General features: G+C 53.1%; 40 protein-coding genes and 2 pseudogenes. 17 read left to right on the top strand and 25 right to left on the bottom strand.

Going from position 1 to position 44,197, the window contains the following annotated elements; genetic code table 11:
• Positions 1-59: 59 nt before the first annotated feature.
• From ACVCAM_RS21150 to lsrR, 3 genes are all read right to left on the bottom strand, one after another.
• A complete protein-coding gene (locus ACVCAM_RS21150) occupies positions 60-2,081 on the bottom strand; it encodes an oxidoreductase (protein WP_407223701.1) in 2,022 nt (673 codons plus the stop codon).
• Positions 2,082-2,266: 185 nt separating this feature from the next.
• Positions 2,267-3,847: an autoinducer-2 kinase gene (lsrK, locus tag ACVCAM_RS21145; protein ID WP_059361024.1), complete on the bottom strand. Its 1,581-nt coding sequence runs from the start codon at positions 3,845-3,847 to the stop codon at positions 2,267-2,269.
• 33 nt (positions 3,848-3,880) lie between these two features.
• Entirely contained in the window at positions 3,881-4,852 is a 972-nt protein-coding gene (lsrR, locus tag ACVCAM_RS21140) for a transcriptional regulator LsrR (protein ID WP_008503156.1), read from the bottom strand.
• 215 nt (positions 4,853-5,067) lie between these two features.
• On the opposite strand from lsrR, the gene lsrA reads away from it, so the two are divergent.
• From lsrA to lsrG, 6 genes are read left to right on the top strand one after another with little or no spacing between them, the layout of a single operon-like run.
• Positions 5,068-6,555: an autoinducer 2 ABC transporter ATP-binding protein LsrA gene (gene lsrA, locus ACVCAM_RS21135; protein WP_407223819.1), complete on the top strand. Its 1,488-nt coding sequence runs from the start codon at positions 5,068-5,070 to the stop codon at positions 6,553-6,555.
• Positions 6,552-7,583 carry an autoinducer 2 ABC transporter permease LsrC gene (gene lsrC, locus ACVCAM_RS21130; protein ID WP_407223700.1) on the top strand — a complete coding sequence of 344 codons (1,032 nt, stop codon included), beginning with the start codon at positions 6,552-6,554 and terminating at the stop codon, positions 7,581-7,583. Before lsrA ends, lsrC begins: the two co-directional genes overlap by 4 nt.
• Positions 7,584-8,561 (top strand): autoinducer 2 ABC transporter permease LsrD, encoded by a 978-nt coding sequence (lsrD, locus tag ACVCAM_RS21125; RefSeq protein ID WP_407223699.1) that lies wholly within the window; start codon positions 7,584-7,586, stop codon positions 8,559-8,561.
• A gap of 1 nt (position 8,562) precedes the next feature.
• Positions 8,563-9,564 (top strand): autoinducer 2 ABC transporter substrate-binding protein LsrB, encoded by a 1,002-nt coding sequence (gene lsrB / locus ACVCAM_RS21120; protein WP_032653517.1) that lies wholly within the window; start codon positions 8,563-8,565, stop codon positions 9,562-9,564.
• Between the two features lie 11 nt (positions 9,565-9,575).
• Complete coding sequence (lsrF, locus tag ACVCAM_RS21115; protein ID WP_032653516.1) at positions 9,576-10,463, top strand: 3-hydroxy-5-phosphonooxypentane-2,4-dione thiolase; 888 nt, start codon at positions 9,576-9,578, stop codon at positions 10,461-10,463.
• Positions 10,460-10,753 (top strand): (4S)-4-hydroxy-5-phosphonooxypentane-2,3-dione isomerase, encoded by a 294-nt coding sequence (gene lsrG, locus ACVCAM_RS21110; protein ID WP_008503162.1) that lies wholly within the window; start codon positions 10,460-10,462, stop codon positions 10,751-10,753. Before lsrF ends, lsrG begins: the two co-directional genes overlap by 4 nt.
• A 101-nt stretch (positions 10,754-10,854) precedes the next feature.
• Here lsrG and ACVCAM_RS21105 read toward each other — a convergent pair whose 3' ends face one another.
• The 10 genes and pseudogenes from ACVCAM_RS21105 to ygjG form a co-directional block, all read right to left on the bottom strand.
• Complete coding sequence (locus ACVCAM_RS21105) at positions 10,855-11,142, bottom strand: hypothetical protein (protein WP_063453754.1); 288 nt, start codon at positions 11,140-11,142, stop codon at positions 10,855-10,857.
• A gap of 9 nt (positions 11,143-11,151) precedes the next feature.
• Positions 11,152-11,853 (bottom strand): fimbria/pilus periplasmic chaperone, encoded by a 702-nt coding sequence (locus tag ACVCAM_RS21100; protein WP_234099228.1) that lies wholly within the window; start codon positions 11,851-11,853, stop codon positions 11,152-11,154.
• A gap of 10 nt (positions 11,854-11,863) precedes the next feature.
• On the bottom strand, positions 11,864-12,394 hold the full coding sequence (locus ACVCAM_RS21095) for a fimbrial protein (RefSeq protein ID WP_023294617.1): 531 nt from the start codon (positions 12,392-12,394) through the stop codon (positions 11,864-11,866).
• A 9-nt stretch (positions 12,395-12,403) separates the two neighbouring features.
• A complete protein-coding gene (locus ACVCAM_RS21090; protein WP_008503166.1) occupies positions 12,404-12,949 on the bottom strand; it encodes a fimbrial protein in 546 nt (181 codons plus the stop codon).
• Positions 12,950-12,959: 10 nt separating this feature from the next.
• On the bottom strand, positions 12,960-13,967 hold the full coding sequence (locus tag ACVCAM_RS21085) for a fimbrial protein (protein ID WP_008503167.1): 1,008 nt from the start codon (positions 13,965-13,967) through the stop codon (positions 12,960-12,962).
• The gene (locus tag ACVCAM_RS21080; protein ID WP_047747752.1) at positions 13,968-16,595 is read right to left on the bottom strand and encodes a fimbrial biogenesis usher protein; all 2,628 of its coding nucleotides are present in this window, start codon (positions 16,593-16,595) and stop codon (positions 13,968-13,970) included.
• Between the two features lie 77 nt (positions 16,596-16,672).
• Positions 16,673-17,380, bottom strand: a pseudogene (locus ACVCAM_RS21075) (fimbria/pilus periplasmic chaperone).
• A 45-nt stretch (positions 17,381-17,425) separates the two neighbouring features.
• Entirely contained in the window at positions 17,426-17,959 is a 534-nt protein-coding gene (locus tag ACVCAM_RS21070) for a fimbrial protein (RefSeq protein WP_021242352.1), read from the bottom strand.
• 72 nt (positions 17,960-18,031) lie between these two features.
• On the bottom strand, positions 18,032-18,574 hold the full coding sequence (locus ACVCAM_RS21065) for a fimbrial protein BcfA (RefSeq protein WP_008503171.1): 543 nt from the start codon (positions 18,572-18,574) through the stop codon (positions 18,032-18,034).
• A 511-nt stretch (positions 18,575-19,085) separates the two neighbouring features.
• On the bottom strand, positions 19,086-20,465 hold the full coding sequence (gene ygjG, locus ACVCAM_RS21060) for a putrescine aminotransferase (protein WP_407223697.1): 1,380 nt from the start codon (positions 20,463-20,465) through the stop codon (positions 19,086-19,088).
• Positions 20,466-20,901: 436 nt separating this feature from the next.
• On the opposite strand from ygjG, the gene ACVCAM_RS21055 reads away from it, so the two are divergent.
• Both ACVCAM_RS21055 and ACVCAM_RS21050 read left to right on the top strand, forming a co-directional pair.
• Entirely contained in the window at positions 20,902-22,422 is a 1,521-nt protein-coding gene (locus tag ACVCAM_RS21055; RefSeq protein ID WP_100122139.1) for a methyl-accepting chemotaxis protein, read from the top strand.
• Between the two features lie 337 nt (positions 22,423-22,759).
• Positions 22,760-24,319, top strand: a complete 1,560-nt coding sequence (locus tag ACVCAM_RS21050) for a methyl-accepting chemotaxis protein (RefSeq protein WP_248275955.1) — start codon at positions 22,760-22,762, stop codon at positions 24,317-24,319.
• On the opposite strand, the gene ACVCAM_RS21045 is transcribed toward ACVCAM_RS21050, so the two are convergent.
• Positions 24,316-24,810, bottom strand: coding sequence for a PadR family transcriptional regulator (locus ACVCAM_RS21045; protein ID WP_059361042.1), 495 nt, complete (start codon positions 24,808-24,810; stop codon positions 24,316-24,318). The two genes, ACVCAM_RS21050 and ACVCAM_RS21045, sit on opposite strands and share 4 nt — an antisense overlap.
• Before the next feature lie 147 nt (positions 24,811-24,957).
• Between ACVCAM_RS21045 and ACVCAM_RS21040 the strand changes: the two genes are divergently transcribed.
• Positions 24,958-25,722: a siderophore-interacting protein gene (locus ACVCAM_RS21040; protein ID WP_447093661.1), complete on the top strand. Its 765-nt coding sequence runs from the start codon at positions 24,958-24,960 to the stop codon at positions 25,720-25,722.
• Here the strand turns inward: ACVCAM_RS21040 and ACVCAM_RS21035 are convergent, their stop codons facing one another.
• The 3 genes and pseudogenes from ACVCAM_RS21035 to ACVCAM_RS21025 form a co-directional block, all read right to left on the bottom strand.
• Positions 25,723-26,892, bottom strand: coding sequence for a DNA repair protein (locus tag ACVCAM_RS21035; protein WP_039024808.1), 1,170 nt, complete (start codon positions 26,890-26,892; stop codon positions 25,723-25,725).
• Positions 26,893-27,369: 477 nt separating this feature from the next.
• A complete protein-coding gene (locus ACVCAM_RS21030; protein WP_110915166.1) occupies positions 27,370-27,621 on the bottom strand; it encodes a DUF2542 family protein in 252 nt (83 codons plus the stop codon).
• 24 nt (positions 27,622-27,645) lie between these two features.
• Positions 27,646-27,783: pseudogene (locus tag ACVCAM_RS21025) on the bottom strand (site-specific integrase); the annotation flags it as partial.
• A 408-nt stretch (positions 27,784-28,191) separates the two neighbouring features.
• On the opposite strand from ACVCAM_RS21025, the gene ACVCAM_RS21020 reads away from it, so the two are divergent.
• Together ACVCAM_RS21020 and ACVCAM_RS21015 are read left to right on the top strand one after the other, a co-directional pair.
• Entirely contained in the window at positions 28,192-29,508 is a 1,317-nt protein-coding gene (locus ACVCAM_RS21020; protein ID WP_045269869.1) for a tyrosine-type recombinase/integrase, read from the top strand.
• Between the two features lie 4 nt (positions 29,509-29,512).
• Entirely contained in the window at positions 29,513-30,127 is a 615-nt protein-coding gene (locus ACVCAM_RS21015) for a Fic/DOC family protein (protein ID WP_000049639.1), read from the top strand.
• Here the strand turns inward: ACVCAM_RS21015 and ACVCAM_RS21010 are convergent.
• On the bottom strand, positions 30,124-30,279 hold the full coding sequence (locus ACVCAM_RS21010) for a hypothetical protein (protein WP_001225594.1): 156 nt from the start codon (positions 30,277-30,279) through the stop codon (positions 30,124-30,126). The genes ACVCAM_RS21015 and ACVCAM_RS21010 overlap by 4 nt on opposite strands.
• Before the next feature lie 128 nt (positions 30,280-30,407).
• Here ACVCAM_RS21010 and ACVCAM_RS21005 point away from each other — a divergent pair, with 128 nt between their 5' ends.
• From ACVCAM_RS21005 to ACVCAM_RS20990, 4 genes are all read left to right on the top strand, one after another.
• Positions 30,408-30,848: a hypothetical protein gene (locus ACVCAM_RS21005; RefSeq protein WP_000459847.1), complete on the top strand. Its 441-nt coding sequence runs from the start codon at positions 30,408-30,410 to the stop codon at positions 30,846-30,848.
• 341 nt (positions 30,849-31,189) lie between these two features.
• Positions 31,190-31,420 carry a helix-turn-helix transcriptional regulator gene (locus ACVCAM_RS21000; RefSeq protein ID WP_111986693.1) on the top strand — a complete coding sequence of 77 codons (231 nt, stop codon included), beginning with the start codon at positions 31,190-31,192 and terminating at the stop codon, positions 31,418-31,420.
• A gap of 115 nt (positions 31,421-31,535) precedes the next feature.
• Positions 31,536-32,960, top strand: coding sequence for a YfjI family protein (locus ACVCAM_RS20995; RefSeq protein WP_181519120.1), 1,425 nt, complete (start codon positions 31,536-31,538; stop codon positions 32,958-32,960).
• A 125-nt stretch (positions 32,961-33,085) separates the two neighbouring features.
• Entirely contained in the window at positions 33,086-33,712 is a 627-nt protein-coding gene (locus tag ACVCAM_RS20990; RefSeq protein WP_447093660.1) for an inovirus Gp2 family protein, read from the top strand.
• Positions 33,713-33,784: 72 nt separating this feature from the next.
• On the opposite strand, the gene ACVCAM_RS20985 is transcribed toward ACVCAM_RS20990, so the two are convergent.
• The 7 genes from ACVCAM_RS20985 to ACVCAM_RS20955 all read right to left on the bottom strand — a co-directional run bounded on the left by ACVCAM_RS20985 (position 33,785) and on the right by ACVCAM_RS20955 (position 43,161).
• Positions 33,785-34,279, bottom strand: coding sequence for a helix-turn-helix transcriptional regulator (locus tag ACVCAM_RS20985; protein WP_407223658.1), 495 nt, complete (start codon positions 34,277-34,279; stop codon positions 33,785-33,787).
• A 34-nt stretch (positions 34,280-34,313) separates the two neighbouring features.
• A complete protein-coding gene (locus ACVCAM_RS20980) occupies positions 34,314-37,445 on the bottom strand; it encodes a type I restriction endonuclease subunit R (RefSeq protein WP_032180906.1) in 3,132 nt (1,043 codons plus the stop codon).
• A complete protein-coding gene (locus tag ACVCAM_RS20975) occupies positions 37,445-38,632 on the bottom strand; it encodes a DUF4268 domain-containing protein (RefSeq protein ID WP_032180907.1) in 1,188 nt (395 codons plus the stop codon). The genes ACVCAM_RS20980 and ACVCAM_RS20975 overlap by 1 nt, the downstream gene beginning before the upstream one ends.
• Positions 38,625-40,067 carry a restriction endonuclease subunit S gene (locus tag ACVCAM_RS20970; RefSeq protein WP_111986663.1) on the bottom strand — a complete coding sequence of 481 codons (1,443 nt, stop codon included), beginning with the start codon at positions 40,065-40,067 and terminating at the stop codon, positions 38,625-38,627. The genes ACVCAM_RS20975 and ACVCAM_RS20970 overlap by 8 nt, the downstream gene beginning before the upstream one ends.
• Positions 40,057-41,766, bottom strand: coding sequence for a class I SAM-dependent DNA methyltransferase (locus tag ACVCAM_RS20965; protein ID WP_111986662.1), 1,710 nt, complete (start codon positions 41,764-41,766; stop codon positions 40,057-40,059). Before ACVCAM_RS20965 ends, ACVCAM_RS20970 begins: the two co-directional genes overlap by 11 nt.
• Positions 41,767-42,034: 268 nt before the next feature.
• The gene (locus ACVCAM_RS20960; protein ID WP_019077728.1) at positions 42,035-42,496 is read right to left on the bottom strand and encodes a GNAT family N-acetyltransferase; all 462 of its coding nucleotides are present in this window, start codon (positions 42,494-42,496) and stop codon (positions 42,035-42,037) included.
• A gap of 62 nt (positions 42,497-42,558) precedes the next feature.
• Entirely contained in the window at positions 42,559-43,161 is a 603-nt protein-coding gene (locus ACVCAM_RS20955; protein WP_001581470.1) for a helix-turn-helix domain-containing protein, read from the bottom strand.
• 43 nt (positions 43,162-43,204) lie between these two features.
• On the opposite strand from ACVCAM_RS20955, the gene ACVCAM_RS20950 reads away from it, so the two are divergent.
• Positions 43,205-43,900, top strand: coding sequence for a B3/B4 domain-containing protein (locus tag ACVCAM_RS20950; RefSeq protein WP_023336806.1), 696 nt, complete (start codon positions 43,205-43,207; stop codon positions 43,898-43,900).
• 20 nt (positions 43,901-43,920) lie between these two features.
• Positions 43,921-44,197 (top strand): dihydrodipicolinate synthase family protein (locus tag ACVCAM_RS20945; protein WP_193389576.1); only part of this gene is annotated, 277 nt, incomplete at its 3' end.

Genomic DNA, 44,197 nt, shown 5'->3' with positions numbered 1-44,197 from the left:
TCCCGGTCTGATCTGTCACCTATGTATCCGGTCATACAGAAGCGCCGCCCGGCAATGCCCTAGATCACCAGAGCTAACTTCGTCCCCTGCGCAATCGCGCGCCGCGCATCCAGCTCCATCGCCACGTCGCACCCGCCGATCAGATGCACCGTTTTACCGGCCTCGCGCAGCGGATCCGCCAGATCCCGCTTCGGCTCCTGCCCGGCACACAAAATCACATGATCCACGCGCAGCAGCTGCGGCTCGCCGCCGATCGTGACGTGCAGCCCGTCGTCGTCGATCTTCTGGTAGCTCACCGCCGGGATCATCTTCACCCCGCGCGAGAGCAGGGTGGCGCGGTGGATCCAGCCGGTGGTTTTCCCCAGCCCTTCGCCCGGTTTGCTGGCTTTACGCTGCAGCATTACGATCTGGCGCGGGCTTTTCGGCAGCTGTGGCCCTTCGGGTCGCAGGCCGCCGGACTGGCTGAGGCTGGTGTCGATACCCCATTCCAAGCAGAATTCGGCAATGTTCTGGCTGGTGGCTTCGCCCGGCTGGCTTAAATACATCGCGGTGTCAAAACCGATCCCGCCGCAGCCGATAATCGCCACCTTCTCGCCAACCGGCGCTTTGTCACGTAGCACGTCGAGATAGCTCAGCACTTTTGGATGATCGATACCCTCGATCGCAGGCGTGCGCGGTACGATCCCGCTCGCCAGGATCACCTCATCAAAATCAGACAGATCCGCCGCGTGGACAAACTGGTTAAGCCGCAGCTCGACGCCCGTCAGCTCGATCATCCGGCGGTAGTAGCGCAGCGTTTCGTAGAACTCCTCTTTGCCGGGGATCTGTTTGGCGATATTAAACTGCCCGCCAATCTCTCCCAACGCATCAAACAGCGTCACGCCGTGCCCGCGCGAGGCGGCATTGACCGCAAACGCCAGGCCTGCCGGGCCAGCACCCACGACGGCCAGGCGTTTTTTATTGACCGCCGGAACGATCGGCATTTTGGTTTCATGGCAGGCGCGCGGGTTGACGAGGCAGGAGGTGACCTTTCCGACGAAGATCTGATCCAGACAGGCCTGATTACAGCCGATGCAGGTATTGATCTCATCCGCACGGCCGCTTTGCGCTTTGGACAGCAGTTCAGCATCGGCCAGGAACGGGCGCGCCATCGAGACCATGTCGGCATCGCCGCGCGAAATCACATCGTCCGCCACCTGCGGATCGTTAATGCGGTTGGTGGTGACCAGCGGAACGGACACTTTGCCTTTCAGCCTGCGCGTTACCCAGCTGAACGCCGCGCGCGGCACCGGCGTGGCGATGGTCGGGATGCGCGCCTCGTGCCAGCCAATCCCGGTATTGATAATCGTGGCGCCCGCGGCTTCTATCGCCTGCGCCAGCTGCACGGTTTCGTCAAACGTGCCGCCGCCCTCCACCAGATCGAGCATCGACAGGCGGAAGATGATAATAAAATCCGCGCCCGCGCGTTCACGTACCGCGCGCACCACCTCCACGGCAAAGCGCATGCGGCGGGCATAGTCGCCGCCCCATTCGTCGTCGCGGTGGTTAGTGCGGGCGGCGAGGAACTCGTTGATCAGATAGCCTTCAGACCCCATCACCTCGACGCCGTCATAGCCCGCTTCACGCGCCAGCGCGGCGCAGCGGGCGAAGTCGTCAATCAGCGCCAGGATCTTGTCGTGGCTCAGAGCATGCGGAGTGAAGCGGTTAATCGGCGCCTGAATGGCCGATGGCGCAACCAGATTCGGCTGGTAGCTGTAGCGTCCGGTGTGCAGAATTTGCAGGGCAATTTTACCTCCCTCGTTGTGTACCGCGTCGGTCACAATGCGGTGATGCGGCAGCTGTGCTGCATCGTTCAGGACCGCACCGCCCTCCATGCCGACGCCGGAAGGGGAAGGGGCCACGCCGCCGGTGACTATCAGCGCCACCCCATGGCGCGCGCGTTCGGCATAGAAGGCTGCCAGACGTTCGGCCCCGTCCGGATGCTCCTCGAGCCCGGTGTGCATCGAGCCCATCAACACGCGGTTTTTGAGTGTGGTGAACCCCAGATCGAGAGGGGCGAATAACGACGGGTAGCGGCTCATAGTCTCTTCCAGTGTAAAATTATTGTTATGTGGTCGGATGAGTTACTAATTTAGCCAGCGGCAGCGGAAAGGTAAAAGCGGGATCGAATGATTGTGATAGATCTCAAAGAACTTCCCCGGTGGCGCTGCGCTTACCGGGTCTACAAAACCCCAGGACAGATAAGCGTAGCGCCATCCGGCGTTATTTACGGCGCTGCTGCCCGCACCAGCCCCGGCGCCTGCCACATCGACGTGGTCAACCCGCTGTCCACCAGCCCGAGCTGGTCCGCGTATACCGCCTGCCATTTCTGCATCATGCCGTCGTACAGCTCGCGGTGCGCCGGGTTTGGCGTGAACTCGTGGCTCCATTTCACCAGCCGCTCGCCCGTCGAGGCCATATCGGCAAACAGCCCCGCGCCCGTACCCGCGGCAATCGCGCAGCCCAGCGCCGTGGCTTCTTTCACTTCCGGCACGCGCACCGGCAGGCCCGTGACGTCGCTTAAGATCTGGCTCCACAGGGCACCTTTTGACCCGCCGCCCGCAAACACCAGGCTCTCAAACGTCACGCCGGAAAAGCGTGAAATCTGCGCCAGGTTGCAGGCCGAAACAATCGCCGCGTTCTCTTCCAGGGCGCGGAACAGCGTCGCTTTATTGCATTTTTCCGGGTCAATGGAGAGGTTAATAAACGACGGCGCGGCGTGGTACCACTGCTTGAAATGCATCGCGTCGGAGAAGATCGGCATTACCCCGTGGGAGCCCGCCGGCACCCGGCTGGCCATCTCTTCCAGCAGGGAATAGGTGTCCATCCCCATCCGCTCGGCAATCAGCTTTTCCTCCGCGCAGAAGGCGTCGCGGAACCAACGCATGGTCAGCCCGGTAAAGAAGCTGATCGACTCCGCCTGCACCATGCCGGGGATGACGTGCGGGTTCACGCGGATGTTCATTTCAGGATCGGTGCGTACCTGCGGCAGGTTGACCACCTGCTGCCAGAAGGTGCCGCCCAGCACCGCAGTCTGCCCGGCGCGTACCACGCCCAGCCCCAGACAGCCCAGCTGCACGTCACCGCCGCCCATCACCACCGGGGTCCCTTCGCGCAGTCCGCTCTGCTGCGCGGCTTCATGGGTGATGGCCCCCAGCACGGTGCCGGTCTCTTTCACCGGCGAGAGGATATCGGCCCGCAGCCCGGCCATGTCCAGCAGCGCCGGACGCCAGTCGCGGGAGAAGAGATCCAGCATGCCGGTGGTACCCGCGTTGGAGGGGTCAACGGCCAGTTCGCCGGAGAGTTTCGCCGCCAGCCAGTCGCTGATCATGGTGATGGTTGCGGCCTTGCGGTAGATGTCCGGACGATGGTGCGCCAGCCACAGCAGGCGCGGCATCGCGCTCAGCGCCAGCGTTTGCCCTGAGACGTCATACACTTCGGATTCAAAACGGTCATCGTGGATCTCTTTGAGTTCGGCCACCTCGCGGCTGGCGCGGGCGTCGACGTTGGCGCAGGCCCAGATGGCCTCGCCGCTGCGGTCGTACAGCACGATCCCTTCGCGCATCGAACAGCAGGCGACGGACTGAATATCTGCCGCGCTCAGGCGCGCACGCTCCAGCGCCTGATGAATGCACCGGCAGGCCAGCTGCCAGTTGGTGTCGAGGTCGAACTCCATCGAGCCCGGCACGTTCTCCACGCTCAGGTGCTTCCACTCGGCCTGGCCGACGGCAATCTGGTTGCCCTGCAAATCGAAAATCACGGCGCGAACGCTGCCGGTCCCTGCATCTAACGCTAAAAGGTAACTCATGAGCTTGCCTCGCTGTTAGCGCAGGGCGGGCTCTTATTTGGCCAGAGCCAGCACCGCGCGGGCTGTCGTCTCTTCCGTCACCAGGCCATTGATACGGCGACCCTTCAGTGCGGCATAAATCGCATCGGCTTTCTCTTCCCCGCCGGCCACGCCAACGATGGTGGGCAGCTGCGCCAGCTCATCAAGCGAGACGCCGAGTAATTCTTTGTGGATCTCCAGCTCCTCAACGCACTCCCCTTCGGCATTGAGGAAATAGCCGAGAATGTCGCCGACCGCGCCTTTGCGGGCGTACATCAGCTGCTCGCCTTCGCTGATGTAGCCGGAGCGCAGGATCGTGGCGTCACGGCGCTGGTTTACTGAACCAATACCAACTACCGCCACGTCGGCTGCGGTGGCGGCGAGGATCACGTCCCGCACGCTGGTCTCGCGTTTTAAGATCCCGGCCACTTCGGCGGAAGACACGCGAAGCGGGGCGGGGATCATGCTGACGCTGCAGGCCGCGTCCAGCTGGCCGATACCGGTCATGTACGGCCCGACGCCGCCGGAGAGCGTCACGAGACGGATCTGCTGCGAGCTGATAAAGCCGCTCAGGTGCTGCAGGCTGCTCATGGTGGTTTCACCGAACCCCACCGCCAGCAGCTGGCCGGGTTCCAGCACGCCCATCAGCGACTGCGCCGCGCCAATGCCTAACCGCACGTTCATCGGCGGCGTATTTAGGGCAGGCATCACGCGCACCAGCTTCAGGCCAAAGCGCTGCTGTAGCTCGGTTTCCAGCGACAGGCAGCCCTCGTAGCGGGAGTTAATCTGCACGCGGATCACCCCAGACTGGCGGCCCTTCTCCAGCAGGCGGGAGATTTTTAATCGCGGCAGCCCGAGGCGTTCGCCGATATCGTTCTGGGTCAGCCCGTCGTGGTAGTAGCACCAGGCTACGCGCGCCACCAGCTCCTCTTCCGCCAGCGCCAGTCCGGCAAACCGTCCTTCTTCCGCAGTGCGTTTATCGCTCATAGTTGAACTCTTATAAAAATTTAGATCATATGTTCGTGATGACGCGGAGGGAAAGTGTGAGCCACGCGACAAAACGGATCATTTCGATCGTTTCTGGTTTATCTGAATCTCAATCGATAAAACTGTGATCCCTGCACGGTTGTAAATATAGTTCACCGTCTACGCTTTTGAACATTATTAAATCTAAAAATCATTTGTTCAATGGCGGAGCGATGATGACCCCACTTCTCGACGCGCGAAGTATCAGCAAGCAGTTCTCAGGCGTGCCGGTTCTAAAAGGCATTGATTTCACGCTGCTTGCGGGCCAGGTGCACGCGCTGATGGGCGGGAACGGCGCGGGAAAATCGACGCTGATGAAGATCATCGCCGGGGTCGAGACGCCGGATGAGGGTGAACTTTCCGTCGAGGGGCAGTCATATGCGCGGCTGACGCCCGTGCAGGCGCACAGGCTCGGCATTTACCTCGTGCCGCAGGAGCCGCTGCTGTTCCCCAACCTGACGGTGCGGGAAAACATCCTGTTCCGCCTGCCGCGCGAGCGCGGCCTGGAAAAGCGGCTGGCGGAGAAACTTGAGCAGCTGCAGTGCCGGCTGAACCTCGACGCCGCCGCCAGCACCCTGGAAGTGGCGGATCAGCAGATGGTGGAGATCCTGCGCGGATTAATGCGCAACGCCAGGATCCTGATCCTCGACGAGCCCACGGCCTCCCTCACGCCGGGCGAAACCGAACGGCTGTTTCGTCAGATCCGCGCCCTGCAGGCGCTCGGCGTCGGGATCGTGTTTATCTCGCATAAGCTGCCGGAAATTCGCATGCTGTCGAGCCACGTCTCGGTGATGCGCGACGGCGCGGTGGTGCTCAGCGGTGAAACCGCGCAGTTTGACGATAGCGCCCTGATCGCCGCCATGACGCCGGTAAGCCGCGAGAAATCCCTCAGCGATACGCAAAAGCTGTGGCTGGCGCTGCCGGGCAACCGTCGCACCCAGCCGCAGGACTTTCCGGTGCTCCGGGTGGAGGATCTTACCGGGGAAGGGTTTATCGATCTGAGCCTTGAGATCTACGCCGGGGAGATCGTCGGCCTGGCCGGGTTGGTAGGCTCCGGGCGCACCGAGTTTGCCGAAACGCTCTATGGCCTGCGGCCTGTGCGCGGGGGGCGCGTCTGGCTGGAGAACCAGGACATCACCGCCGCACCGGTAAGTTCACGTCTGGACAAAGGCCTGGTCTACCTGCCGGAAGACAGGCAGGTGTCCGGCCTGTTCCTCGACGCGCCGATCCGCTGGAACACCGTGGCGCTGAACGAGCCGTCGCTCTGGCAGCAGCGGAAAAGAGAGTCCGCGGTGGTGGAGCGCTATCACCGGGCGCTGGGGATCAAGCTCAACCATGCGGATCAAACCGTGCGCACGCTTTCCGGTGGCAACCAGCAGAAGGTGCTGCTGGCACGCTGTCTGGAAGCCAACCCGTTATTGCTGATCGTCGATGAACCGACGCGCGGCGTGGACGTCTCGGCGCGCGCCGATATCTACCAGCTTATCAAAAGCGTGGCGGCGCAGAACGTGGCGGTGCTGATGATCTCAAGCGATCTCGATGAGTTTCCCGGCCTTGCCGATCGTGTGCTGGTGATGCATCAGGGCGTACTCAGCGGCGAGCTGCCGCGCCATGCCGTCAGCCTCGATCGCATGATGGCGCTGGCGTTTGGAGGGCAAGCATGAAGACCTTACTGAAAAACCGCGAGCTGAGCGCGTTTCTCGCCATTCTGGCGCTGTTCGCCGTGCTGGTGGCGCTCAATCCGTCGTACCTGAGTTTGCAGACGCTGGGGATGATCTTCGCCAGCTCGCAGATCCTGATCCTGCTGGCGATCGGCGCGGCGCTGGTGATGCTGACCCGCAATATCGACGTCTCCGTGGGGTCAACCGTCGGGCTGTCCGCCATCGCCGTCGGCGTGGCGCTGAACAGTGGCTACAGCCTGCCCGTTTCCATTCTCTTCGCGCTGTCAGTTGGCGCGCTGGCGGGGGCATTCAACGGTTTTCTGGTGGTGGGATTACGCATCCCGGCGATTGTCGCCACCCTCGGCACGCTGGGGCTGTACCGTGGAGCGATGCTGCTCTGGACGGGCGGAAAGTGGATTGAAGGGCTGCCGCCGGGGTTGAAATCCCTCTCTGAGCCTGCGGCCATCGGCGTGTCGCCCCTTGGCATGGTGGTGTTGATTATCGTGGTCACCGGCGCGTGGACGCTGTCGCGCACCGCGTTCGGGCGTGATTTCTACGCGGTGGGGGATAACCTCGCCGCCGCGCGCCAGCTGGGCGTGGCGGTGAATCGCACCCGCATGATCGCCTTTACCCTGAACGGCCTGCTGGCGGCCTGCGCCGGGATCGTCTTTGCCGCGCAGATAGGCTTCGTGCCCAACCAGACCGGCAGCGGGCTGGAGATGAAAGCCATTGCCGCCTGCGTACTGGGGGGCATTTCACTGTTGGGCGGCACCGGCACGCTGGTCGGTGCTTTCCTCGGCGCGTTCTTCCTCACCCAAATCGATACCGTGCTGGTGCTGTTCAGGCTTCCGGCCTGGTGGAACGACTTTATCGCCGGGCTGGTGCTGCTGGGCGTGCTGGTGCTCGACGGGCGTCTGCGTCAGGCGCTGGCGCGGCATCAGCGGGCGCTGAAGTACGGTCGTTTCCAGCCGGGCAACAGAGGGGGAAAGCACGTCACCCACTTTCCCAAACGTAAAAAAGAGGTGGCGTAAATGAGGCTTAACTGGGAAAGCGCGCTGCTCATTTTACTGGTGCTGGAGATCCTGCTCTTTGGCGCCATCAACCCGCGCATGCTCGATATCAACATGCTGCTGTTCAGCACCAGCGACTTCATCTGCATCGGTATCGTGGCGCTGCCGCTGACGCTGGTGATCGTCAGCGGCGGGATCGACATCTCCCTCGGCTCGACCATCGGCCTGTGCGCCATTGCGCTGGGGGTGATGATGCAGGCCGGGTGGCCGATGGCGGTCGCTGTTCCGCTTACGCTGCTGCTGGGTCTGCTGTGCGGGCTGGTGAATGCGGCGCTGATCCACTACACCGGCATCAGCCCGCTGGTGATCACCCTCGGCACGCTCTACCTCTACGGCGGCGGCGCGCTGCTGCTCTCCGGCATGGCGGGCGCGACGGGCTACGAGGGCATCGGCGGCTTCCCGGACAGCTTCACGGCGTTCGCTAACCTCACGGTGTTGGGTCTGCCGATCCCATTGGTCTTGTTCGCGGTAATCACCGTCTTCTTCTGGCTCATTACCCACCGCGGGAGCTTTGGCCGTCATCTGTTCCTGATTGGGCAGAACCCGCGCGCGGCGCGCTATGCGGCGCTGCCGGTGAACGGCATGCCCTACGTGCTGTACGGCCTGGTGGGCGTGGCCTCGGCGATTGCCGCGCTGGTGATGGTCTCCTATTTCGGCTCCGCGCGTTCGGATCTGGGGCGCGATCTTTTAATGCCTGCGCTCACCGCCGCCGTGCTCGGCGGAGCCAATATCTACGGCGGGTCAGGTTCGGTTGTCGGTACGGCGCTGGCGGCGCTGCTGGTGGGGTACCTGCAACAGGGTTTACAGATGGTCGGCATCCCCAACCAGGTGTCGAGCGCGCTGTCGGGGGCGCTGCTGGTTGTGGTGGTGATGGGGCGTTCGCTGAGTCTGCACCGCGAATGGGTGCGATCTCTCTTTAGAAAACTATCCGGAGCGTAAGATGAAAACAAAACTGCTCGTCCTGGCAATGGCCCTCAGCTTCGCTTCGGCGCAGGCGGCGGACCGCATTGCCTTTATCCCGAAGCTGGTGGGCGTCGGCTTCTTCACCAGCGGCGGCAACGGTGCGAAAGAGGCGGGGAAAGATCTTGGCGTGGACGTGACCTACGACGGCCCGACCGAGCCGAGCGTCTCCGGCCAGGTGCAGCTCATCAATAACTTCGTCAACCAGGGCTATAACGCCATTATCGTCTCCGCCGTGTCGCCGGATGGGTTGTGTCCGGCGCTGAAGCGCGCGATGCAGCGCGGCGTCAAGGTTCTGACCTGGGATTCCGATACCAAACCGGAGTGCCGCAGCATCTACATCAATCAGGGGACGCCGGAACAGCTGGGCGGCCTGCTGGTGGAGATGGCGGGCAAGCAGGTCACCAAACCGAACGCGAAAGTGGCGTTCTTCTACTCCAGCCCGACCGTTACCGATCAGAACCAGTGGGTGAAAGAGGCGAAGGCCAAAATCGAGAAAGACCATCCCCAGTGGCAGATCGTCACCACCCAGTTTGGCTATAACGACGCCACCAAATCGTTGCAGACCGCCGAAGGGATCTTAAAAGCCTATCCGGATCTGGATGCGATCGTCGCCCCGGACGCCAACGCGCTTCCTGCTGCCGCGCAGGCGGCAGAAAACCTGAAGCGGGAAGGCGTGGCGATTGTCGGGTTCAGCACGCCGAACGTGATGCGCCCGTACGTTGAGCGCGGCACGGTGAAGGCCTTCGGCCTGTGGGACGTGGTGCAACAGGGCAAAATTGCGGTCAATGTCGCCGATCGCCTGCTGAAAAAAGGCGATCTTAACGTTGGCGACAGCGTGGACGTAAAAGATATCGGGGCGCTGAAGGTCGAGCCGAACAGCGTGCAGGGCTACCAGTATGAGGCGAAGGGCAACGGCATCGTGCTGCTGCCGGAACGCGTGGTGTTCACCAAAGAGAACATCAGCAAATACGATTTCTGACGGGGGAGCAAATGGCTGATTTAGACGACATCAAAGACGGCAAGGATTTTGGCATCGGCACGCCGCAGCAAAATGTGCCGTTCACCCTGAAGGGCTGCGGCTCGCTGGACTGGGGCATGCAGTCGCGGCTGGCGCGCATCTTCAATCCGCAGAGCAACCGTACGGTGATGCTGGCCTTTGACCACGGCTACTTTCAGGGGCCGACTACCGGCCTTGAGCGTATCGACCTCTCTATCGCGCCGCTGTTTGGTGAAACCGACGTGCTGATGTGTACCCGCGGCATCCTCAGGAGCCAGGTGCCCGCCGCGACGAACAAACCGGTGGTGCTGCGCGCCTCCGGCGGTAACTCGATTCTGGGGGAACTGTCCAACGAGTGCGTGGCGGTGGCGATGGAAGACGCCCTGCGCCTGAACGTCTGCGCGGTGGCGGCGCAGGTGTACATCGGAAGCGAGTTTGAGCATCAGTCGATCAACAACATCATCAAGCTTGTCGATGCAGGGGCGCGCTACGGCATGCCGACGCTGGCGGTAACGGGCGTGGGGAAAGAGATGGCGCGTGACGCTCGGTATTTCTCGCTGGCAAGCCGCATCGCAGCCGAAATGGGGGCGCAGTTCGTCAAAACCTACTACGTGGATGAGGGTTTTGAAAAAGTCACCGCCAGCTGCCCGGTGCCGATCGTTATCGCGGGGGGCAAAAAGCTGCCGGAGCACGAGGCGCTGGAGATGTGCTGGCGCGCGATAGACCAGGGCGCGTCCGGCGTGGACATGGGGCGCAACATCTTCCAGTCCAGCGCGCCGCTCGCCATGCTGAAGGCGGTGAAAAAAGTGGTTCACGAGAACTGGAACGCCCGTGATGCGTTCCAGTTCTGGCAGGAAGAGAAACAGGGAGAAGCAAAATGAACGTGACGCTGGTAGAGATCAACATTAAGCCCGAGCGGGTGGACGAGTTTCTGGAGGTGTTTCGCGCCAACCACGAGGGCGCAATCCAGGAGCCGGGGAACCTGCGTTTTGACGTATTGCAGGACCCGAGGGTGAAAACCCGGTTCTTTATCTACGAAGCCTATAAAGACGAAGAGGCGGTGCTGGCGCATAAGCAAACCCCGCACTATCTCGCGTGCGTGGATAAGCTGGAGGAGCTGATGTCGGAGCCGCGCAAAAAACGCAGCTTTGTCGGGTTATTGCCGGAGTAATGGTCTTGCCCGGTGGCGCTGCGCTTACCGGGCTTTTGGGGAAAAGGTGGAATGGTTTTCTAGGCCGGATGAGCGTAGTCCGCCCGGCTTTAGATTTTGCTTTACTGCGCTTTTTTGGCTGCGTCCTGCATCTCTTTCATTTTTTGTGCGGCCGCTTGCTGGCTTTGGCGTAGGTTTTCGCTCGCGGCAACCAGAAACTCAGGATGATTAGCCAGGTAGATAGATATCGCTTCACCCATTTTTTCCGGATGGGCGGTAAAGTAATCCTCGGCGATTTTGCCGATTTCCGTCTTCTGCTCAGCGGTAAACTCAGCGGCCTGGCTCAGCGCCGGTGCGGTCAGTGTGACGAAAACGGTCAGAACGAGGAAGGGGGGCTTTATGAAAAACATGATGGGGACTCATTTCAGATTAAGGATGTTAACCACGGGCGGCATAACCCGGCCATAGTCGTTTATGGTTTGCCAGCGTATTTCGCAGCGAGGCGCCTTCTGGCACTCGTCCATTGTTCGCTGGCTAAAAGGGGCAATGATGCCCGCGTTATCAATGGATTTGTTGTTAATACGCGTCTGGAAGAGCGTCACGTAGTAGGGGGTCGGGTTCTTCACCACGAGCTGGTTTGCTGAATATGACCAGAGGATTTCCCGATACGCGTTTTCTGGATTGCCGTTTAATCCCTCAGGGCGATAGAACACTTTGAAGCTCGAACGTACGGCCATTTGCACGTTGTCGCTGCTGGTCTTACTGGCTGGAATGGTTGAGATGCTGAGGGTGAAAAGCGTTTCACGGTCAGCAGGCAACCCCTCATCGGCACGAAAAATCCTGATGCTATTTTCGCGTCCGCCCTGTAGTGCAAAAAGCGCGGGCGTTGCAACAAGCGCCGAGGTCGCCTGGGGGACAGAGGTTGCCCCTGGCCAGTTTCCGCCAGCATAAATTTTTGCGCTGACCAGCCAGGGAAGCGTGGATTTATTGCGCACTGAAACGGTAATGGAGTGCTGTTTTTCAGGATAGACGAAGCGTGTCCCCCCTATCACGACGCCTGCATGCGCAAAAGAGATGGACGTTAAGATGGCTAAAACAGGGATCAGGATGCGCAGTTTCATCACGGTGTTATCAGGCATAAGTCAAAATAAAGGTTGCTGCAGCATTGGCTGTTCCGGGCGATACAGCGCCTCCGTCAGCAAGATAACGGGCATAAAAATCAAGGGTGGCAGTAAGCTGGTTATTTGACAGCGTAAACAGCTGGCTTTCATCGCCCAGCGGTATAAGCGTTTTGTCCGGATTATAAATACCGATAGCCACGCCGCTGGCATAACCCGGACCGCCTGTCAGCGAAAGCAAATCTGCGTTGCCCTGATTGGGTGTGCCTTCAAAATGGGTACTGATGTTATTCAACCCTGCGCCGCAGTTTTCAAGATTGATAGCAAAATGTTCCCATGGCGTATTATTTTTCTGGTTCGTAAATTGCCCTGTGGCGACGTCGCTCATACGAACGATAAGATTTTCCGAATCAGGCGATATGATGCAGGTTTTGCTTTTTACGGTGCCTACAATATAAACGGTCCCGTCGTGCGCCATTGTACTCGCACTGCCCAGGTGCATCAGGATAATGCAGAAGAAAAATAACCGGAGAAACGGTTTCATTCATATTCCTTACTGATAAAGCAGGTCAAAATACATAACGGCAGTCGCATTTCCTGACGTCACAACGGGCAGCGTGGATTTATAGTGCAAATAAAACGTGAGCGTGTTATCCCCCGGCAGCAGCGGATAAAGCGAGGACTCCGTATTATTGATCGGTATTGGGGTGCGATTGGAATCCAGTAGCTCAACGCCGAGGCCCGTTGCCATCCTGCCAGGCGTTCCCTTTCCGTTATCTGAAAGTGCCAGCAATGTCGGGTTGTTCGCATCCACATTCCCGGTAAACCAAACTTTGGTGCCGGTAATGGCGCGGGTGCAACCTTTCAACGTGATATCAAACTTTGTATCCGGCGTTGTGGTGCCAACCGACGGGAAATCATCCGCGGTAAAGTCACCGAGTTCGACCGTCTGCTCAACGCTGCCTGTGTCGACGTTGCAGGACTCCCCCACGATGGTGCCGATAAACTGAACATTGAAACTGTCATTATCTGCTCTGGCGGTCTGTAAGGACAACGCCAGATTTGCCAGCAGAAACAGGAGAAAATTGCGCTTTTTCATCACCCAATCCTTATGCGAAATCAACGCGTAACAAGGCCAGAGCGGTGAACACGCCCAGTTCCGGGGAATTGCCCGTTGTGCTGATAGGATATGCTTTCAGCGTCACGTTGGCCTTGCCCGCCTCATCAGTCGTAAAAGGTGCGCTACTTGAAAAGACATTCGGTTTCAGTATGTTGTCTTGCTCACTGGTAACCACGACGGCAACATCAGGATTATCCGATGCCAGCGCTTCCGGGTAGCGAGGGTCCGATGTGCCCATAACGCGCAAGGTTAATTGTGCCGGGGAGTTCACATCAGCATTACATTCAATGGGCACATTGAAGGTTTTGGGTTGAGCGTTGTCCGGCATCTGCCCGGCGCGCGTAAAATCACCGTGATAAAGAGAACCCAGATCTACCGTTACGGTTTGCCCGGCATTAATGACGCAGTTTTGCGGCACGGTAATAACGCCACTGTAGGTAATCTGGTAGACAATATTGGTCAGGCGATCGTTATTCGTCGTGGTGACGTACACATTGAACATCAATTTTGGCGGGATAACCACGGTGCCGATAAAAGGCCTGACAATTTGTAATTTAAAGATCAGGTCATTATCGTTGACCGGGAAAACGCCGCCGGTATCCACCTCATCGTGGCCGCCCATGTGAACGTACTCAATGGGGGGATAAAACTCACCAATGGTTGCGTCATTTATTTTCATGGCGCCAATAATATAATCCGGGTCAAGCTGGAGATATTTCCATTCACCATCCGTTTTGACGACCGGAAAAGGGCTCAAATAGGAGCGATAGGTGCGTTTTTCCCACTCACCCGGTGGACAGGTGGCGTTAACCTGCACATCCTGATTTTTTTCCAGCTCTGTGGAGCCACCTTTAATGTTCTGATTGGTGTTCAACGTGGTGGTCAAATCATAGTTAACAATCGAGATGCCACCGTTAGCATTTTTACAAATATCGGCTATTCCATAAGGTGAGAATGCCAGCCCGACCACATAAAATAAAATCATCCATAATTTCATTTATATACACTCCATTTTCAACCGCAGCAGCGGCTGTTTACTTTCAGGTAATTGATACTTCACGCTACATTGCTTGTCTGGCCCTTCACCCCACTGAATTTTCAGCGTTCCCGCCGGGCTCAGGCCAGAGAGATAGACCTCTCCGTCTTCACCCACAATCGTATCGCTGCCATTGTCATCACGTGACACCATGGCGCCGAAAGGAACGGGTTTGCCCCGATGGGTTAAGGTCATTAACGCACGCGTACCAGGCCGGGCTTTGAAGGTTGCACGCACAACCGCGCCACGGGTTGGGACCACATTGGTTACGGCATCATCGATATCCATATCGTCAGCCAGTGAGTTGATGTCCAGTGCCATGCGGTTGAGATGATACGAGGATGCGTAGGGAACCACGGCATAGCCTCTCCAGTCGGTATGAATACCCGGCTCGTTTTCGACCTTGACGTTACTCGCGCCCGGAGCGGCAATCAGCACGTTGGTATCACCCAGTGGCTGGCTAAGGGTGATGCCATTCCGGTGAGCAATGACGCCGCCGCTCAAACCGTAGTTCACCTGCTGGTAGTCGCCGTTTCCGCTGTAGTTATAGCCCACGTTCGCATTGCCATAGGCGCTATCGTATTCAAGGCTGCTGGAGCCTTGTGATTTTGTCCCCTGGCTTGAATAGCCTTCCTGAACGCTGTAGCTCAGGTTGTTATCCTCAAGCAATGTGCCGTTGATCCCGGCATTTTGCGAGGTTTCACCCTTTTTGTCGGTGCTGATGTTGTAGGTGGCATAAGCATAGTTATGCTTCTGGCTGACATCGTTTTGTGGACGCAGCCACAGGCTCAATGGCAGCGACAAATTCAGCGCGTAAATCTCGTCGCTTTTCGACATGCCCGGTGATTTGTTGTAGTTGTAGGACAGGCTGTAGGACACATCTTTAATGGTCCCGCTAAAGCCTACCTGGAGTAGCGTATTTTTTTCATCGGTATGCCAGTAGGTCTGTTGGCTGCCCGTGACAAAGAGCGAACCTGCATGACCAAGCTGCTGAGAGATGTTGAACTGAACCTTTCCTCGCTTGGTGTAGTACAGATTGTAATAATCCATCCAGGGATTTTGCTGTTCGGTATCGTTGTCCTCGTGGTCACCTGTGTAGCCGCGCATTTGCTTATAGGCTGTTTCATCCAGGGAATAGAATCCCGAGGTCGAGTACCGGTAGCCCAGCAGCTGAAAGTTAGTGCCGAGGCCGTTAAGGGATTTTGCATACAGAAAACGGATCGATTGCCCTGAATGCGTGCTGTCATCCGCCAGCGTGCTCTTCGCGTGAGTCACATCCGCAGAGATAGCGCCCAGTTCACCCATATTCAGGCCGGTGCCGAATGCCAGCGAGTGGTAATTGTTGGTTATCTGCGATCCGCTATACAGCGTGAAGCCATGCGAAAGCCCCCAGATTAGAGACCCCTGAACGAAATTAACCTCATCCTGTTGATCGCTGCTGCTGCGGTATTCGGCCGCTGTTAATGCGTACTTTACGCGGCCTTCACGCTGGAGTACGGGAACGGTGGAATAAGGCACGGAATAGCTGTTGATGCTACCGTCAGATTCTTTTACCTCAACACTGAGGTCACCGCTTGAGGACGTGGGAAACAGGTCGCTAATCGCAAATGCACCCGGTGGAACATAGCTTTGATAAATGGTGTAGCCATTTTGCTTAATGGTTACCTGAGCATTGCTTTTTGCGATACCCCGGATCGTGGGCGCGAAACCCTTCAGGCTATCGGGCAGCATATTGTCATCAGAGGCGATTTGCGCACCGCGAAAAGGGAGGCTGTCAAACACGTCTGATGGGGTGTAGCTGTCACCCAGCGTCAGTCTTCCTTTCAGCGGAATGACCGCGCGTTCAACATAGGTATTAATGTGCTGCCAGTTGTCGCTGCGTGAGTCATCGCTGTTGTGATAATTCCAGCTTGAGTAATCCCTTAACCGCCACGGGCCAAGGTTCAACCCGCTGTTAAGCCCGAGGAAATAGCTTTTACTGGTTGAGTTGCTCTCCCCCCGATCGCGGCTACGAGAGCCTGTGAAGTTATAATTCAGCAGGAGGGCATTAATGCCTTCATCCCATTGTTCAGGCGGAATATATCCGCGTGCGCTATTCCTCAGGGCGGCTTGCGGGATACTGATATCCAGCCGCTGATGCTCAAAATCAAAGGTGGTTGATGAGGCGGGAATGATTGACGCAATATCAATACAGCTGTCCGTTTTTTCCGCCGTCAGGGCAGGAAACGCCTGAAGGTTAACGCCCAGGTTTTCCAGCGCTTTTGCTGATAAACAGGCGGTCAGACCGGTATCATCCGCCTGCGGTTGTGCCGTCGACGCCGTATTTCTTGCCGTAAAGGTGATATCGCGAGTCGCCACAAACGCCCCGTTAAGCCAGAGATCGACACGATAGACGCCAGGTGCCTGGCCATTGGTGGAAAACCGCGACAGGTCAGCAACGGCAGAGGGATCGCTAGACAAAAATGCCGGGTTGAAAAAATATTCTGCACTTGCATCTGATGGCGATAGCAATCCTGCTATCGCCATCGCCACTGGCGTAAGGGATGTTAAAGAAAATGTGCTAAAAATCAGTGATGTATTACGTTTCATCTCTTTTCCCTGCAGTAAATGCTAAGTACTTCCTTCCTTGAAGACAAAATGCAGGTCTGCTATTTCATTTCAGGTTGTTAATGGGAACAAATCTGCGTAGGGGTATTTGCGCCGAAATCATTCACTGTCTGGAATTTCACACTGCCGGAACCGCCGCCGGGGATATCCACCGTCAACGTGTTTTTAGGTGCGACCATTGAATTGGGAAGACGGGTTCCCCCAACAAAGAACTGCACCAACGATACGTAATACGGTGATGGATTCGTTATGATGACTTTTCCATTTTCTGTCCGACACGTCAGCGTTTTGGGCGCATCCACGGAAAGGGATGTTAATTTCTTAGGGCGAATGAATAACTTAATCACACTCTGTGTTGCTATTTGCAGCGTATTGCCCTGAAGCTTATTTTTATCGACAGACGGAATAGCCTTGCTGTTCAGATAGAAAACAGTTTCGCGATCGGCAGGAAGGTCGGGGCCGATATACATAATACGCAGCGTGTTCTCTTTCTTAGGGTGGATAACAAACAACGGTGGCGTAAGGATAAAGTCTGGTGACTTGATACCCTCAACGTTGGCTACCCATGATTGTATTAAGAACGTATTGTCTGCCGACGAATTGATCACCGGTAATGAAACCTGTTTATCCCCCTGCGGATAAATGACGCGGGTAGCCCCTTAAGCAATTCCACCTGCAGAGGCATTCGTTGCCAGACCCATTGTCAGCAGCAACGTACCAGCCATCATCAGGCGAGACAAAGACGTAGGTGATGTGTTCATTTGCATTGTTCCCTCAATTCTCATGACGAGGCACTCGGGCCTCTGAGTGTTTTACTGGTAGACGACGTTAAACCATACCTGGGCGTCGGCCGTACCAGCCTGAACGTGCGGTTGTGTGGAGCGGTATTTCGCCATAAAACGCAGAACATTGGCGCCGTTCTGCAAGGGGGCGTACCAGGGCGGGGCTGTATCCGGAATAAGTAGATGGCCGGTTGCGTCAAATATTCCCACACCAATCCCCTGCGCTGCGCCTGCGCCATAACCTGCGCGAAAAATTTGCGGGTCTTTTGCATCGGACTCGCCGCTGAACAGTACGCCCGCACGTTGACTGACGCTGGTATCGCAGTCTTCTAGCGTTATCTGAAAGGCTGTTGGTGCTGCCCAATCGCCCGTTGCGGCAAATTCGTTATTGCGTATTTGGCCCATACGCACAATCTGGTCCTGACTTTCTGCACTGACGGAACAGCCGGTGTTGACGACTTGCCCCTGAAAATGCACGCTTCCGTCGTCAATTGCCGAGGCGGGCAGTGCAACGCACAGCAATACGCTGAAAAACAGCACTGATTGCCTGGTGACCTGTCGCATAGTGACTCCGTTTCGATGGATCGGCAAAACACCCCCGAATCAGATTCCGAGGGTGTTACTGCAGCTAACGAATCAGGAGTAAACCATCTGGAATGTTGCAGTCGAGGATACGTTACCCGGCGTGGCCGCACCGGTAGCGATGTAGTCAACGCTCAGCGGGATGGTGTTCTCGCCATTGATCAGCTTCACGTTGGAGGAGGTATCACCGATATTGAGTACGTTACCATCCGGTCCGAACAGTTGCAGTGCGACGTTAGTTGCTGAGCCAGCGCCCGCTGTGTTAGCCAGTGAACCTGCCAGTGCTGCGTCTTGCTGACCGTTGAAAATCACAGCGGCGTTCTGGCTTACCGTGGTGTCACAATCTTCCAGAACGATTTTGAAATCTTCTTTCTGGTTCGCCTGCATTCCTTTTGTCGTCAATTTCACAGTACGAACCTGGCTCAGCGTTACAGTCTGATCTACGGAGTCAGCTGCGACCGAACATGCAGCATTAACAACCTGGCCAACGAAGTTAACCGTACCGCCAGAAACCGTGACGGTGTCTGCCTGTGCGTTCATCGCTACGCCACTTACCATTGCCGTTGCAATGACCATTGCTAAAACGTGCTTTTTCATACAAATCCTTTTAAATAAACATCTTTCTGTCAAATTGAAATTGAGTAAAAGCTATATGCTTTCACAGCGTGAACTTGAATAACGTTTAACAAGTTCCGTTATTTAGAATATGCATTTCGCATAATGGACGGGCTTATTGAAAAGCTCTTTTCATCATGTTTATGATGTTCCGCGGCAGGTATTCTAGGAGTCGTGAAATATTATTTCAATGTATGGTGGTATAATATGCCGTTAGTTTTTTTTAGGTATAATATTAGAATTGATTAATATTTTTAAATGATGTAAGTAGTGGTGTTTTTACCGGATTTTAACAATGGGCGGCCTGTTTGCGGTCAAATAGATAAAGGTGGTGTATGGATATCGGTTTGGTTGCAAAAAAAATCATGTAAGAGAAAAGGAACTTTATAATTTTAAAAGTATAAATGTATGTCTGAAATATAATACTTTTATTTCAATTTGTAATATTTATACCAGAAAAATGAAATCCCCCTCGGTTAAGAGGGGGGATTAATCAGATCTCTTCTACGCGCACTCTGAGTGCTGCCAGCGCTTTACGTGCCGCTTTTAGCACCTGCTCACACTGCTCAATGGTCAGCGTAAGCGGCGGTTCAATACGAATGGTTTTTGCGTTATTAAGCGTCCCGGCCACCAGCACACGCTGCCTGAACATCTCGCTCGCGAAGCTGTAGCCGATTTCGTTATCAACGAACTCAATCGCCATCAGCATCCCTTTGCCGCGCGCCTCCTGCACAAGGTCAGGGTATTCCCGGCCCAGCTGGCGGAAGCCGTCCAGCAGCATGTCGCCTTTTTGCTCCGCCTGCGCAGGCAGGTTTTGCTCCAGCAGCACGTTGATGGTCGCCAGCGCCGCCGCACAGGCCAGCGGGTTACCGCCAAAGGTGGTGGTATGCAGGAACGGATTGTCGAACAGCACCGAGAAAACTTCTTCGGTGGCGACCGTCGCGCCAATCGGCATCACGCCGCCGCCGAGCGCTTTCGCCAGGCACAGAATGTCCGGCTGCACGTTTTCATGCTCGCAGGCGAACATCTTGCCGGTACGCCCCATGCCGGTCTGGACTTCGTCGAGGATCAGCAGCGCGCCAAACTCGTCGCACAGCTGACGCACGGCAGGCAGATAGCCCTGCGGAGGGAGGATGACGCCGCCTTCACCCTGAATGGGCTCCAGGATCACCGCCGCCACGTCATCGCCGGTTTTACGGCATTCGCTCAGCACGGTGCGCATGGCGTTAATGTCGCCGAACGGCACGTGGCGGAAGCCCGGCAGCAGCGGCATAAACGGTTTACGGAAAGTGGATTTAGCGGTCGCCGACAGTGCGCCGAGGGATTTACCGTGGAACGCGCCGCTGGTGGCGATAAAGGTGAATTTCCCGCGCGGCGACTGGTACGCTTTGGCGAGCTTAATCGCCGCTTCGACCGATTCTGTGCCGCTGTTGCTGAAGAAGCTGTATTTCAGTTTGCCGGGCGTTAAGGCCGCCAGCGTTTTCGCGAGCATGGCGCGAAGCGGGTCGAGAAGTTCCTGGCTATGGAGAGGTTGTTTCGCAAGTTGATTCTGTACGGCGGAAACCACAACTGGATTACGGTGCCCCACGTTGAAAATTCCAAAACCTCCCAGGCAATCGATAAACTCCTGTCCCTGGGTGTCGACAAGCGTGTTGAGACTTCCCGCTTGCCACTCTACGGCTCCGTAATCCCCGCCGGCGGTAACAGATTTGCGATACTCCAGAAACCCTGGATTGACGTGCTCTCTAAAGTAATCGATGACCTCACGGTTAAGTTGTTTCATCTCCTCATGATCAAGCGTTCGCTTCTCAATGAGATTCAGTGCGTGCGCGGTACAGGCAAGAGCCGAGGCGCTGGAAGGTAACCTGTTCAAAATGTGCTCCCGGGGATCGCGTATCACATGATACTGGTTTAAGTATTGCAGGGATTACGCCACTTCAGAGGCCTTAACGAAAATCGGGATAAACGCCAGGTTAAAATAATGTTGCACAATATTTAATCATGCCGATAGAAGCCAAACGGGATTTAGCGGTACGGGGCAGCAAGTATAAAGAAAGGGAGGAAGAGCGTCGCTGCACTAAAGAGGTGCATACGCTGCAACTTAAGCGGGCATTAACAGGTCATACTTTGTCGGTAATTTCTCTACGAAAGTATTTGAAATCAATGAATTAAAATATCGTACAAAAAGTATGGTTTAAGTCAAATCTGCGATCTTCATCAAGTTTAACAACTAAAGATAAATTGTTTACCGCCGAAAAAACATTGACCCACAAAATTAACATTCAAATAACCTGCAAGGGATGCTCACGATGTCCTCTCCAACCTATGTCACCCAGAATGAATATCCTCTGGACGATGACACCACCTTAATGTCTACCACAGACGTCCACAGCTACATCACCCACGCCAACGACACCTTTGTGCAGGTGAGCGGCTATCAGCTCGATGAGCTGACGGGCCAGCCGCACAATATGGTGCGCCATCCCGATATGCCAAAAGCTGCGTTTGCCGATATGTGGTACACGCTGCAGCAGGGCGAGCCGTGGAGCGGGATTGTCAAAAACCGGCGCAAAAACGGTGACCACTACTGGGTGCGTGCTAACGCGGTGCCGATGGTGCGCCGCGGGCAGGTGACGGGCTATATGTCGATTCGCACCAGAGCCACAGCGGAGGAGATCGCCGCCGTGGAGCCGCTCTACCGGGCGCTGAACGACGGGCGCTGTAAAAAACGTATTCACAAAGGGCTGGTGGTGGGAAAGGGCTGGCTGGGTAAACTCCCGGCCATGCCGCTGCGCTGGCGCGTGCGCAGCGTGATGGCGGTGCTCTTTGCTGGACTCGCCGCCACGCTGGCCGCCACCTCCGCAGGCTGGTTACCGCTTACCGCCGCTGCGGTGGTGATGCTGATGGGAACGCTGCTGTTTGAGCAACAGATTGTCCGCCCGATAGAGAATGTGGCGCGACAGGCGCTGAAGGTCGCCACCGGCGAGCGCAACAGCGTGCAGCATCTTAACCGCAGCGATGAACTGGGCCTGACGCTGCGCGCGGTAGGACAACTTGGCCTGATGTGCCGCTGGTTGATCAATGACGTGTCGAGCCAGGTGGTGAGCGTCCGTGACGGCAGCGACAGGCTGGCGCAGGGGAATGAAGATTTGAACGATCGGACCCGTCAGACCGTCGCGAACGTGCAGCAGACCGTCGCGACAATGAACCAGATGGCCGCGTCCGTTCAGAGTAACTCCGAGACCGCCGCCGAGGTGGACAAACTCTCCGTGGCCGCCAGCAGCGCGGCGACGAAAGGGGGCAACGCGATGCAAACCGTCGTTAAAACGATGGATGACATTGCCGACAGCACGCAGCGCATTGGCTCGATCACCTCCCTGATTAACGATATCGCGTTCCAGACCAACATTCTGGCGCTAAACGCGGCAGTTGAAGCGGCAAGGGCAGGGGAGCAGGGCAAAGGGTTTGCCGTGGTCGCGGGCGAAGTCCGTCATCTCGCCAGCCGCAGCGCCAGTGCCGCTAACGATATTCGTAAACTCATTGATGCCAGTGCCAGCAAGGTGCAGTCCGGCTCTGAGCAGGTTCACGCCGCGGGCCGTACGATGGATGATATCGTTGTGCAGGTGAAAAACGTGACCCAGCTTATCGCCCAGATCAGCCACGCGACCTCCGAGCAGGCAACCGGCTTATCAGAGCTAACCCGTGCGGTAGCTGAACTCGACAGCATCACGCAGAAAAACGCCGATCTGGTCGAGGAGAGCGCGCACATTTCGGCCATGGTGAAGCACCGCGCCGGACGCCTTAAGGATGCGGTGACCGTGCTCCATTGAGTCAGTCATGTTCCAAAAAAGCCGTTTATACCGTAGGGAATAAACGGCTTTTTATTTTTCTGATTGTGACTATTAATGGGGTTTATTGTTAATTTAATATTAAATAACTAAAGAAAGTGCGTCAGTTATTTATTCCTGCCTAAGTCAGTTCTTCAGAATGCTATTTCGAAAATACCCCGTTTGGCGGTCTGGTAACGATCGATGAGGCCATATTAATAGCCTGCGCCTATGTATTGTGAGGATTATGAAATAAAAAAACGATCAAAATCATAAAGTTAGCGAAATCGTTACCGATAACAGCGATCGTCTGAGAAATAATCACATCGATGGAGAAAATATGTTCTTTCATGACGTAAAGATCGGCACGAAATTATTTCTGGCGTTTGGGTTCTTTATTGTCCTGATGGCGATCAGCGCAAGTGTGTCTTTGCTGAGCCTGAACCGGGCAAATAATGGGATGCAGTCCATTGTTACCCATGACTATCCGACCACGGTAAAAGCGAACCAGTTAATTGATAACTTCCAGGAATTTATTAGCACTCAACAGCTGATGCTGCTGGACGAGCAGGGTACCTACACGGGGCAATCTCAGCAGCGCCTCAAAGAGATCAGCGAGCATATCACGGTGATCCTGGGCGAGCTGAACAACGCCTTGCAGGATCAACAGTCTCAGCAGGTGCTGGCGGATATCCGCAGCGTGCGCCAGCAGTACCTGGATTCACGCTACCGCATTCTGCAGGCGGTGCAGAACAACAACCGTGCGGGCGCCATACAGGAAATGATGACTACCACCCTCGCCGTGCAGCAGGCTTATAAAGCGAAGGTGAAGGAGCTGATTGCCATTCAGAACAGCGAGATGCAGCGTGCGGGTACGCAGGTGGAAGGGGATTTCAGGTCTAACCGTCTGCTGCTGATCCTGCTCACGCTCTTTAGCGTTGCGGCAGGCAGCCTGATTGGCTGGTTTATCGTGCGCGCTATCACCCGCCCGCTCGGTGAGGCGGTGAATTTTGCAAAGGCCATTGCAGAGGGCGATCTGACGGGCAGCATTACGCCACACGGCAAAGACGAAACGGGCCTGCTGCTGCATGCCCTGATGGAGATGAAGACGCGTCTGCTGGACATTGTGCAGCAGGTGCAGACCGGCTCGGAGAATATCTCCAGCGCTGCCGCGCAGATTGTCGCCGGGAACCAGGATCTGGCCGCACGCACGGAAGAGCAGGCCAGCTCCGTTGAACAGACTGCCGCCTCGATGGAGCAGATCACCGCCACGGTGAAAAATACCGCCTCGCATACCGGTGAAGCGACCAACCTTTCTGCCGATGCCGCCACGGTGGTCAAAAACAACGGTGAGATGATGAAGCAGGTGACCAGCAAAATGCGCCTGATTAACGAGACCTCCAACCGGATGTCCGACATTATCGACCTGATCGATGCTATTGCGTTCCAGACCAATATTCTGGCGCTGAACGCGGCGGTGGAAGCGGCGCGCGCCGGTGAGCACGGCCGCGGCTTTGCGGTAGTGGCCGGAGAGGTGCGCCAGCTTGCCCAGAAGAGCGCGTCGTCTGCCAGCGAAATCCGCGAGCTGATTGAGAGCTCCACCAGCCAGACCCAGGACGGGATGAACCTGGTCGAAAAAGCGAGTGGGCTGATTAACGGCATGGTTGGCAACGTGGAGGAGATGGATGCGATCCTGCGCGAGATCCGTCAGGCCAGCCATGAGCAGACGGAGGGGATCTCGCAGATCAACAGCGCGATTGGCCTGATTGATGCCACTACCCAGCAAAACTCCGCGCTGGTGGAGGAATCCGTCGCGGCGGCGGCATCGCTTAACGAACAGGCGATGCACCTGAAAGAGCTGGTACGCGTATTCCGCGTGAGCGAGCACGCACCGGCTTAATCCAGCTGGGAGATCTCCAGCGCCGCGCGGTCGATTACGCCGATAATCTGCTTAAGCTGCGCGTCGCTGAGCTCTCCCTGATTCACCTTCAGGTCTAATACCGCCTTGAAGTTATCCAGCGCCCGCTTCATCTGGGGGTTTTTGCGCAGCTGAAAGCCGACGCTGCGCGCTTTGATACGCACCTGGATCTGTTCCAGCTGTTCCCGGTTTTCGTCCAGCCAGCGTTGTCCTTCAGCGGTAATCGCAATGCGCTTACGCCCGTTCTCTTCTTCTGTAATGGTGATAAACGTCTGATCCTGCAAATAATCCAGGGTTGGATAGATGACGCCCGGGCTCGGGGTGTAGTTCCCCTGGGTCAGGTTCTCGATCTCTTTAATCAGCTCATAGCCGTGGCTCGCGTTGCGGGTCAGGATATCCAGAATCACCAGCCGCAAATCGCCGTGGCCGAAAAAGCGCGGCCGACGTCCGCCGCCCTCGTGTTCGTGTCGCATAGTATTCCCTTTGTTTTGATATATCTAAACTATATCTAAGATATATTCAGATGCAATCTAAAAGATCTTGCATTTTTCCTTATTAGTAATCATTATCATTTGAAAATTGATTTAGATATATCGTATTCACCAGAAAAGGGTCTAAAAATGGCATCTACTCGTTATCCACAGCGTGTTCGTAATGACCTGCGTTTTCGCGAGCTGACGGTGCTCCGCGTTGAGCGCGCCAGCGCGGGTTTTCAGCGCATTGTGCTAGGCGGCGAGGCGCTGGAGGGCTTTAGCTCCCGCGGTTTCGACGACCATACCAAAGTCTTTTTCCCGGCACCCGGGACAACGTTTACGCCGCCGGTGGTCACCGATGAAGGCATCGACTGGGGTGACGGCGTGCGTCCGCAGGCGCGCGACTATACGCCGCTCTATGATGAGGTCCGTCATGAGCTGATGCTCGATTTCTTCATTCATGACGGCGGCATTGCCAGCAGCTGGGCGGTTGAGGCGAAAGCGGGAGACAAGCAGACCATTGGCGGCCCGCGCGGTTCGCTGGTGGTGCCGGAGGATTACGCCTGGCAGCTGTACGTGTGCGATGAATCCGGCATGCCCGCGCTGCGCCGACGCTTAAAGAGCATTGCTCAGCTGCCGGTTCGCCCGGACATACACGCGGTCGTGACGGTTGGGGATGAATCGTACCAGGACTATCTGGCGGACCTGAGCGCGTTCAATATCACGTGGGTGGTGGGCCACAGCGAGCAGGCAGTCGCTGACCATCTGGCGGCGCTGAGCGTTCCGGAGGACGATTACTTTATCTGGCTGACCGGGGAAGGGAAGGTGGTGAAACGCCTGAGCCGTCAGTTTGAAACCGACGCGATTGACCAGCAACTGGTGCGTGCCAGCGCATACTGGCACGCCAAATAATCAGGCTGCCGAATCCAGCTGCGCTTCGCTCACCTGATGTTCGAGCGAGGCGCGGACCTCGTGCAGCGCTTTCTCCTGCTGAGCAAAGTACGCTTCCATATTGCTCAACGACGAGACCAGCAGCCAGGACTCCTCTTTCTCCAGCTCCGCCAGCTCGTTCACTAAAATGTCGATTTGCTCGCGAACCTGCGCCATTTTTTTGCGGATACGTTCCAGATCGTTCAGCCTGTCGCTTGCCATCAATGGTTCGAAGCCCTGCTGCAGGCGGGCCACCAGCGAACGAATGGCTTTCACATCGCCGCGCTGCTTCGCCTGGTTAAGCTGTACCATCATGCTGTTGGCTTCTTCTTTCAAATCGTCCGCCACCAGATCCGGGTGGCAGAGCTTGCTCGCCTGCCGCCAGAGACGCTTGAGCTCGTTCTGGTCCTCTTGTGAAAGATGCTTACCTTTGCGCAGCCGCACTTCGGCATCGTGATGCTGTTCGCGATACTTCTCGTACTCTTCGTTCGCCTCGTCGCGCGCCTGACGCGCAGGCTCCTCTTCGCGCGTTAAGCCGCTCTCCAGCTCCAGCGCTTCGGCCAGCAGGTTGGCAATCAGATTGCTTTGCTGCTCCAGATGCTTACGCGCCTCAGCGGCCTGGACGGAGTCGGCCGGGAGATCGCGCCAGCGCTGGGTGAGCGTCGCCAGCACCTCTACCGCCTGCGCCATATAGTGCTGGCAGCGACGGTAATCCTCCTCGCGCCGACGCGCTTCCGCCTGCTGACGACGCAGGTTCAGCTCCGCCAGCGTTTTACGCAGGGCGAGGATCTGCTGCATCAGCGGCCCCAGGCGGGAGAAATAGAGATCGTTGAACTCATCAAGCTGCTGCACCCGCGCGTTGCGGCGGTCAATCAGATCGCGCAGACGCTCTTCCAGCGCCTTCAGCTCCAGCTTGCTGGCCGCCACCTGCGGATCGCGCCACGGCGTCACGGCGCGCTGGCCCTGCAGCCAGGCGGTAATGGCCGCCATGGCCGCGGTGTAGTTCTTCTCCTCAAGCGCCACGACGATTGCCTGTAGATCATCGTCAAACGCTTCATTTTTCAGGCGTGTCAGCTGGCTCCGGATGATGTCGTCATCTTCCAGTTCAATGGCATTTTTAATGATTTCTAGCCGTTTGATCGGTGTGCTCATGATGCCTTTCGCTTTGGCGCTTAAGTATTTGAGTTAAGGTTAGTTGTTGTAAAAGCTACAGGAAATAATACACACGGATGATGATCGGCGCGATGGGGGATTTCTTTAGTTTTTAGGGTTTGTGAGGGTGAGCGGCACGCCGGACTATGTGTGATTGATTCCGTATGTGCTTGCATAGGGTGCAGCAAAAATCAGAGGCGGGGTGTAACCTGGCAAATGCTTGGGGGAAAACTCAGGGGACAACAAGGGGGCACCCGTTATTCAGCCAACAAAAAAGCCACTCAATCGAGTGGCTTAATTATATGATTCTACAGCTTAAATTTGGTATCCCCTGCTGGACTAGAACCCGCGACCTGGCGATACTGAGCTCCATTTTAAAGATTTATAAAACAATGAGTTAGTTTATTTTTAATGGGTTTTTGCATCGAATAATGTCAAATATGAAAGCATAGTGAATAGGTTTGCTGCCAACGATGCCTATAAAAAATGATAATCGCCATTCAATAGGTAAAGGGCTAAACCAATCATAAAGGAGCCGAACAGCGAAAACACAGTGTTATACCAGTAGAAGTAGATAGGTGTTTCGGATCGGTAGATGTAGTAGTTTTCATATGTGCCTTTATACCAACCGACGAAGACCCCACTTCTAAGAGCTTTTGCTGAATGAAAAATCATCCACAATCCGCAAAGAAGTACACAGATCAATACTAATAATGTATCCCATTCCATATATTGTCTTCTAAAAACAATGCCTTATAAAATTGTTGGAGGGTTGGGCAATGTCGCTTCGTTCAGGTGGTCAGGTGCAAAGTAAGCGTAGCGCATCGTTACCTTAATATCAGTGTGTCCAGGAATGCGCTGGAGTACAAGGATGTTGCCCCCGCGCATCATAACCTCTGCATCCGAAGGGGTTGCATCAACAACTTTCGTACTAGCCCGCTGCTGGCGGGTTTTTTTATGGAACTCCTGCTGCCATTTCGCTGCCAACGGGATTTAAATAAACAAAAAGGCCACTCGCGTGAGTGGCCTAAGTATATGTATTTACTGCTAAAATTTGGTGGCCCCTGCTGGACTTGAACCAGCGACCAAGCGATTATGAGTCATAAAATTGGCATGTTTTTAATTGTTCGGGATTGTCTCTGTTTGTATTTTTAATTGCCTATAATCAATTAGTTATGAAATTATTTTTGTTTCTGATTGGTTCTCTCATTTCCCCATTGTACTATCCTTACCTGACCCGTTACCTGACCCGAAATGGGCATCGGGTCAGGTAACGCTTATCCTTAGAAAGGTAAACTCATGGCCGCTAATCTTACCGAGACTGCTATACGTGGATTGAAGACAAAAAGCACGGCGTACTACGTATGGAGCAACAGCGCTCAACGTGGTACTGGCAGGCTTGGCGTTAAGGTTCAGCCTTCAGGCAGCAAAGTTTTTTATTTCCGTTACTACGTTGAGAAAGGGAAGAAAGAGAAGTTCATCCAGTTGGGCATCTGGCCTGAGATGAAACTGGTGACGGCCAACGAGCTTGCGAAAAAGTATGGTGCCTGGCTTGTTGAAGGGAAAGAACCCCAGCAAGAACTTGAGCAACAACGCCTGGCCGAGCAGCACATTATGCAGATCCATCGCTCTCAAGGATCGTTTGAGGAGCTGGTGCATGGCTACGTTAACAAGATGAAGCTCGACAATAAGCGGACCTGGGCTGATGTTCTGAAGCGCCTTGAAAAAGAGTGCTACACGGTTATCCCTCGCGAAACTAAAGCGAAAGATGTAACACCTCTTCAGGTCAAAACCATCCTCTCAGGCATTATCCAGCGTGATGCGGTAGTCCATGCAAACCGCATTCGTTCCTACCTGATGGCGGCATTTAACTACGGCCTGAAAGCCGATAACGATCCGATGAATACCAGCGTGGGTATTACGTTTGGTCTTGAAGTAAATCCGGTATCGGCCATACCGAAGCAGTCCTCGGCGGAGAAAGTGGGTGATACATGGTTAACGCTGGAAGAACTGCGTTTTGTCATGGAGCAGTTCGCACAGGCCACTAATGTTGGGCCGCTGATGCAGCATCTTATCCGCTTCTGTGTCTATGCTGGTGGACAGCGCCCGTTTGAAATGATTGCCAGCCAGTGGAGTGCTATTGATTGGCAACAGAAGACGTTGCTGGTCATAGCCGATGTATCGAAAAACAAGCGTGAGCACCTGATCCCGCTGACTGAATCGGCACTACAGGAATTAGCCTCAGTTAAAGAGCTGACTAAGGAAAGTAACAGTCCCTATATTTTTCCGTTATCAACGAACGGTGAGCGTCCAGTGCGCACGGATAGTCTGGCGCGTTCCATCATGTATTTTCGGGCCTTTAATCCTGAGTTTAAAGTTTTCACGGCGCGAGATTTACGCCGTACCTGTAAAACGCTGATGGGGGAGGCGGGGATCAGCAAAGAGATCCGTGACCGTATTCAAAATCACGCTTTGAACGACGTTAGCTCGAAACACTATGATCGTTATGATTACCTGCCTGAAAAGCGTAGGGCGCTTGAGATCTGGGAAGACCGGGTTAATAACTATCAGCGGCAGCATGAAAACAACGTTGTGAACCTGTTTGGGCGGAGGTAAGGGCTTGTCAAAATATGAGCTTAATTCAGCAGAAGAGCGATATCAGCCAGGCTCAAACGACCTAGTGCTTGCCAATAAGCTGGGGATCATTGATGAGCAGGAAATGGAGGCGCTGGAGTCTGGCTTGCTGCTGATGTTGTATGAGCAGCTATTTATTGAGGGCCAGCCGCCTGAGGCGCTGGCTTTTGAGCACGTCAGCAGGTGGCATCGCCAGTGGCTAGGGAATGTGTACGATTGGGCAGGGAGGCTACGTAACGCTAACCTGACTAAGGACGGCTTTCAGTTTGCGGCTGCCGACAGGATTCCGCTGCTGCTTGATGGTTTCGAGAAGCAGTTTCTTTCTCGGTCTGGTGAACTGAAATCCCTGGCTCGTCCGGAGCTGGTTCGTTATCTGGCTGAATGTCATGTGGAATTTATTTTGATCCACCCATTCAGAGAAGGTAACGGGCGTCTGTCGAGATTGCTTTGCGATGTGTTGTCGGTACTGGCGGGGAAGGGCTTATTGGACTACAGCCTGTGGGATGAGCACAAGGTGTTTTACTTCAAGGCAATACAGGCAGGTGTCTCAGGGAACTACAGCCCTATGATGCAGCTGATGAGCGATATCTTGCCAGACTAGCGGGCGAGGCCAACGGCTTTCGCCTGTGCCTGATTTTGTTTCAGTTGCTGCTCAATTTTTGGGATAGAAACACCCGTTTCGATTGCAGTTGAACTGGCAACGGCACGGAGGATTTTTGCTTTAGTTACTTGAGATGATGTATGTTTTCTCATGAAAAATTTCCTGATGGCTGCTGCTAGTATTGTAGGTGTTTGACGATAGTTTGGTCCAGTTAAATTCACATTGCTTATCGTAATTTTTTTTGGTTGCAAGATGTTTGTTGATTTTAAAAGGATAAAAAATGTTTGATAAGTCTGATTTGACACGAGAAAATTTTGAGGAACTACTGAGGATAAATAATGCTTTAAAAAGCGAAAACAGTAATCTTTTAGATGACATAAAAAAGTATCATAAAGATATGGAAAACTTCCTTGTTGATAGAGGAAATTTCATCAAAGATATTGAAATGCTTAGAAGTGAAAATAATGAGTTGAAAAAAGGGTTGTCAAATAATGGCGCGACATCAAAAGTTAAAAGCTCTGTCCCAAGAGCAGGAAAGGCAACAGTAAATGCAATTTATCTTCTCATTAAAGCTCACTATGGAATGGATAAGTTTGTTGCAAAGGATTTAATTAAAAAATTCGATTCCATAGCAAGGTCACATGATATTGTTTACTCCTTCCAATTAAAGACTGTTGAGTCTTGGTGTACAGAATTCAAAAAAATGGATGCTAAACAGTAATCTCTTTAAATCTGAGAGTTACTTATCAGTACGCTTGTAATTCTCAGGTAATACAAGGTTCTTGAATTTATTGAAAGTCGTTTCAGCAATCATCCTTCAGCTCTTCTCCAGCATGAATCTTTCACATATTATTTCTGTGATATATGGTTTGCTGTGTGCAATTTATCTCAGTCATATCATAGCACCCCTTAATAAGGGAAAATGCATGCATGGCATAACCTGTTGATAGTAAAGTTTTTTATTTTGTTTTAAGTTCTCTTTTCCTTAATGAGAATCGTGAATGTTGCGCACGTATCTTGGCTCGACCATTATAATTTCACGCTATCAACAAGGAAACTCAAATGATGCCTTTCAAGTTAACAAATGAACAACGTATAAAAGTATTAAGAGATTATGGTGAGACTTGCGATCGATTAGTACGAGAAAAAGAACGGCAATATATTACTTCAATTTCCCGCTCTACCGCGTGGAAAATGGAACAGGTTGGTAAGTTTCCGCTACGTAAGCCTATTGGCCTGAAATCCTGCGGATGGCTATTAAGTGATCTGCTCTATTGGATCAATGAACGTTAGTTTCAAGGGAGATCATTTTCTGAGTGACCCGCGTTAACCCTGCTACTTCCGCTATTAATAGCGGAATAGCAAATTGTGCGGGAATTTTTAACGTGAATTGTATTAGAGGTGTTATATGTTTAACGGTCGTCCTTTCCCTGTGCATGTGTTCCCGCAGATCATCAGAAATGCTGTATATGAAGCGGAGCAGCAGACCCAGGCTCCCCAAGCTTTGATTGCTGCATCGGTATTGGGAGTAATTTCGCTTGCCTGCCAGAACCGGATTGATGTGTGCAGATTGAATAATCTGCGCAGCCCTGTATCGCTTTTTTTACTGACACTGGCTGATTCTGGTGAGCGCAAAAGCACTGTGGACAAACTACTGATGAAGCCAATGTATCAACTGGAAGAAGAATGGTCTAAAAAATATACCCAGGACCTAATTGTCTGGAGGAATGAAGAAACGGTTTTTAATATTGAAAAGAAAGCACTGATGTCAAAATTGAAATCCGATATTCGCCTTAATAAAGATCACTCCACAACGAATGAACGGCTGAAAGTGTTACTGGCTGCGTCTCCAAAAGCACCGGTCCGGTTAAGGCAGATATACAACGATGCCACACCTGCGGCGATAAAAGACTCTCTCTGTGGACGCTGGCGGTCCATAGGACTTATGTCTGATGAAGCTGGCACTATTTTTGACGGCTATGCGCTGAATGAACTGCCGTTCATCAATAAAATGTGGGATGGCGCAATGTTTCCCGTGGAAAGAAAAAGCGAGCCAGATAAATTAATCAAAGATGCCAGAATGACGCTGGGGTTGATGATTCAGCCTGATGTGTTTAAAAAAGGGTATCTGGAACGAAAAGGCGATGCCGCGAAAGGGATCGGATTCTTCGCCCGATGTTTGATATGTCAACCGGGTTCAACACAGGGCAACAGGCAAATTACCAGTCCGGTTGTCTCAAATGAGCATCTGCCGGTATTTCATCAACGACTGATAGACATTGTTAATGAGAGCATTGCGAGAAATGAGGAAAATGAGCGTCAGTGTCTGCGTTTCTCTCCCGAAGCAGAAAAACACTGGCTCGAATTTTATAACAAAGTCGAGTCAGAAATGGGGTTGCTTGGCTTCCTGTCTGATTTTAAGGATTATGCATCTAAAATGGCGGAGAATATGGCGAGGCTTGCTGCCTTACTACATTACTTCAGTGGTGATGAGGGCGATATATCTATTGCCGCTGTAAAAGCAGCAGTGGATATAATGGCCTGGTATATTGAAGAATACATCCGTTTGTTCTCCAAAAAAGAAAAGTTTTCTTTAGATGTTGCGGAAACAGATGAGCTTTACTGCTGGATAAAAAACTATTGCATTCGTTATTGTAAACCTTTTATTACGAAAAACACCATACTCCAATATGGTCCTAATAAATTCAGGAATCGTAGTAAAGCAAATGAATTACTCAGTACATTATTCTCTCAAAATAAAATCCTTGTAGGAAAAAAGGGGAAAACCACATTAATAGCTATCGCTGGCTTGAACTCCTCAACTTCATTCTGATTAATTGTTTTTAATTCAAGAGCAAAAATGAATAATTAGCCCAGTTCAGTTAATGGTTTGTTGTCATGATAGGTAATATATATTAAATCCATCACTTACTCCAATATCATCAAACAGGATGCTATATGACATACGATAGTGAATTCGGATCACACATATCCCTATATCGGGATAGAATCAAACAGGTTATTGAAGACTCCCTCAATGAACATCCTAACTCAATGATTCTTCGTGTTGATCTGCATGACCCAATTGATACAGAAGAAATAGATAACCCATTCTTTCAACCTAGGGTTGACTCTGCTGCTATATCTCGCTTTACCAGTGCGTTAAAAGCAAAGCTTGAACACGATAAGCATATTAAAACTCAACGGAAAGACTGGCCTGATACCCGACATTCAACCTTACGTTACGCATGGGTCCGAGAATATACCAAAAATGGAAAGCGGCATTACCATTTGATACTGTGCTTCAATCAGGATGCTTATTATCATGTAGGTGATTACGATTTAAACCGTAATACGATAAGAACAATGATAACAACAGCTTGGTACAGTGCACTTGGCATCCCGATAGATAGCTCGGGGAAGTTAGTTAATTACCCGCCAAATGGCAAATACCTTCTCAATCGTAAAAGGGACAACTTTGAGCAGACTTATAGCGATTTGATGAATAGAGTGGATTACATGACCAAAGTAAGAACTAAAATAGTCGGTGATGGGGACCATAATTTCGGCTGCAGTCGCGGGTAATTTATTTTTTACAACGATGGCCTTTCTTATGGATGGAAAGGCCAAACCCATCAGTTAAAGATGGTTGTTTTACTATAATCCAACGACCTCATCCCCGATATTAGTCAAAATCATTAATTCTTTAATCTCTCGTTGTGCCAACTGTAATTCAAACTGCTCTTGAATTAACATCCACTTCGACCAACTTCCACCGACTACATGCGATAACCGGAGTGCCATAGCTTTCGTCAGTGAAACTGAACCGTTCAACAATTCAACTATCTCTTGCTCGCGACATCCCATGTAAACCGAAAATTTATTCAGTCCTATATTTGATACCGCTAGTATTTCGGCCAGTTTAATGCCGGGATGATCAGGAAGTAAGGTCATGCCGTATTCATCCTGATAAATTCCATAAATAGAACAGCCAGTTTCTCTCAGTTCTCGTAAATTCTTCCCTGCAAACTTCAGCTCGTGTGAAAGCCCGAGAAACTCACCAGTAAATTCATATTCTGCTTCAAGCCTATGGTGGCATTTGATCAATGCAAATGCCGCCCCTACTTTTTCAACTGTTACAGTAACCGACATTGAACCACCTCCGTCAAGATAATCGATGAACGTTTTAGACTGTCCAGCTGTTCGACACCACTTCTGCCTGCTTCAAAATCAGTTCCACGGCGCCCGGCGTTTTGTCCGGCGGATACTTATACTTACGCAGCGTCTGGCGCACCAGAATACGCAATCGGGCACGCACGCTTTCACGCACCTGCCAGTCCACGGTGGTGGACTGCCGCAATTTCAATGTCACTTCGATGGCCAGCTTTCTCAGCGTATCATCGCCCAGTTCACGCACTGCACTTTCATTTTCAGCCAGCGCATCATAGAAGGCGATTTCATCCGGGGTCAGCCCCAGCGCATCATCACGCGCCATCGCCTCCTGGAACGCTTTCGCCATCTGGATCAGCTCTTCAATCACCTGCGCGGTCTCAATGGCGCGGTTATTGTATTTGAGCAGCACCGCTTTCAGTCGGTCGGAGTATTTCTTCTGCTGCACCACGTTATTGCCCGAACGGGCATGAATGCCGTCATTGAGCAGTTTTTCCAGCAGTTCCACTGCCAGATTACGCTGCGGCATTTCCCGCACTTCTTCCAAAAACTCATCGGACAGCAAACCTATGTTCGGTTTATCCAGCCCGGCGAGTGCGAAGACATCCTCAACCCCGGTCGCGACAACCGCGTTATCGAGGATCTTGCTCAGCAGAGAGTTTTTTTCTGACTGGCTAAACTTTGCCTTCGGATCGAGCTTGATAAGCCCCACCCTGACCGCCGAAAGAAACGCGAACTCCTCCTGTAAGGGTTTCGCCTCATCCAGCGTATTACACAGTGACCAGGCTTTACTCATCGCCAGCGAAACATCGAGGTAGCGTTTTTTACCGTCATCCAGCCCCAGAATATAGTTCACCGCATCGCGTAAGAACGCTAACGGGTCGCGAGAAAAACCTGCGTAACTGAAGCCGGGTTTTCCTGCCGAGGGCGCAAACATCCCATGAATAATGTCGATTTTTTCCAGCAGAATGGCAAAGGCTTCCCGGGCATCGACCGTGGACTGCCCTTTGCCTTTTGAGTCGGTATAGGTTTTCAGCGCCTGCTTCAGCTCGTTGGCAATGCCGATGTAATCGACCACCAGCCCGCCGGGCTTATCGCGGAACACGCGGTTAACACGCGCAATGGCCTGCATCAGGTTGTGGCCACGCATCGGCTTGTCGATATACATGGTGTGGCAGCACGGCGCGTCAAACCCAGTCAGCCACATATCCCGCACAATCACCAGTTTCAGCGGGTCATTTAGATCTTTAAAGCGGGCTTCCAGGCGTTTTTTGGTCTGTTTGTTGTAGATATGCGATTGCAGATGATCTTTATCTGACGCTGATCCGGTCATGATGACTTTGATCGCCCCTTGTTCAACGTCTTCACTGTGCCATTCAGGGCGTATCGCCACGATGGCATCGTACAGTTTCACGCAGATCTCGCGGCTCATGGCGACAACCATCGCCTTGCCGTTCATGGCAGTGTTACGTGTTTCAAAATGCTGAACCAGATCGGCGGCGACCTGCTGAATACGTGGCTCTGAACCGACCAGCTTTTCCAGACGGCTCCAGTCACCTTTGGTTTTCTCCTGCTGGCCGGTCTCTTCATCTTCCACCAGCTCATCCACCTGATCGGAGAGCGTTTCCAGCTCCTCATGGTTCAGGTCGAGCTTTGCCAAGCGGGATTCGTAGTAAATTGGCACCGTCGCGCCGTCATCCACCGCATCCTGAATATCGTAGATCGAGACATAATCACCGAACACGGCACGGGTATCTTTATCTTCAGACGCAATCGGTGTACCGGTAAAGCCCATAAACGACGCATTCGGTAGCGCATCGCGCATATGCTTGGCGTAGCCGTATTTATAGGCCCCGGTTTGCCGGTCCAGCGTGGCGCTCAGGCCATACTGGCTACGGTGCGCTTCATCGGAAATCACCACGATGTTGCTGCGTGAGTTAAGTGCCGGATGGCTCTGCTCGTTGTCCAGAGGCGCAAACTTTTGCACAGTGGTAAAGATAATGCCGCCGGATTCACGGGCATTGAGCAGTTCGCGCAATTCGTCACGGTCATTAGCCTGTAACGGCGTTTGCTTGAGTAAATCCTGCGCCTGGCAAAACGTGGCATAGAGCTGCCCGTCGAGATCGTTACGATCCGTCACCACCACGATGGTCGGGTTGTTCATCTCCGCCTGTTGCAGCAGCTTTCCGGCGTAACAGCACATGGAGATACTCTTGCCAGAGCCCTGGGTATGCCACACCACGCCTGCTTTTTTACTGCCCGGCTGGATGTTACTCCGTAATGGCAGATATTTGCCGGTAGACGCCACAATCGTCGCCGCAACCGCTTCACGCACCGCGTGGAACTGATGGTATGCGGCAATCTTTTTGATAAGCCGTTTGCCATCGTTTTCAAACAGCACAAAGAAACGAATGTAATCGAGCAGCAGTTCGCGATTAAAGAAGCCCTGCACTACCGTTTTAAGCTGCCAGTCAAACTGCGGCTTGTCGTCTTCGTTAGCCACGGTTTTCCACGGCAGGAAACGCTCTTCATCGGCGGTCAGCGAGCCGATACGCGCATTCTGCCCGTCGCTTACCACCAGCGCTTCATTGCAGATAAACAGGTCGCTCAGTTCGTTTTTATAGGTCTGTAGCTGGTTAAACGCCGCCCAGATATCGGCACTGGCATCAATCGGGCTTTTCAGCTCAAGCACCGCCACCGGCAGGCCGTTGATATAGCCAATCACATCCGGGCGACGTACCTGTTTTATGCCCTGAATCGCCACCTGATTGACCACCATAAAGCGGTTATTGGCGGTGCGGTTAAAATCCATCAGCAGCGCTTTATCGTGGATAACCTTGTCTTCCTGCTTGTACTCAACGGGCACACCGTCGAGCAGCAGATGATGGAAGGCTTTGTTGCTGACGACAAGATCCGGGCTTTGGGCATGGGCGATACGCAGTATCACCTCTTCCAGCACGGCAACAGGGAGATGGGGATTGATGGTTTGCAGTTGCTCCAGCATCACCGGGCGAAGAAACACATCATGAAAGGAAGCACGCAACGGGTTGTCGCCATCCGGCGCAATATCTGGCCCGTGCAGCACTTCCCAGCCCTGTACAGCAAACCATTGCAGGCACTGCTGTTCTAAATCGTCTTCGCTTAGCATCAGGCTTCCTCTGTCTCAGGATCGTCCGCTTCTTCCGGTACGTTGGATATCTCTTTCAACGCCATATTCAGTGGCGCAATAAAGGGATCGAGCGCTTTTTCAAACGCCGTCAGGTTAACCAGCAGCCAGTCGATCATCGCTGGCCAGTTGCTCTCATCAAGGTTGGTAGCAGGTGTGGCAAAGGAGATTCGGCAGGATTTTTTGCCTGGCAGCGGTTCCCACTTCAGCGCATGACCAAATGTCTCTTCAATCGCCGCTTTACGCTCATACAGCCAGTTATAGGCAAAGGTGTTGCTCTCTGCCGAGGATTTGGCAATCCAGAACTCAACGCGAGTTTCTTTCTTACTAAAAATCATATTGTAAGAAAGTGCGCTGATACCCGAACCGGCACTAAGCCAGTGGTCTGTTGACGGGCTGATATTGTTGTACAGCGTGCAGGAACTGGCTTTCAGACGCTCCAGCATTTTGGTCCAGAAAGCTTTGCGCAGCAGATGGCGGGTTTTCAGCTCGCCGCTGGTGGACTGCTCTTCGGCTTCTTTCTGCGCCATGCCGATCATGAAGGATTCGGCTTCCGGCGTCGGGATCACCTGGCGAATATCAACGAAAACATCATCGTTGAATTTGTATGGTTTCACCTTAAAGCACTGCACACGCAGGCCAAACTGCATCAACCATAGCGCGGTATTGGTGACCTCTTTGCGGAAGCTCGCCGCCACCATCATCACCCTCTGGGTGCGGCTCTGGTTAATTTGCACTTCATCCAGGCTTTCACACTCCAGAAACTCCGCCATCACCTCTGCCGCCGGACGGGTCTCTTCCGGTTCGTATTTATCGAGATAGAGTTGGAAGATGTCCAGAATCTGTTCTTTACGCAGATTGGCGCAGTAACCGGCGTATTTCAGCGCCTGCCACACTACGTCACGCCCGGAGTCATCGAGCTTATTTTCGATGATCACCAAATTGCGCTGTTTATCGATAGCCAGCAGGTCGAGGCGCTCTTTGGTGTCGTCAAAACCGGCGAACTCTTTCTGGATAATCAGCAGTTCATCATCGTTATCGCGGGTCAACGCCTGGGGATTTTTTGCCAGCCACTCCTGCAGGTGATAGCGCTCGGTATAACCGAGGCTGCTAAAAGACACCTCCTGCAACGAGTGCAGGCTATTGGTTGGCATATCGACTTTATACATTTTCCGCCTCGCTTACCGCCTGCTCGGCTTCCGGCAGGGTGATTTCACCGGAGAGGAGTTTGGGGAGAAGGGTGTCTCGGATATTTTTTAATAACACCGTTTGTTTTTTACGCTGAACTACCCCGTTGATTATGGTTTTACAATGATCTTCAAATTTTTTTACTAGTTTAAAATCAGGTGCTACTAACTCAATATTTTTCAGATGAGATGATGGCCTGGCAATAGAAGGAACACCTACTTGCGAGGCGTTTGATAATAATAGATGTTGTCCTGTCCGCGATCTAAAGAAATATAGCAAATAATAAGGAGATATTAGTTTTTTGTCTGCACGCAAAAAGAACTGTCGCTGAGATATAACATAACGATCATATTCTGAAAATTCAGGAATGATTGAAACCTGCCCTATACTCCCTGCATGCGTAAAAATGATATCTTCGCTAAATACATTTGAGCTTTTCAATTTATCGGCATGTTCGAGTGTAACAAAATTATTCTCACCATCATTAAGAATAGATTCTTTTAAATGCTGCCCACTAATTATAGGAATACCTTCATCAACAAAGGTGGATACCTTAATATTTGAACCAAATGGCCCCATTCCAATTTTACTAGTCAATTCTTCAGTTTTAACAACCGCCCATCCCTTTGGAATATCCCTCCCCTCGCTCTCCTGCATCGCCGATGGAAACAGCTCTGCCGTGGCTTTTAACTCGGCATATTGCTCAGGATGTTCACGCTCAAAAACCGCCAGCGCATCAGCATCTTTCCCGGAAATCGCTGTCATAGCGGCAAGCATCGCGTCTGCCTGCGAACCGCCCGATTCCAGCACTGCCATTTTGGCTTTTACCGGTTCAAAATCGACAAACCAGCTTTTGAACAGGGCTTGCGCCATTTGTTCGAGAGTATGGTTGATTTCGGTATTTACTTCTATTTTTGTATCCAAGGAGTCAAGTATTAAAGCGATTTTATTTTGCACGGGTTTAACGGGTAATGAAACCTTAAATTGGCTAAAGTGCCCCTTATTCAAAATTGGGGTTGCACTTCCTCCAGCAATTGCTTTGAAATCATCCTGCAGAGTTGAAAGATAATAATAGACATACTTGTAATCAAAATGTTCTGAATCTACAACGATGGCATTTATCTGCTGATTAGTAATGCTTTCACCGGGTAATAAAACCGTTTTCCCCATATCTGAACCAATACAAGATACCGCAATACTATTTTGAGGCAGTAAGCAATTCCGCACCGCTTCGACACCCTGGGAAGACAAATACCTTTCGGTTTTATCTATAAGTCTACGACCGTCCATATCTTTTGGCGTTACAAAAGGAATACCTTGTGCGCTAAAAGCATCACTAATTTTGGAAGGTGGTGTTTTACCAGTGATAACTTTACCTAGATCCTCAATTTTGTATTCATATAACTCAAAACTCATAACCCAATCCCCCCAGATTCGCCTTAATCTGTGCTTCCAGCTTCGCACTCTCTTCGAGCTGATCTTTTAGCTGCGCCGTCAGTCGTGCCATCTTCTCGGCAAACGGTTCATCATCTTCATCTTGCTCGGCCGCACCGACATAGCGCCCAGGGGTTAATACAAAGCCGTTTTTCTGAATATCTTCCAGCGTTGCCGAGAAGCAGAATCCGGCTTCGTCTTCGTAGTCTTTATCCGATTGCCATGCATGGAAGGTCTCGGCAATTTTGGCGATATCTTCACGGCTAAAATCACGCAACACGCGATCTTTCATATAACCAATCTGGCGCGCGTCTATAAACAGTACTTCACCTTTACGGTGTGCTTTGCCGTTGCCACCAGATTTATCTTTGGTCAGAAACCAGATGCAGGCCGGGATTTGGGTGTTGGTAAACAGTTGCCCTGGCAGCGCCACCATACATTCCACCAGATCCGCTTCAATCAGGTTGCGGCGGATTTCGCCTTCATTGTTGGTGTTGGAACTCATTGAGCCGTTCGCCAGCAGCAGAGCCATCGAACCTTTTGGCGCGAGGTGGTGGATCATGTGCTGCATCCACGCAAAGTTGGCGTTGCCCTGCGGCGGCGTACCATATTTCCAGCGCACGTCGTTTTCCAGCTTCGCGTTCCACCACTCCTTCATGTTGAACGGCGGGTTTGCCATCACGAAGTCGGCACGCAGATCCGGGTGCTGGTCGTCCAGCAGGGTATCGGCGTTTTTGCTGCCGAAGTTAAAGTCGATACCCCGGATCGCCATATTCATCGCCGCCAGCTTCCAGGTGGTCGGGTTGGACTCTTGGCCGTAAACGGAGATATTGCGCTTCTGCTCGGCGGCGTTGTACTGCTTCTCGCCCGCGTGCTCTTCGATAAAACGGTCGCTGGAAACAAAGAACCCGCCGGAACCCATCGCCGGGTCATACACGCGCCCGTTATACGGTTGCAGCATTTCAACAATCAGGGTGACGATACTTTTTGGCGTGTAATACTGGCCGCCCTGCTTACCTTCCGCCAGCGCGAACTGACCGAGGAAATATTCGTATACGTGGCCGAGAATATCTTTGCTCTTTAAGCTCAGTTTCTCACCGTTATATTCCGGGTTGCTGAAGTTGGCATCAGAGAAGGTGTTAATCAGCCCGGTCAGTACCTCGTTGCCCAACTGGTACTGGCTAATGCGGTTCAGAATGCCTTTCAGTTTCGGGTTGGTTTTTTCGATTTCATCCAGCGCGTTGTCCACCAGCCAGGAGACGGAGCGCAGCTTCACATCCTGTCCGGTGGTTTCATCCACCCACAGCACCGTACCGGTCGGCAGAATCGCTTTCGTTTTCAGCGTATCCCAGCGTGCGGCTTTCGGCACCCAGAAGATGTTCTTTTCGGTGTAGTAATCTTCCACCTCCAGTTCATCCACAATCGCCTGTGCGTACTCTTCATCAGAGTCGTAACCGTCGCGCGACATGGCATAGATGTTGTCCGGGTTGCCGACATCGCGGAACAAGGTGATTAGCTCCTGCTGACGCGCCTCGAAGGCATCGGACACATACTTGAGGAAGATAAGCCCCAGCACCACGTGCTTGTAGTTGGCGGCATCCATGTTGGCGCGTAGCTTGTCGGCGGCTTTCCAGAATTTGTTATCCAGCTCGTTCAGGAACTGTTGTTCGGCGTTGTTCATGAAAATCCTCAGGGGCGATCGCAGCGATAGTGCTAACATGCCTATCTTAAATTTGGTTTTGGAATGCTAATCGCAAAATGATACCCGGAATGACTAGGTTCATAAACGAGATAGCGCAAAGAAGTGGAAGATGGGCTATGGCTAAGTTGACATTAAGTTCCGGGCCTCAAGCAGACGTCTCAACGTTGTCTCGCGAATATGCCAAATTATTCCGCAGCAGATGCTCAGCCCTACGGATTGACAGTCTATATTACTCTCCAAACAGTCTTCATTTACCTTCGGTTTTACGATACATGTCTGGTCGGTTGATCTGCCAGACAAAGTCTGGTCGGTTCAACGGGAGATACCCCATTTTCTGGTATAGCCAAGGGGCGCTGTCAGTGACCAGCATTATCCGTCGCAGGCGTGACATCAATGGATGGGCGTGACAGCATTCAATCAACCAACGACCGAGGCCACTTTTCTGATAGTCGTTCAGCACGTAGACGTCGCACAAATAACCAAAAGTGGCAAAGTCTGTCACCAGACGGGCGAAACCGATCTGTCTTGTGCCATCCAGTAGGCCAAAACAAAGGCTGTTCTGGATAGATACACTGACCGTTTCTATATCAATACCAGGAGCCCAGGACGATTGCGAAAGGTAATCATGAATGGCTTCCAGCTCAAAAAAGGCGGGATCGGTTGTGACCGTAAACAGGTCTTTAGTAAAACTGAGATGCGGGTTATCCACTGATTAACTCCTTGTAAACGAATATGTGACGAGACAGGACCGAACGGTATGTTGGGTAACTCTCAGGATGATTTCTCATGTACCGTCATGATGAACACCAATGGGCTCGCTCCTCGGTTTTCATAGCAATGCGCAACGTCTGTTCTCGCGGTTGCCGAACAGTTGGTGTTCACTTGATACAGGTGATCTTGTACACCCAGTGTGAGTGTGCCTTCCTGGACGTAAAACAATTCAAGCGTTCCATCTGTGTGGCCGGGGGAAGCAAACTTTTCCCCCGGTTGCATTTCCCACATCCACATCTCGGTCATATCAGGGCCACCTGATCCTGCAAGCAGTCTGGCTCGTCCGCCTTTTTCGCCTTGCCATAATTCGGGGATTTCCTCTTCAGCGATGAGATGCACCGTTGGTTTCGAACTGACATCCACAAAGTCTGCCACCGAAACCCCCATCGCGACGGCCAGGCGGCACAACAGAGCAATACTGGGATTTGCCCGGCACCCCTCAATTTCAACCAGTGCACCCTTGCTGACGCCCGCCCGGCGGGAGAGTTCATCAAGGGAGATTTTTTTTTGTTTGCGATACAGCTTAATCCGCTGAGATACAGCTTCATTTACTGTGCTGGCAATCGAACCAGCATCGGTCATTAAATTGACTTTTTTAGTCATTGGTCATTATCATGATTTAAATTGGTCATTACAGGATTATTCCGTGTTAACAGTATCTCCGTCAATTGCCCCTGAAATTTATCGTATTGCACCCGGTTTCCGGGCACTCAGTATCTATGTAAACGCTGCGCCGGTGCTGAACCCTGATATTGGTGAAACAGCGCTGAGAGAAGCTTGTGAAGCGGTTCTTGTCGGTGAGCCTGAGTGGGCAGAATCGCATTTAGCTGCATGGGCTGAGATTTTTCAGACGTTTGGCGCTAAGCCTAAACGCACCCCTTGTTCAGCTGATGCGTTACGTAAGCGTGTATTACGTGACGGCGCGATGCCAGCACTTGACCCCATCGTTGATCTCTATAATGCCGTTAGCCTTCGCTACGCCGTGCCGGTGGGGGGCGAGAACATTGCTGCCTATCAGGGGCTACCACGCCTCGTTGTGGCAACAGGCACTGAGCCGTTTGATACGGTAAAAGAGGGTGAAATCGCCGTTGAATATCCTTCGCAAGGTGAAGTTATCTGGCGTGATGATGCCGGTGTGACCTGCCGTCGCTGGAACTGGCGACAAGGAGTCAGAACCCGCTTAGATGTGGAAGCACAGCACATGTGGTTTATTCTGGAGAGTCTGCCGCAAATGCCACTGGAAAAACTTCACGAAGCCGGGAAGATGCTGACCGATGGCCTCGAAGCAATGACGCCAGGTCTGCGGGTTGACGTAACTCTCATTGAAGAGCAACAACCGTAATACCATTGAGGAGAAACACCATGTTCACCGGCTTGTCTGCTTTCCCAATGACCCCTGTTACCGCCAACGGCGTCGATGAAAAGGGATTCAATAATATTTTGGCCCGCCTTACGACGGCACGGGTGGATTCAATGGGTATTCTGGGGTCTACCGGTAGCTACGCCTATCTAACCCCGGAGCAGCGCAAACGTGTCGCGACTCTGGCAAAACAGGTTGCTGGGGATATCCCTGTTATGGTGTGTGTGGGGGCAGTCAGGGAAGGTGCGAATAAGCAGGTCATTTCTTCCCAAGCTGACT

It is taken from the genome of Enterobacter sp. CFEC122, assembly GCF_052983755.1.
This window is presented reverse-complemented; position numbering and strand designations above follow the sequence as displayed.

Excerpts from the sequence above, each read along its gene's own strand:
- ACVCAM_RS21150 (WP_407223701.1), bottom strand. The coding sequence starts at position 2,081 with ATGAGCCGCTACCCGTCGTTATTCGCCCCTCTCGATCTGGGGTTCACC.
- lsrK (WP_059361024.1), bottom strand. The coding sequence starts at position 3,847 with ATGAGTTACCTTTTAGCGTTAGATGCAGGGACCGGCAGCGTTCGCGCC.
- lsrR (WP_008503156.1), bottom strand. The coding sequence starts at position 4,852 with ATGAGCGATAAACGCACTGCGGAAGAAGGACGGTTTGCCGGACTGGCG.
- lsrA (WP_407223819.1), top strand. The coding sequence starts at position 5,068 with ATGACCCCACTTCTCGACGCGCGAAGTATCAGCAAGCAGTTCTCAGGC.
- lsrC (WP_407223700.1), top strand. The coding sequence starts at position 6,552 with ATGAAGACCTTACTGAAAAACCGCGAGCTGAGCGCGTTTCTCGCCATT.
- lsrD (WP_407223699.1), top strand. The coding sequence starts at position 7,584 with ATGAGGCTTAACTGGGAAAGCGCGCTGCTCATTTTACTGGTGCTGGAG.
- lsrB (WP_032653517.1), top strand. The coding sequence starts at position 8,563 with ATGAAAACAAAACTGCTCGTCCTGGCAATGGCCCTCAGCTTCGCTTCG.
- lsrF (WP_032653516.1), top strand. The coding sequence starts at position 9,576 with ATGGCTGATTTAGACGACATCAAAGACGGCAAGGATTTTGGCATCGGC.
- lsrG (WP_008503162.1), top strand. The coding sequence starts at position 10,460 with ATGAACGTGACGCTGGTAGAGATCAACATTAAGCCCGAGCGGGTGGAC.
- ACVCAM_RS21105 (WP_063453754.1), bottom strand. The coding sequence starts at position 11,142 with ATGTTTTTCATAAAGCCCCCCTTCCTCGTTCTGACCGTTTTCGTCACA.
- ACVCAM_RS21100 (WP_234099228.1), bottom strand. The coding sequence starts at position 11,853 with ATGAAACTGCGCATCCTGATCCCTGTTTTAGCCATCTTAACGTCCATC.
- ACVCAM_RS21095 (WP_023294617.1), bottom strand. The coding sequence starts at position 12,394 with ATGAAACCGTTTCTCCGGTTATTTTTCTTCTGCATTATCCTGATGCAC.
- ACVCAM_RS21090 (WP_008503166.1), bottom strand. The coding sequence starts at position 12,949 with ATGAAAAAGCGCAATTTTCTCCTGTTTCTGCTGGCAAATCTGGCGTTG.
- ACVCAM_RS21085 (WP_008503167.1), bottom strand. The coding sequence starts at position 13,967 with ATGAAATTATGGATGATTTTATTTTATGTGGTCGGGCTGGCATTCTCA.
- ACVCAM_RS21080 (WP_047747752.1), bottom strand. The coding sequence starts at position 16,595 with ATGAAACGTAATACATCACTGATTTTTAGCACATTTTCTTTAACATCC.
- ACVCAM_RS21070 (WP_021242352.1), bottom strand. The coding sequence starts at position 17,959 with ATGCGACAGGTCACCAGGCAATCAGTGCTGTTTTTCAGCGTATTGCTG.
- ACVCAM_RS21065 (WP_008503171.1), bottom strand. The coding sequence starts at position 18,574 with ATGAAAAAGCACGTTTTAGCAATGGTCATTGCAACGGCAATGGTAAGT.
- ACVCAM_RS21055 (WP_100122139.1), top strand. The coding sequence starts at position 20,902 with ATGTCCTCTCCAACCTATGTCACCCAGAATGAATATCCTCTGGACGAT.
- ACVCAM_RS21050 (WP_248275955.1), top strand. The coding sequence starts at position 22,760 with ATGTTCTTTCATGACGTAAAGATCGGCACGAAATTATTTCTGGCGTTT.
- ACVCAM_RS21045 (WP_059361042.1), bottom strand. The coding sequence starts at position 24,810 with ATGCGACACGAACACGAGGGCGGCGGACGTCGGCCGCGCTTTTTCGGC.
- ACVCAM_RS21040 (WP_447093661.1), top strand. The coding sequence starts at position 24,958 with ATGGCATCTACTCGTTATCCACAGCGTGTTCGTAATGACCTGCGTTTT.
- ACVCAM_RS21035 (WP_039024808.1), bottom strand. The coding sequence starts at position 26,892 with ATGAGCACACCGATCAAACGGCTAGAAATCATTAAAAATGCCATTGAA.
- ACVCAM_RS21030 (WP_110915166.1), bottom strand. The coding sequence starts at position 27,621 with ATGGAATGGGATACATTATTAGTATTGATCTGTGTACTTCTTTGCGGA.
- ACVCAM_RS21020 (WP_045269869.1), top strand. The coding sequence starts at position 28,192 with ATGGCCGCTAATCTTACCGAGACTGCTATACGTGGATTGAAGACAAAA.
- ACVCAM_RS21010 (WP_001225594.1), bottom strand. The coding sequence starts at position 30,279 with ATGAGAAAACATACATCATCTCAAGTAACTAAAGCAAAAATCCTCCGT.
- ACVCAM_RS21005 (WP_000459847.1), top strand. The coding sequence starts at position 30,408 with ATGTTTGATAAGTCTGATTTGACACGAGAAAATTTTGAGGAACTACTG.
- ACVCAM_RS21000 (WP_111986693.1), top strand. The coding sequence starts at position 31,190 with ATGATGCCTTTCAAGTTAACAAATGAACAACGTATAAAAGTATTAAGA.
- ACVCAM_RS20995 (WP_181519120.1), top strand. The coding sequence starts at position 31,536 with ATGTTTAACGGTCGTCCTTTCCCTGTGCATGTGTTCCCGCAGATCATC.
- ACVCAM_RS20990 (WP_447093660.1), top strand. The coding sequence starts at position 33,086 with ATGACATACGATAGTGAATTCGGATCACACATATCCCTATATCGGGAT.
- ACVCAM_RS20985 (WP_407223658.1), bottom strand. The coding sequence starts at position 34,279 with ATGTCGGTTACTGTAACAGTTGAAAAAGTAGGGGCGGCATTTGCATTG.
- ACVCAM_RS20980 (WP_032180906.1), bottom strand. The coding sequence starts at position 37,445 with ATGCTAAGCGAAGACGATTTAGAACAGCAGTGCCTGCAATGGTTTGCT.
- ACVCAM_RS20975 (WP_032180907.1), bottom strand. The coding sequence starts at position 38,632 with ATGTATAAAGTCGATATGCCAACCAATAGCCTGCACTCGTTGCAGGAG.
- ACVCAM_RS20970 (WP_111986663.1), bottom strand. The coding sequence starts at position 40,067 with ATGAGTTTTGAGTTATATGAATACAAAATTGAGGATCTAGGTAAAGTT.
- ACVCAM_RS20965 (WP_111986662.1), bottom strand. The coding sequence starts at position 41,766 with ATGAACAACGCCGAACAACAGTTCCTGAACGAGCTGGATAACAAATTC.
- ACVCAM_RS20955 (WP_001581470.1), bottom strand. The coding sequence starts at position 43,161 with ATGACTAAAAAAGTCAATTTAATGACCGATGCTGGTTCGATTGCCAGC.